Consider the following 57,671-nt stretch of genomic DNA (forward strand, 5'->3'; position numbering starts at 1 on the left):
CTAAAATACCATATTTAGCAACTCTTGTCGTCTTCTGATAGTTGTTAATATCAGGTAAAAAATGAATGGTAACCATGTCTGAATTGTCCAATAGGTTATTGGCGGAAGTCGTTGTATGAGTAATGGTTTGAGCTGATTTCTGCTCATTGTCTACCGGTTCATTTTCAAGATTGCTCTCGAACTGATAGATGGGACGTGCATCACCTGTCCATTGCTGTGGCAGTTTTCGGCTGAAAGATGGAATTTCCCAAGATGCCGAAAAATTGGAGGTTGCTGTATTGCGTTTACTTGGTAAAAATGAACCTGTGAAGCTTGGATTAGCCCAGTTACCCGCTGCCTGGATATTTGTCTGATCAGCAAGAGGGAGGATACTTAGGGATTTGGATCCTTTCAGATTGAGGTTTATTTTGAAGCGATTATCCGTTATATGCGGGTCTAAAGGAATCGCACAGACTAAATTTTGGTTAAATAAATTGAGATGATTAAAATCCTTATCAAAAGTCAGATTATTTCCATTCCAATTTAATGCGGGACGCTTACCTAAGCCTTTAAAATCCTGAATACCGAAAATAAGCTTACTACCTTTCCAGTCAATTTTCTCCTTGGGAATCTCCAGTTTTTTCAGTGATATGGTGTCAAAAGAACCTTCTAATGTCATATTGCTGTTATAAACAACTGCATTGTAAATTCCTCTTGAGAGATGCTGTGGTGTAATATCTGTTGCGATATTGGATGTTCTAGGCAAGATAAATATCCATTTTATCTCTTCTCTAAGGTTGGAATTTTGAGTTTTTTCGGAAGATAACGAGATTGTCTCGCGGTAAGGGATAGCTAAGATAGGGCTGGAGACGACCTGATCCTTGCCCCAGTTTAACGCTATTCCCCCGGATACTTCGCGCTCTCTGTTTTTCCGTTCTTCAATTAAATCACTTATTAACGAAAGGGGGATGAGCAGTAGCAAAGAAAGAAATAGGATGACAAATAATTTTAGCACCGTAGAATTGGTAACTCTTTCAAACAATGAATTTTGTTCGGGCGCCAACGAGTGGTTAGTCGTATCGTAATTTTCCATGATTTTAGTTGTTTAGATCTATTTGAGTATTTTTACTGTACAATGCGATTTGGAGTTCGGTAAGTTGGTAATGAAGGATTTCTTTGAACTCAATATGATGGAACCTTTGTAGCGCTTGCCCTTTGTGAAAGGTTTTCCGGTAGTAGCTAACGTGTTCTGGAAACAGTATACCCCCAATAACGATCATTCCGATTAAATACAGACTGAATTTTCCGTTGCCCAATAAAAGGTACTGCATGGCGATTTCATCCTGAATTTCGGTTCCTGTTTCTGTTAAGATGTGGAAAACATCGTGATTTTCTAGCTTAGGCATGACATCAAATCCTTTGGCCGCGTAAAAAAGGCCAAGGCTATGGCCGATGCTGCCACTCGGATAGGCCAAAAACTCCTCCTTGCTAATTCCCCACGCTTTTTTGTTCCATTTGAAAATATCTGCATACACTTTGGAGGACCAGTTGTACAGATGGAGCATGAATTTTAATCGAATCTCGTTCATATTTTTTATATTAAAAGTACTTTGGTTTTCAAAGTTGACAAGTAAAAAAATTATTTATACTGTTGTTTTATTAAATTTTCTAATGCAATCAGATGATTTTCAAATGCTTTTAGTCCTTTTTTTGTTCTTTTGTATTTGGTATTGGGCTTACGGTCAATAAAACTTTTTTCTACCACGATATATTCTTCTTTCTCTAATGTTTTAAGGTTAGAGGCCAAATTTCCGTCTGTGACATCCAATAATTCTTTGAGTGAATTGAAGTCATATTCTTCATTCGCAGCAAGGACGCTCATAATTTGTAAGCGGACTCTGTTTTCAAATATTTTGTCATATAAAGAAAGATCTAATTTCACGATTCGTACTTTTTGTAAACGATAAAACCATAGATGATATGTAACACACCAAATCCCAATCCCCATAATATCAGTCCATGGTCTGGAAGAGATACTGCCATTAAACCTAAGCTAATTTCAAGGATGCCTAACCATTTTACCTCCGTAAAGGTATAAATGCTGCCAGCAGCTAAAGCCAGGCCATAGAAAATAAGTAGCATACCCGCAATTAAGTTATAATAACCTTGCGAAAGTAGGACCAAAGCTAAGATTCCACCAGTTAACAAAGGTATTGAAACTGCAAATAAAAGAGATTTGCTGGTAATGTTCCAAATAGATTGCTTATTTTTCTTTGCTTTCTTGCGTGCCATTAACCATCCGGTCAATAGCGAGAACACTAGAATGAGGATCGCAAGGATGAGAAAGATTTCTACTGTAGTCAGGTCTCCAGGAAGCCAACTGTTCGCGTCCCCAGGGCTTGCTGTAATAAAGTATCCAAGCAAAGTGCCCAATAGAGCATAACAGCCAATGAGTACACCTGACAATCCGCTTATCGAAACAAATTTGGAAGATTTTTCCATCAATGATCTGATCTGTCCAAGCTCTTTAAATAAATCTTTCTGTTCCATAAAAGTACTTTGATATTCAAAGTAAATGAATAATAATGAATTATGCAAGGGGTAGGAAGAATATTGAAAAAAAATAAAAAAAAGAGGAAAAAATACTTGCATGATATAGGTTTCATTTCTATCTTTGTGGCATCAAAAGAAATCCTAATGCGGAAGTGGCGTAATTGGTAGCCGCACCAGACTTAGGATCTGGCGCCGCAAGGCGTGGGGGTTCGAGTCCCTTCTTCCGCACTTGATGTCCTCCCGAACTTAAAACCTCGGGAGGATTTTTTTATGAATGCGATATAGCTAAAAAGAGTATGAATATTTCACACGAGAATGTAGATGCAATCAATGCGGTAATCAACGTCGCATTAGCACCTGAAGATTATAATCCTCAAGTCGACAAAGAGATTAAAGCGCAAGCTAAAAAAGCAAAATTACCGGGTTTCCGTCCAGGTCAAGTTCCTGTAGGACACATCAGACGTACCTATGGTAAATCTATTTTATTTGATGAGATCAATAAATTGGTGAATGATAGAATCACGAATTATATTTCAGAGAATAAATTAGAAGTATTAGGTCAACCTCTTCCATTGGAAGATGATGCGCAATATAGCTGGGATTATAAAGACAATTTCAATTTCAAATATGAGATTGGTTTAGCTCCTGCTTTTGATTTGCCTTTTACCCCTGAGACTGAGTTTGCTGTTTACGATATCAAAGCTGATCAAGAGACTTTGGCAGATCGTATCAAAAACCTACGTCGTAGCTATGGAAAAATGACTAACCCAGAAGTATCGGAAGAAGGTGATGTATTGTATGCTACCTTAAAACAAGATAAAGAGGAAGGTCTTGAGAAAACAACTTCGATTCGTACCGATATCGTTGAAGATGCAAAAATCAAAAAATCTTTGGTAGGTCTTAAAAAAGACGACGCTGTTAAAATTGATGTTAAGAAAGCGTTCAAAACTGAGGATTTAGCACGTATCTTAGGTATCACTGAAGAAGAAGCTACAGCTTTGGATGTAACTAAATTCGAGTTGACTGTCCAAAACATCAACCGTTTAGAAGAAGCTGATCTTAACCAAGAGTTTTTCGATAAATTGTTTGCTGAAGGTGAAGTAACTGAAGAAGCTCAATTTACTGAAAAAGTAAAAGAAGAAGTGGAAAACTTATTCAAGCAAAACTCAGATCAAAAATTACGTAATGATATGTATACTTTTGGTATGGAGAAAGTAAACGTTACTTTCCCTGAAGAGTTCTTGAAAAGATGGTTAAAAGCGACAAATCCTAGTATTTCTGAAGAAGAACTTAACGAAGGTTTTGCTGATTTCTTGAATAACCTGAAATGGACAATCATTGAAAACCGTGTCGTTACTGAAAACGGTCTTGAAGTTAAATATGATGAAGTAATCAATTTAGCGAAAGAACGCATCTACGCGCAAATCAAAATGTACAATATCAACGAAGAGCCTTCTGATGAGCAATTGAACCAATTTGCGATTCAATTGTTGCAAGACAGAGAGCAAGGTAACCGTTTGTTTGAAGAAGCCAAAGCGTTGAAAGTATTTGATCACTTAAAAGGTTTGGTTAAATTGAACAGCAGTGATATTGAATATAAAGAATTCGAAAAATTGGCTTAAGCTAATTTTAATCACCGAAAAAAGGCTTCCAAATATCTTGGAAGCCTTTTTGTTTTTAGCAAAATAATTTTAGTGCTATTGACTCCTTTCTTTTATTTAAGTCAGAGCCGAATTTGATTTGTCGCGTGATCCTACATTTTGCTGATCACGGCTATTTTAATTACTTTTTCGTGTATTTTCTGAAGACTAGATTAGTCAATTCTTATTTTAGTCGCTCTTGGCTAATGGGGCTCGCTTTCTTTATTTCTGTTTGGGTTGGAACAATATTATTATTTTTCTTTCCTAAAGGAAACAGTCGCTTTAGAAATTCAGAGAAAGTGTTGAATTCTTGCCGATATAATAGCCCAAAAGCACTGATATATTCCCCATCATTTGGGCTGAGAAGAAAATTTCTCGTGTTTAAGCGGTTTGAGGCACGAAGAACAAGACGACCGTCCTTGCGTAAGTAAAACATCGCTTCTGCGTCTGTTGAAACACGATCTGAGAATACATTCAAATCAGTTAATGCCTGACTTCGACGATCTGAAATGCCGCCCGTGAGGACTAATCTATCGTTAAATAAACGAAGTGAGGCTGAAGCGTCATTAAGCGATTTGATATTGATGTCGAAGAAATTAATATTGAGCGATTGCGCGATAATGTTATTGATTTGATTGAACGCAATTTCAGTTCCTGCAGACAATAATGTATTGTTTACCTCTTTTCCGAAATCACTTTGGGTGCCTGGGGTGAAACTACGTCTTACAATCAAACTGAGCGCCTGCTGATTAACATTGTTGGCATCAGAAAAATACCCTTGTAATTCATCCTTGACCCCCGGGTTTTGTGGGAAATTGATATCAAATGTTATATCTGGCTGGCTCAACTGTCCTTTTAAAATCATATCCGCTTGCGCTAATACGCGCTCTGGGTTTTCTTCTCTTCCAGCTGCATTATATAATGGCGCTAAGCTCGTTCTTTGTTGATAGATTGCATTGATATTAATATTTGCCTCTGCTGGATTTCCTGCCCATCGTACAGTTCCACCTTCTTTTAAATCGAATATTTTATTGATATAATCTTGTGCGGTGAAATTGAACTTGCCACTGTTTATAATGAAGTCACCAAACATTTCAAAATCTCCCAGCGAAGATATTCGCATATTCAGGTTACTATTCCCTTTTCCAGATAATTCACCCATGCTTGAAAAAAGGTTGATTTCTGCATTTGGTGTGATCAAGAGATCCATGTTCATCGTCAAACCATTAAAATCCCTTTTCTTTTGATTTTTCTTAATTTTGGTGGAGTCTTTTTCAATAAAGTAAATAAAATCGCTATCTGAAATGGTGCTAGCGCTATTGAAAGGTATATTGATAACGGAGTTTTCTTCTGACTTTGCACGTATATTTATATTCATTGCCGATGTCAGCCCCTTGAACTGGAAATTTCCGGAAGCATAAGCTGTGCCATAATAGATGTTGTTATCTTTTATGGTTGTATTCAATACCATGAAATTTTTTGCTTCGACGGTTACATCTATATCTGGGTCACTAAGCTTATTGAGGTTAACAACACCGTCGATTGTGGCCACATTGTTTTTCTGATCGTATATTTTGAGACCAGTAAGAAATATTCTATTGTTGGTCACATTGATCTCATCCGAAAGATGATAGGGAGTTTTTAGATAATTGATAACCATTGAAGCATTGTCAAGCTTTCCGGATCCAGTAATTTTGGGATTTAGAATGTCGCCCCGAATAGCTAAGTTTGCATTTACTTTGCCCTTAATATTCGATACCAAGCTTCGTAGAAACGGCTGAAAAACAAATAGATCCGTGTTTACTAAAGTAGCTTTAAGGTCGAGCTTATTACTTTCGCTTAAGTGATTGTAAGATCCAGTGAGTTGAATAAGTTTATCTCCTTCTTCTATCTTACTATCTAACTTTACCAGCTGATTTTCGGGATCATAATTGGCACTGAGCGTTAAAGCTCCAATTGGAATGTTGTTGTATAAGATAGGAGATGTCGTTATGTTCGCGACGACAAACGGAGACCTAAAGACAGAATTAACTTCAATTTTTCCATTTAAGTTCCCTGATAAATTAATCCCGTGGGGTTTCGTAATCCCATTTAGAGAAGTGAGGTTGAAGTCCTGGAATTTTAAATTGATTTGATCTGAAATGTCATTTGAGAGGATACCATCTATATGTACTTTTTGCTCTGCATGACTTAATGTGAGTTTCTCGAAATACCATTTTCCCTTTGAAATTTTCAATTGTGCATCGTTATTTACAAGCCATTGTTCTTTGTTTATCAGTATATTAGATGGGTAAAAATTGATGAAAGCTGGCTTCGCATGTGCAAATCGGATAACACCGTTGAGATCTAAACTGTTGCTTGCTTCCAATTCTGACATCTTAATGTTGAACTGTAAACTGTCATTAACCAAGGTATTTGAAATATTAACATTCTTAATATATGTGCTATCGGTAAAATTAATCTGATCTATGGATGTTTGTAACTCCATATTGTTTAAATTGGCGTTTTGGTCGATAATCAGATGGGTGAGACGAATACCGTTATATTTGAATTCAGGGGCATAAAAATTAAAATTTGCAGTTTGCTTTTCGCTGGCAAATTTGGCATTCAACGTTGCGCCACTATCCAGAGAGATATCTTTTCTAAAGAATGTCGCAATGGGCTTGAATGATTTAATATTGACATTAAGGTCAAAATCCTGACGATTGAACGCGTTCTTTTCAAATCCTATTGCCGGAGCGTAGCGCATGGCGAGCGCTTTAAAATAAGGAACGATCGTATTTAGATCTATTCTCCCCTTGAGATCTATATGCCCAATTGCAGATTGTAGCGTAAGCGACCGCGCCTCTTGATCTCCTTCTGCAAGGAAATTAATATTTTTAATGGCAAATTTACCTTTGGAAGAAGTGAAACTTACACTGTCAGATTTGAATTCCCCTGTAATATTATTGATGTTATCTCCAATCAAGCTTGTGTGGAATCTAGTATCAATAATATTGATCGAGTCTCCCTGGAAGAAATTGAGCTTTTTTAAATTAGCCTGCTGGATATCCACATCAAGGTGATAGTCGGGACGGCTGGACCAATCGATATCCGTTGTAAATTGTAATCTGAGATTTGGGTCGTGTATTGTTCCTGATCCAAGAAACAATTGTTTATCTATATTTCCATTGACTTGAATCTGCTGATAGCTGTATTGTTTAAAACTGAAATTGGTTAGATTGCCGGCAACATTGAGCTTTAAGTGTTTGGGATCGGTGCCTGTGCCATCAAGCTGTAGGTCGAAGCCTGAACTACCAAGATCTTTTACTTTTGTTATCGTACCAAGATTAAATTTTGGGGACTGAAACTTACCCGCGTATTTTATTGTTTTGCGTAGGTCCAATGTTCCGTCAGCTGTAACATCGCCGATAGCTGTGGTGAACGCTCCTTTTGTTTTAAAATTATTATACTGACCATTTAGGCTGCCTTTGAACGCGAATTTATTGAAGAGGGTTACTACTTCAGGAAATTTAAAATTTTTTAAATTCCCAAGTTCACGGATGACATTCTCAAGGTCGTTATGTTCAGAGGAAATAAAAACATTCGGTGTAATGAAGTCTGTTTTGTCGATATCGGGTAAACCAACAATTTTTAGATTACCCGCTAATTTGGTGTTTTTTCCAATAATTAAATCTACTTGTGCGGCATTAATGTTGGCTACAGTACCGTCTAAGTTGGACCTTTTGATCTTTGCATCAAACTTGACCTGATGCATTGGGGAGGAAAAAAAAGCAATATCTTCTGAGTGTATCCGTGAGTCGCGTGCTCGTATCTTTACATTTACTTTGTGAATAAAGTCGGAAAAATCAGAGAAATTGGTGTAGCTTAATTTTAGATAATTTTTAAATGTAGAACGATTGGTTGTCAGCATGAGGTCAGTCAGCTCAATACGTTTGTTGCTTACAGCCGCATGAGCGATAAGGCCTTTAATGACCAATCCTTTTTTCTCATTAAGATTGAACGTTTTGATGTCAGCTGAGATCTGATTGGAATCTATCTTAATATTCTTAAAGTGTGCATTAAGCTTTGATATGCCTAAATCACCAAAGTCAACAACTTTATTGTAGTGTTTTTTATTGTGATTTACGTAGTTGAATGAATTATTGTTAATGATAAGTTCTTTGATATCGAAAACTATTTTTTTTGAACTTTTCTTCTTTTCTTTCTTGGGTGGATTGAAGTAGCGAACTAAAAATGAGATGTTGCTACTGTCTTTATATTGTTCGAAATTGCTTTCCGTATTTTCAATCTTCAATGTATTGATGACAATCTTATTCAATTCTATCAGTTGGGATAGATTGACGCTGGCTTCAATTTTTTCAGACTGTATTATTTTGTTTCCCTGCGGTGTATAGATTTCGAATCCCTCTATGACAATGGATTTAAAAGGTTTAAAATAGATGCTTTTTAAATTGATTTTGGTATCTAATTCTTTGGATAAATAGTTGATAGCCTTCAAGGCAACAAAGTTCTGTACAGGTTTTAGCTGTAGCGATAATGCCAATGCAAGCAGTATAATGAATATACTACCGAGGACTATTGACATTATTTTTATTATTTTTTTGATACTTTTGTATTCTAATTTATTACCTCTAGCTATGGCTATTATTTTAGGGATTGAATCCTCTTGTGACGAAACCTCCGCTTCTATTTGTATTAACGGTGAAATTCATTCAAATGTTATTGCTACTCAGGCAATCCACGCAAAATATGGTGGAGTTGTTCCTGAATTGGCGTCACGTGCCCATCAACAAAATATTATTCCTACGGTGGACGAAGCCATTCGTCAAGCAAAAATAAGCAAAAATCATATAGATGCAGTTAGTTTTACGCGTGGGCCTGGATTATTAGGTGCGCTTTTGGTCGGAACTTCTTTTGCAAAATCATTTGCACTCGCACAGGATATTCCATTAATTGATATAAATCACATGCAAGCGCATATTTTAGCTCATTTTATAGAGGAACCGAAGCCAAGTTTTCCTTTTTTATGCCTCACTGTTTCAGGTGGGCATACGCAGATTGTCCTAGTAAAAGATTACTTCGAAATGGAGTTATTAGGCGAGACACTGGATGATGCGGCAGGCGAAGCCTTTGATAAAACGGCGAAGATCTTAAATCTTCCTTATCCCGGAGGTCCACTTATCGATAAATTTGCAAAGGAGGGCAATTCCAATTCCTACAAATTACCCGAACCGCAGATACCTGGGCTAAACTTTAGCTTTTCCGGATTAAAGACAGCTATACTTTATCTCGTTCAAGATCAGCTAAAACTGAATCCTGATTTCTTGACAGAAAATATCGCAGATCTATGTGCCAGTGTGCAATCCCGCATTGTTTCTATCTTATTGAACAAATTGAAGAAGGCTGCGAAACAAACTGGGGTAAAGGATATTGCCATAGCGGGTGGTGTTTCAGCAAATTCAGGGTTAAGGAAGGGATTGATCGAAATGGGAGAGCACTATCACTGGAATGTTTTTATCCCAAAATTTGAGTATTGTACAGATAATGCAGCTATGATTGCTATCGCTGGATATTATAAATTCCTGAAAGGAGAGTTTGTCGGGCAGGATGTCGCTCCGATGGCTAGGATGCATCTTTAAGAGTAAAGTATTGTTCCTTTAATGAATGTGATTAAGAGAACAATATCTTGTTTTATAAGGGGGAGCTATAGCCATAGGCCTGCGCAGCTGAACTAAATTTGTCTTTTTTGGGTTGATAGAAGTTTAGCTCATAGCCTTCAGCACCCCAAAAGATGCTGACAAAACTAACGTCTGTTTCCGAACGTAGTACGCTGAGAATCTGAAAAGCCTCATTATCAAATTGACCACCATCATCGACTCGCCATGTACTAATGTCATCATAGGTGGCCGGAAAATCTAGATTAATTAACTGATCTTCTTTTGCATAGGAGAATACAGCCAGCGCTGAATCCTGCTGATTTTCAAAAACTGTTAGATTGAATTCAGCTTTGTCTTTCAGGACAGCGATAGTTGTGCTTTTGTTTATTTTCCTATTATATTTTTTCTCAAGTTTTTCCTTAATTTCCGGACTTGTCTCATGCTGAACTTTTGTAAAAGGTTCAATTTTATACTGATTCATGAACGTCTGATTGACGAGCATTCCAAAGTCCCCCGACTTAATTTTATTTTTTATTATAAACAATGAACCTTCGCTATTTGCAAAGTTCTGCGCTGTTTGTCGGCCATTACTTTCCCGATTATCAGTTTTGTTCTGTATAAATTCCAGTGGGCTAACTTGATTTGCGATAATAACATAATTGTATTTTTCGGGGCTTTCCATGGCTTGATCCATAGGAAGTGCAATTAAGGAATCTTTTTGTTGATTCAAAAAGCCAAAATAAGGTGAAATTGACTGTTCTTTATTTTCACTCTTGACCGATGGTTTGGATTGGTTTTGACTGTTGTCACAGCCATATAATGTCAGTAGAAGAATAGCTAAAAAAAGTGATTTCATAAGAGTGTGCGAAATTTTTATGAAATATAAGGGTTTCGCGCATCATAATGAAAAGATTTAAACTTTAATGTTATGATGAACTCAAAATTGAATATCTATCGCAAGGAATGGCTGGATGTTATCTTTGCAGGTCGCAACAAGATGTATGGTGCATATGAATTGCGGAATTTGTCAAATAAAGCAACAAATGTTGGGCTAGCTATTGTTGTTTCCTTTGCTTTCCTTTTGATCGTGGGTTCTTATGGGTATAATAAATATTTTAAGAAAGCCATGCCCGTAACCATTATTACAGTTAACGATTTAACTCCTGAGGATCTACATGAACTCCAGAAAGAGGCCGACAAAAAAGAAGAGGTGAAAGAAGAACCTGTTTTCATGCAGGAGAAAGCACCACAACAGATCGCACAGGATATTTCGAAGTTTGATTTGGTGCGTTTGCCGGAGCCCAAGATTACGAAGGCAAAAGAAGTAACTGAGGATGTTGCTACACAGGATGAGCTGAATAAACCCAATACAATGACCGCTCGTATTACATTAAAGGCGAATGCTGCCGGGACACATATTGCACGAGGTGAATTTGGTCCGTCTAAAAAGGATGGCGGAATTACCGGGCATAAAGTGGGTACCGTGTCAGGAGGGGGAGCAGATGGAAATGCTGAGCAACCTTTTATTACGGTGGAAATCATGCCTACTCCGGTAGGTGGGCTACCAGCTTTTATGAAGTGGGTTTCAGAAAACTATAGTTTTCCGCAGTCAGCTTTAGATCAAGGAGTATCGGGCGTAATCGAAGTCTCTTTTGTTGTGGAGCGGGATGGGTCCTTGACCGATATCGCTGTAAAACGGGATATGAAGTTCGGAACAGGGGAGGCGGCAATTAGTTTGCTGAAGAAGGCAAAAAAATGGAAACCCGGAGTTCAGAATGGACGTGCTGTGCGGGTGGCCTATACTTTACCTATCCGTTTGAGCGCAGTATCTCAATAACATCTTTCTTAACTTTATTTAACAGATGACATTTTAAACTTTACGTGGCCAACAGCACTCTTATACATAAATAGGTTGAAAAGATGGCCTATTCAAGTTGAAAGATTGTTGATTTATAAAAGTAAAGAGATGAAAAAAATGATGTTAAGTTTTGTGTTATCCGGATTAATGTTGACAGGTTTCGCACAAGAGAAAAAGGAGCTTAAATCGGACACAAAAGAAATCAATGCTCCAATGCACAAGCATTCGAAAGATAGGAAGCACAGTGGTTTAAGAAATAAAAATCCTGAAGAATGGGCTAAGATCAAAACAGATCGTATGGACCAAAAGTTGAAGTTTACGGATCAACAACGTAAAGAGGTATATGCATTTCATTTGAAGCAAGCGCAAGATCATAAAAAAATAGCCGCTGAGCGCAAATTGTATCGCGAGAAAATGAGAAAACAACGTACTGCTGATCATAAAAAAATGATGGCTTTATTGACACCAGAGCAACAAAAAACATTGAAGGATTCTTACGCTGAAAATCATAAAATGCGCAAAGAGCATTGGAGAAAAGATCGACAAATGCGGAAAGGAGATTTTCAGAAAGGTGTGAATGAGCAAGCTGGTGATGCTGATGCGAAAACAACATAAGGTTAATAAAAGGAATAGTTTTCATATTAATAATTGGTGAGTGTTAGTTGAAAAGGGGATCCATGATCCCCTTTTTTATGTTGATATCAATCAATTGAATAAACTACCTAGCTTTGTGAAGATTTGGTTTTTTGGTCTGCGACCATCGGAAAACAATTTATTCGCATGGCAAGCAATACAAGTTTTCATTGGCTTTGGAATACGCTATTCCTTATTTTTTTGCTGTTCCTTCCATTGTTTGGAAAAGGATTTTTCCGCTAACTTCGGCAGCTCACGTTGATCGCCCCATGTTTTTTTGAAAAACTTTTTAAGGAAAAAATTCTTGAATTTCCCGCCAAAAAAATCAATTAATTTTCGGCGTTGGATACCATATGTAAACCAGTTCCAGATTTTTTGCTCTGTTTTAGTCGATAAGCCCTGTTCCACCGAATCCTTTCGGTTAATAAGGAGCATACGTTGAATATCGATGCCTACAGGACATATTTCTGTGCATTTGCCACAGAGGGTAGATGCATAACTTAAATGTTTAAACTCCTTCATCCCATTTAAATGCGGAGAAATTAAGGAACCAATGGGCCCTTGATAGGTTGTTTCGTAAGTATGACCGCCGATATTTTGATAAATGGGGCATACATTTAAACAGGCACCGCAGCGGATACAATACAGGCCTTGGCGTTGTTCTTTCTGCGCTAAGAGATTACTCCGTCCGTTGTCGAGCAGGATAACATACATTTCTTCAGGTCCATCGGACTCATAAGGCTGTTTTGGTCCTGTAAGTAACGTGTTATAAACCGTTAAGTTTTGACCGGTACCATGCGTGGATAAAAGTGGCCAAAATATTTCTAGGTCTTGTACCGTTGGAATAATCTTTTCAATCCCTACAACAGCGATATGTGTTTTTGGGAACGTAGACGTCAGCCGTGCATTTCCTTCGTTTTCTGTAATTGCTATACTGCCTGTTTCGGCGATTAAAAAGTTAGCTCCCGTAATACCCACTTCTGCAGCCAGGTATTTGTCCCTTAGTAATTCACGAGCTTTTAATGTGAGTTGTTCTGCCGAAGCATCCAAAGGAGTATCAAATTTTTCGTGAAAAAGTGTAGCGATTTCTTCCAGACTTAAATGCATCGCCGGCGTAACGAAATGGTAAGGTTTCTGGTCTAATAGCTGAATAATATATTCTCCGAGATCCGTCTCAATTGCTTCGATATTTTTGGACTCCAAGAAATGATTGAGTTCAATCTCTTCTGTAGCCATGGACTTCGATTTTACAACAGATTTTGTTTTTTTGAGTGCTATAATTTTGGATATCTCCTCTCGCGCCTCATCAGCATCGTTGGCCCAAATTATTTTCCCGCCGCGTGCAGTAAAATTTGCTTCAAATTGTAATAGATATCGATCGAGATTTTCCATTACCTTCCATTTGATCAAATTTGCTTTTATTTTGGAATTCTCAAGGTCTGCAAATTTGCTTTTCCCTTTTTCAAAAGCAATACTGTATTTGTCGATATTGTAATTGATAATATCGCGATGTTTGGTGTCAAATGCTTTCTGTGCACTTTCCTTTAAAAACGTATTTGCCGTACTCTCTGACATCTAATCTGCTGATTTTTCACAAAAAAAGTTGGTCGTTTCCTACCAACTTTTAAATATAGTGTTAATAAATTGTTTCTCGAAAATCGATCCTGAAATTTATTATTTTATATCAATTTTTAAGCTTAATTCATCCAATTGTTCCTGATGAATAGTTGATGGAGCATCAATCATAATATCTCTTCCAGAGTTATTTTTCGGAAAGGCGATTACATCACGGATGCTATCTAAACCCGCCAGTAAGGAAACAAGCCTATCGAAACCAAAAGCTAAGCCTCCATGTGGAGGAGCTCCATAAGTGAATGCTTCCATTAAGAATCCAAATTGTTTCTGGGCTTCTTCTGGGCTAAATCCAAGGTGTTTGAACATAAGAGACTGCAGTTCTTTGTCATGGATACGGATTGACCCACCACCAACTTCGACCCCATTTAAAACAAAGTCATATGCATTTGCCCTTACTTCGCCGGGATTTGTATCCAATAATGGAATATCCTCTGGTTTCGGAGAGGTAAAAGGATGGTGCATAGCATGGTATCGTGCATTGTCCTCATCCCATTCCAAGAGTGGGAAATCGATGACCCATAGTGGAGCAAAGGTGTCTTTGTTACGGAGGCCGAGCTGCGTCGCAACTTCTAGACGTAATTCGTTTAATTGTTTACGAACTTTATCCTTGCTACCGGCCATAATTAATAATAAGTCCCCAGGTTTCGCGTGGAACTTATCAGCAATGGCAGCCAACTGCTCCGGAGAGAAAAATTTATCGACAGAAGATTTAACTGAGCCATCTTCATTTACACGGGCATAGACTAAACCTGTAGCGCCAATTTGAGGACGTTTAATGAAATCGGTTAAAGCATCTAGTTGTTTTCTGGTGTAAAGTGCACAGTTCTCAGCATTTATACCTACGACTAATTCAGCCGCATCAAATACGGGGAATCCCTTTTCCTTTGCGACATCATTTAATTCAACAAACTGCATTCCGAAGCGGATATCTGGTTTATCGGACCCGTAAAGACGCATAGCATCCGCATAAGTCATACGTGGTACAGATCCGAGGTCTATGCCCTTTATCGTTTTAAAGATATGTTTGGCAAGTCCTTCGAAAATATTTAGCACGTCTTCCTGTTCTACAAATGACATTTCACAGTCGATTTGGGTAAACTCAGGTTGACGGTCAGCACGCAAGTCCTCATCGCGAAAACATTTGACAATTTGAAAATAGCGATCAAAACCTGATACCATCAATAACTGTTTGAATGTTTGTGGCGATTGAGGTAATGCATAAAATTCACCAGAATTCATGCGGGAAGGGACTACAAAATCTCTTGCTCCCTCAGGAGTGGATTTAATCAGATATGGTGTTTCAACTTCTAAAAAATGTTGAGAGTCTAGATAACGGCGCACTTCCTGTGAAGTTCTATGTCTCAAAATAAGATTTTCGCGTACTGGATTACGGCGTAAATCCAGATACCTGAATTTCATACGAATATCATCACCACCATCCGTTTCATCTTCTATTGTAAAGGGTGGCAACTTTGCTGCATTTAATATCTCAAGGTTTGAAACCTTGATTTCAATATCTCCAGTCGGGATTTTAGAATTCTTATTGGAACGCTCAATAACCTCTCCGGTTACTTTTATGACATATTCTCTTCCCAGTTCACGGGCACTAGTGCGTAAAGACGCATCATCATCTGCATTGAACGTTAATTGTGTGATACCATATCGGTCCCTAACATCGATGAAAGTCATACCGCCCAAATCGCGGGATTTTTGAACCCATCCACTTAGGGTAACCGTTTTCCCTAAGTCAGCCAATGTTAATTCTCCACAAGTGTGTGTTCTGTGCATATCTTAATAAAATAAAATTTATGCAAAATTATTGGTTTTACTCGACAATAACGAATTCTACTACGCTTATTTGAGACCTGTTCTCCCACTTTCAACCACATGGTCAATTTTTATTTTCCAAAGCTCCACTTTCTCCCATTTTTCTAAAAAAAAGGATCAAAATTATATTTCTAAAGAGGAAATTTTTACAATCCGTTCTCAGTTTTTTTAAAAATATGCGGAAAGATATAAGCCGGTATCTTAATCTGCTATGCGCTTAAAATGTCTGTTTAACTGCTTGTAAATAAGGTTTTATACGGCGTGGTGGTGACAAGTGATATTTTTTCTTGTAGCGATTTTTCGATGTGGAAAACTTTTTTATGTTGTAAAGTGGGGGAAAGTGGGAGAAAGTGTATACTTTTACATTTAAATTAGAATAGGATAATTGACGATATGACTCAGTTGATCGGAGAATTCGAATGCAAGCTTGACGCCAAGGGAAGAATGGTGTTGCCAGCTGCGCTCAAGAGGCAGATGCCTCATGTTGAGCGTGATGGGCTTGTTGTGAATCGCGGTTTTGAGAAACATTTAGTTTTTTATCCGCGTGAAGAGTGGGACTTGATGACAGCTAAGCTGGCCAAGTTAAATCAATTTGATCCGAAGGTTCGGGCTTTTGTACGCGCGTTTACTCGCGGAGCGACAGAGTTGGCATTGGATGCAGCGGGGCGTGTGTTGTTGCCAAAAAGTTTGTTGGAATTTGCAGGTATAACAACAGAATTGGTCTTGGCTTGCCAATTCAATAAGATAGAAGTTTGGTCTAAAGAGGGGTATGATGATTTGATAGGTGATGGCGGTGTGGAAGATATTTCATCTTTAGCGGCAGAGGTAATGGGGGATATTAATTTTGGAATATAATAATATGGAGAATGTGTATCATGTTCCGGTGATGTTGCAAGAATGCATGGATGCTTTGGCGATCAAGCCGAATGGTGTTTATGTGGACGTAACATTTGGAGGTGGTGGTCACTCTCGTGAAATATTGAAAAGATTGGGGCCAGAGGGAAAGCTATTTGCTTTCGATCAGGATCCTGATGCCTTAGGGAATGTGATTGATGATCCTCGTTTTACGTTGATTCATCAGAATTTCAGGTTTTTAAAAAATAGTCTTCGTTTGCATGCTGTGCGTTCGGTGGACGGGATTTTGGCAGACTTAGGTGTTTCGTCGCATCAATTTGATGCTGCGGATCGCGGTTTCTCAATTCGCTTTGATGCTGATTTGGATATGCGTATGGATCAGGTGGGGGATTTGGATGCAAAGGCTGTCTTAGCTACTTATGCCGAAGAGGATCTTCATCGGATTTTTGGAATGTATGGTGAAATCATGAATGCAAAATCTTTAGCAAAAACAATTGTGACGGCTCGTCTAGTGCAACCCATACATACAGTTGCTGAGTTGAAAGAAGTTATTCAGCGTATGGTTCCAAAAGGAAAGGAGCATAAATATCATGCTCAGGTTTTTCAAGCCCTGCGTATAGAAGTTAACCGTGAGCTCGAGGCTTTGCAAGAATTTCTGTTACAAACTGTTGATGTGTTGAAAGTTGAAGGGAGATTAGTAGTAATGTCTTATCATTCTTTAGAGGATCGTTTGGTGAAAAATTTTATGGCCAAAGGGAAGTTTAAAGGAGATGTTGATAAAGATTTTTTTGGAAATGAAATCAAGCCATTTCATGTGTTGAGTCGTAAAGCAATTACGGCTTCATCGCAGGAATTGGCTTTAAATAATAGATCGCGCAGTGCGAAACTGCGTATTGCTGAAAGGTTGGATTTGTCTTAAAAGAATGGAGCGAAAAGATGAGCAGGAATACAATAAGACAGAAAGAATTGAGTGAAGAAGTTCAGGAAGAACTACAAGAAACTGTCGAAGAAAAGGCGGAAGAAACAGAAGCGTTTATTAAAACGCTTTTTACCGTTGGAGACCTTTCTTTAAACAAAATTTTGGAGTATTTGCCTTTTGGAGCTTTTATCGCCTTTTTGATGTTGTTGTATATCTCTAATCGTCACTTCGCTGAGCGAACGATTCGGAGTATCGATAAAGTAAGCAAAGAAGTCAAAGAATTAGGATGGGACCATAAGTCGCTGTCGGCTGAGCTCATGAAAATGTCCACACAGACAGAAATTGCGAAGCGTGTAGATTCCCTGGGTTTGAAAGAACGGGTGGAGCCGCCGATCAAGATTGAGGTTGTAGAGAAAAAAGAAGATAAATAGAAAGAGTTATGAGTATCAGAAACACGATCCTTGTTCGCGTCTATTTTGCCTTTGGACTTATTGTGCTACTTGCATTTATGGTATTTGGGAAAATGCTGAAGTTGCAATATGTGGATGGGCAACATTGGAAAGCTTTAGCGGATAGTCTTTCTATTCAAGAACGCGAAGTTGAAGCTGCCAGGGGGAATATTTATTCCAACGATGGGAGCTTATTGGCGACTTCTGTTCCTGAGTATGAACTTCGTTTTGATGCCATGGCTATTCCTGAGGAAGAAAATGAATATTTCAACCTTAAAGTTGATTCGCTAGCGATTAGATTGGCTGATTTTTTTAAGGATAAATCATCCCGGCAATATTTGACATTATTAAAACAGGCACGAAATAAAAAACAACGCTATGTATTGATCAAGCGTAATGTGTCGCATCAAGATTTAAAGAAGATTAAGCAATTCCCGCTGTTTAAAGCTGCTCGTGTAGGCAAAGATCGTTATCCGAGCAGTCTGATTACAGATAGGCAGAATAAGCGGATTTTGCCTTTTGTGAATCTCGCTGCCCGAACCATCGGCTACAAAAATGTAAAAGAAAACATCCATGTTGGATTGGAAGGAGCTTATGGAGAGTACATTGATGGTAAAAGTGGTAAAAGACTGATGCAGCGTATCGCGGGCGGAGTTTGGATTCCAGTGAACAGGGATATTGAAGTTGCGCCAGTCGATGGTTCTGATATTATTTCAACGATTGACGTGAATATGCAAGATATGGCCCAGCGTGCGTTAGAAAAGCAGATGATTGTAAGTAACGCTGATGAGGGGTGTGTCGTGATGATGGAAGTGAAAACGGGTGAGGTTCGTGCAGTGGCAAATTTTATGCGGGATAAGGACGGTGTCTATCGTGAAAAGTTCAATCTTGCGATTGCACAAAGTGCTGATCCAGGGTCAACTTTTAAACTTGCCTCTTATTTAGCATTGATTGATGACAAAAAAATCGATTCAAGTACGACGATAAATATAGGAAATGGTAACTGGCCGATCTATAGGCATACAATACGCGATTCGCATGCTCCTAAAAAATCCATAGTTTCTGCTAAAAGAGCCTTTGAAGAGTCTTCGAATGTTGGGGTTACCAAATTTGTTTACCAAGCGTATAAAGACAATCCGGATCAGTTCACGTCGAAATTACATTCCTTCGGATTTGGAAAGACATTGGATTTGCAGATTCCGGGAGAAGGCATTCCCTTGGTAAAGACTTCAAAAAGTAAATCCTGGAGTGGATTGTCCCTGGTGCAGATGGCTTATGGTTATGAGATGAAGATAACACCGTTACAGACTTTGACATTTTATAATGCTGTTGCAAACAACGGCAAATTGATCGCTCCGTTATTTGTCAAAGAAATTAGACATTTAGGAAATACAATTCAGCGTTTCGAGGCGAAAGTTATCAACGAGAAAATAGCATCGGATCATGCATTGGCCGAGGTAAGAGGAATGATGGAGGGTGTGATGACCGAAGGAACAGGACGGAGTGTTGCCAGTCCATTATATACCTCGGGTGGTAAAACAGGAACCGCTCAGATGGCAGATGGTTCAAGAGGTTACGGTGCTAGACGATATCAATCTTCATTTGCGGGATATTTTCCGGCTGAAGATCCCAAGTATTCCATTATCGTTGTGATTCGGAATCCTAGAAATGGATATTATGGAGCATCAATTGCCGGGCCTGTTTTTAAAGAACTAGCGGATATGGTTTATGCCAATGACATGGAGATGCAAGGGAAAAAATCATTCAAAGCCGTGAATGTAGGTGGAAGAATGCCCTTGACTTTGCAAGGGTCAAGAGAAGCTAGTAAAAAAGTATATGAAAAATTGGGTATTAATACCGTGAATTGGGATATGGTGGCGAGAGGTGAAGTGGATACATCGAATAGAGGTGTACCCTTTGTGGATTTGAAATATAAAGAAGGAATTGTTCCAAACGTAGTGGGCATGGGCTTGATGGATGCATTATATGTGATGGAAAATGCAGGCTTTAAAACACGTGTATTTGGAAAGGGAAGAGTGGGAGCACAATCTTTGGCCGCGGGTCAAAAGCTTCCATTTGGAACAGCGATAAATTTAGAACTTAAGTAATGATGGATTTAAAAAAAGTATTGCATGCTATCCCTGTGCAGCAGGTGGTGGGAAACCTCGAAGAGGTCGAAGTGCACTCTTTGTGCTTTGATTCCAGAAAAGTGGAGCTGGGAAGTTTATTTATCGCTGTAAGAGGTGTGCAGACAGATGGACATTTGTTTGTCGATAAAGCGATCACTTCCGGTGCTAGAGCAATTATCGTCGAGGAGCTTCCGGCAGAGATATTGGACTCTGTAGCCTATATCCTGGTTGCGGATTCCGCCTATGCTTTAGGAGTTGCTTCTGGCAATTTCTATGGAAATCCATCAGAGCAACTTAAGCTAGTTGGTGTAACTGGAACAAACGGAAAAACAACGGTGGCAACGCTGTTGTTCCAGTTGTTTTCTGACTTGGGATATCATGTCGGCTTGTTGTCAACTGTACAGAATCAAATTGGTGCGCGCATAATTCCCGCAACACACACGACCCCGGATCCTATCCAGCTGAACAAGTTGTTACGGGATATGGTAGATGACGGTTGTGATTATGCTTTTATGGAAGTCAGTTCACATGCTGTGGTGCAAGAGCGTATTGCGGGATTGGTGTTTGCCGGTGCGATATTTACGAATATTACACATGACCACTTAGATTTCCATAAAACTTTTGATAATTATATCAAAGCGAAGAAAAAGTTCTTTGATGACTTGGATGCACATGCATTTGCGATAACAAATGCGGATGATCGGAATGGACAGGTCATGCTACAGAATACCGTTGCGCATAGAAAGAGTTACGGATTGCGTACTGGCGCTGATTTCAAAGCAAAAGTTATCGAAAGCCATTTTGATGGGATGTTGATGAGCATCGACGGAAAAGAGGTATGGGTAAAATTAATTGGCGACTTTAATGCATATAATCTGTTGGCAGTGTATGCTTCAGCAATCTTATTGGAGCAAGAAACAGTGAAAGTGCTGACCGCTTTAAGTACATTGAAGGGAGCAGAAGGCCGTTTTGAAACGATGAAATCTGCTTCGGGTGTTTTTGGGATCGTAGACTATGCGCATACGCCAGATGCCGTAGAAAACGTGTTAAAAACAATAAGTTCTTTGCGGCGTCCGGAACAAAAAATTATTACGGTTTTGGGTTGTGGTGGTGATCGGGATAAAACGAAGAGACCAGAAATGGCGGAAGCAGCTTTACGTTATAGCGACCGTTTTGTGATTACGTCAGACAACCCGCGCACGGAAGACCCCTATCAGATTATCAAAGATATTGAGGCTGGTGTCGGAGCTGATCAAAAGGCAAAAACACTTTCAATTGCTGACCGTAAAGAAGCGATACGTACAGCCTATCAATTGGCAAATCCTGGTGATATTATTTTGGTTGCTGGAAAAGGACATGAAAAATATCAAGATGTGAATGGTGTAAAACACCATTTTGATGATAAAGAAATTTTAGAGAATACATTTAACGAGAAATAGAAATATGTTGTACCATCTATTTACGTGGCTTAGCGAATATATCCATATACCTGGAGGCGGGTTGTTTCAATACATCTCCTTTCGGACGTCTATGGCTGTGATCGTTTCATTGATTATTACCACGGTTTTTGGGGGGAAATTGATCCAATTCTTGCACAATAAGCAAGTGGGGGAAACAATTCGTGATTTAGGGCTTGAAGGTGAAAAAAAGAAAGCTGGTACGCCTACAATGGGAGGTATTATAATCATTGCTGGGATTTTAATTCCTACCCTGTTATTTGCTAAGTTGACGAATATCTATGTGATTATAATGATCGTAACGACATTGTGGATGGGTGCAATAGGTTTTTTGGATGATTATATTAAAGTTTTTAAGCATAATAAAGAGGGCTTAGCTGGGAAATTTAAGGTTGTCGGTCAAGTTGGTCTAGGGGCAATTATTGCCTGTACAATGTATTTCCATCCGGATATTGTTGTTCGAAAAGGAGTAGATAAACCGACTTCTACTAAACCAGTGGAAGTTGTTATCAACGAGGGGACGGGGGAAAAAACATATGCTGAGAATGTAAAATCTTCCAAAACAAATATTCCATTCTATAAGAATAATGAATTTGATTATGCCAAAGTATTTAAGGTATTCGGCATGCAAAGTGATTATTTGACATTTATTGTCTTTTTAGTTGTGGTCATTTTTATCGTTACCGCAGTGTCAAATGGGGCTAATATTACTGATGGAATAGATGGTCTAGCAACAAGTACTTCTGCGATAATTGGGGTTACATTGGCAATTTTAGCTTATGTGTCCGGCAACGTGATTTTCTCTGACTACCTCAATATTATGTATATCCCTAACTCTGGTGAACTTGTAATTTTTGCTGGAGCATTTGTTGGAGCTTGTGTAGGTTTTCTATGGTACAATACTTATCCTGCTCAAGTTTTTATGGGAGATACGGGTAGTTTGGCAATTGGCGGTGTTATTGCGGCGTTTGCTATTTTGATTCGTAAAGAGTTATTGATTCCAATCTTGTGTGGTGTGTTTTTGTTGGAAAATCTTTCGGTCATCTTACAGGTTTCCTATTTCAAATACACCAAAAAGAAATATGGAGAAGGAAGAAGGATTTTTTTAATGTCGCCTTTGCACCATCACTTCCAAAAGAAGGGATACCATGAAGCGAAAATTGTCACTCGTTTTGTCATTGTGGGAATAATTTTGGCCATTCTGACAATTGTAACATTAAAAATTAGATAACGATGTCAAATATCTCAACAACATATTATCCTCAATCAGGAAGCCTGGTTATCTTAGGTGCAGGCGAAAGCGGTGTAGGGACTGCAATCCTTGGAAAGGAAAAGGGGTATGATGTATTTGTATCCGATAAAGGACTGATAGCGGATCACTATAAACAGCAATTAAAAGCTGAAGGGATTGCTTTTGAGGAGGGTAACCATGACGAAGCTCGGATATTAAATGCAGTACTTGTTGTTAAGAGTCCTGGAATTCCAGAAACAGTGCCATTGGTGGTTGCCTTAAAAGAAAAAGGGATTCCTGTGATAGCGGAAATAGAGTTTGCGGCCCAATACACTACGGCTAAGTTGATCTGCATTACAGGGTCTAATGGAAAGTCAACAACAACCATGTTGACCTACGAAATGCTGAAGCATGGTGGCCTTAATGTTGGTTTGGCAGGCAATATTGGAAAAAGTTTCGCCCTTCAAGTGGCACGGGAAAATTTTGACTGCTACGTGTTGGAAATATCCAGCTTCATGTTGGACGATATGTACCATTTTAGAGCAGATATTGCAGTAATACTTAATATCACGCCAGATCATTTGGATCGTTATGAGCATAAAATGGAAAACTATGTAGATTCTAAATTCAGAATGATTCAAAATCAGACTGAAAAAGATTATTTTATATACTGTTTAGACGATCCCGAAACAATAAAGGGATTGGAGAGACATCACAGTAAAGGGACCTATTTGCCTTTTACACAAGAACAGCTTGTTGAATTGGGGGCTTATTTAACCGCCAATAAAACAATGATTATTAATACACCAAATAACGATACATTCACTATGAGAGCTGAGGAATTGTCATTGCAAGGGAAGCATAATATTTATAATAGTATGGCTTCTGGATTAATTGCAAAAGTGCAGGAGTTGAGAAATCAATCGATGAAAGAAAGCATGGGATCGTATGTGAATATCCCACATCGTCTCGAACATGTTGCTTGTATCGGGGGAGTCAATTATATCAATGACTCTAAAGCGACTAATGTCAATTCAGTGTGGTACGCTTTGGAGAGCTTTTCAACGCCAATCGTATTATTATTAGGGGGAGTAGATAAAGGAAACGATTATAGTATGCTGGCTGATTTAGTGAAAGACAAAGTCCACGCTATTGTTTGTTTGGGAAAAGATACCGCAGCAATTCATAAGGCTTTTGAACAGGATGTTGAAATCATCGTCAACAGTACATCTATGCACGATGCTGTTGTGTTGTCGTCACATTTGGCTAAAAAGGGGGATACAGTATTGTTGTCTCCGGCATGTGCGAGTTTTGACTGGTTTAAAAACTATGAAGACCGTGGCGATAAATTTAAAGCAGCTGTAATGGAGTTATAATAAACGGTATAACCAAAGGAAGAAGGATATGTTACAGAACATAATGTCTAAATTAAAAGGTGATCGATGGATATGGATCATTGTGATTATCTTGTCGGGATGGTCACTTTTGGCTGTATACAGTTCGGTTGGAACCCTGGCCTATAAAGAAGGTAAGGGGACAGAAATGTATCTGTTGAAGCATTTTTCGATCATCGCCATTGGATTTGTTTTGATGTATCTCTCGCATAAGCTGGATTATCGGTATTATGCAGGTATTTCTAAAATCCTAATGGGGATCACAATACCTTTATTACTTTTTACTTTATTATTTGGAAGTAGTGTAAATCAGGCGAGTCGTTGGTTGACGATTCCGGGGATTGGGATGACTTTTCAAACATCCGATTTGGCCAAATTGTCATTGATTGTTTTTCTTGCACGGATGCTGTCTCGCAAACAAGAGGAAATCAAAGATGTGAAGAAAGCTTTTCTTCCTATTATGGGATCAGTATGTGGTGTTTTCGTACTGATAGCATGGGCCAACATGTCTACGGCGATTATGTTATTTGGTGTTAGCGTACTGTTGTTATTGATTGGCCGAATATCCTTTAAACAGATTGCAATTGTTTCTGCAGGTGTGGTTTTGTTGGGAATTATTGTTGTCTCCATCGGGCCGAGACGAGCAACATACTATAGTCGGGTAAAAACATTTTTGGGTGTAGAAAAGAAGGAAGAGTCAGCTAGTCCGGTCTCATTTCAGGATGATAAAAACTATCAGGCCAATAATGCGAAGATTGCAATAGCGACGGGAGGACTCTTTGGTAAAGGTCCGGGGAATAGTGTTCAACGCAACGTATTGCCACATCCGTATTCCGATTTTATCTATGCAATTATCATTGAGGAATATGGGACAGTCGGTGGAGTAATCCTGCTATTTCTGTACTTGGCTTTTATGTATCGATGTATCCGAATCGTCACGATGAGTCCCAAAGCTTTTGGGACATTCTTGGCCGCAGGCTTAGGTTTTAGTTTGACTATACAAGCGCTGGCAAATATGGCAGTAGCAGTAGGATTAGGACCTGTAACTGGGGTGCCGTTACCATTGGTGAGTATGGGGGGGACATCCATTTTGTTTACAAGTGTTGCCTTGGGAATTATCCTAAGTGTGAGCAGAAATATTGAAGAATTAAAAGGAAAAGAGCAGCTGGACGAAAAGCCGAAACCTAAAAAAGTGGTGATCGGTTCAATTCCGGCTTAAAAAACATATTGAGCATGGCAATTCGTGTAATTATAAGTGGGGGGGGGACCGGAGGACATATTTTTCCGGCGATTTCAATTGCAAATGCATTGAAAACGATGGATCCTGCAAATGAAATTTTATTTGTAGGAGCCAATGGTCGGATGGAAATGGATAAGGTGCCTGCTGCGGGTTATGCTATTGTTGGACTTGATATTCAAGGAATCAACAGAAAGCAGCTTTGGAAAAATATTTTATTGCCGTTTAAATTAATGAAAAGCCTTAATAAGGCAAAAAAGGTAATCCGGGATTTCAAACCGGATGTTGCAGTAGGTGTTGGCGGTTTTGCTTCGGGACCATTGTTGATGATGGCAAATAAATTGGGGATCCCGACAGTGGTACAAGAGCAGAACTCTTATGCTGGTGTCACAAATAAGAAAGTCGGTGCTAAAGCGGCAAAAATCTGTGTAGCCTACGAGGGTATGGAACAGTTTTTTCCCGCTGATAAAGTATTGTTGACAGGAAATCCCATCCGAAGAGAATCTGTTGCTATTGAAGGAAAAAGAGCTGCGGCATTGGAATTCTTTGGATTGGATCAACACAAGAAAACAATCTTAGTGTTGGGCGGGAGTTTAGGCGCCAGAACATTGAATGAAAGTGTGGTCGCCTTTTTGGATTTGCTGTCCAAAGAGGATGTACAGGTGATTTGGCAATGCGGGAGCTTTTATATCGACAAACTTCGCCTAGAACTCGAAGAAAAACTTCCTGCAAATGTGAAGATGATGGCATTTCTTCAAAAAATGGATTATGCCTATGCTGCTGCTGACGTAATTATTAGTCGGGCAGGAGCAGGTACCATTTCGGAACTCTGTGTTGTTGGGAAACCAGTTATTCTGGTTCCTTCACCTAATGTTGCCGAAGACCACCAGACTAAAAATGCTATGGCTTTGGTTAACAAGAAAGCAGCACTGTTGGTGAAAGATATCGAAGCTACGCAGCAATTAATTCCAACGGCCTTGGATTTATTCAAGAATTTGAATCAAGTAGCGCAGTTGAGTGAAAACATAAAAAAACTTGCTAAGCTGGACGCTGATGTTCAGATTGCAAAGCATGTATATAAATTGGCAAATAAGAAATAGATGATGAGTATGAATCTAGATGCAATAAAACAAGTTTACTTGATCGGAATAGGCGGAATCGGAATGAGTGGCCTTGCACGCTATTTTAAGCATTTGGGCTGTGAGGTGAATGGATATGACCGTACCGAGACTGAATTGACCAAAACTTTGGCCAAAGAAGGTATTTCGATCACATACCAGGATGAGGTGGGTTCTATTGATCCTATTTTCCATCAGCCAGCGGCTGCTACATTAGTCATTTTTACACCTGCAATTCCTAAAGATTCCAAGATTAAAGCTTTTTTTGAATCTCAGGGGCACGTGTTATATAAAAGATCACAAGTACTGGGTATCATCAGTGAAAGCCGGTTTACAATTGCTGTAGCAGGAACACATGGTAAAACAACTACGTCTACGATGGTCGCGCACCTGTTGAAAGATTCCGGATACGACTGTTCCGCTTTTCTAGGCGGTATCAGTTCGAACTACGATACCAATGTGCTTTACGGAAACAATAATACAGTGGTGGTTGAAGCAGACGAATTCGATCGTTCATTTTTGACGCTCCATCCGAATATCGCGATCGTGACTTCTTCGGATGCGGATCATTTGGATATTTATGGAGATAGGAGCCATTTACTTGAATCGTTCCAGCTGTTTTTGGATAAGGTTGTTGAAGACGGTAAGCGTATTATAAAAAAAGGATTGGAATTTAAAGGACAGATTAGCTATTCTGGTCATGAAGTGGCCGACGCTTATGCATCCAATGTCCATGTCAGGGAAGGTGAATTTTACTTTGATTATCAAGATGTTCATGGAAAAATTGAGGATATTCATTTGGGCATTCCGGGAATTCACAATGTTGAAAATGCCGTAGCTGCTATTACCGTGGCTCGTTTAGTAGGTATTTCAGCAGAGGCAATTAAAAAAGCATTGACCACATTTAAGGGGGTAAAAAGACGATTTGAATACATTGTTCGTACGCCGGAAGTCGTGTATATCGATGATTATGCACATCATCCTGAAGAATTACGCGCTTTTTTGACCTCAATGCGCAAATTATATCCAACAAAGAAGTTGAACGTTGTATTTCAACCACATTTGTTTACGAGGACCAGAGATTTTGTAGATGGATTTGCTGAAGTATTATCCATGGCAGATAATCTACTCTTGATGGAGATATATCCCGCGCGTGAACTTCCGATTGAAGGGGTGAATTCAAGCTGGTTATTGGATAAAATTACAGCACAGCATAAACAGATCGTGACGGCCGAAGAAGTACTGGATTTTGCCCGGAATGAAATGCCGGACTTAATCGTAACTGTAGGCGCTGGAGATATAGATAAGTTGGTAAAACCGTTAAAAACGATTTTTGAGCATGCTTAGAAAATTACGTGACATACAATGGAATCGTGTACTTTACTTTACCCTATTTTTTATTGGGGTCATTGTAATTGTTGTGATTATGACCATTGTGGGCAAACGTGATGAACAGCAGCTTTGTAAGGAAGTAAAGATTGTCATAGAGGGTACGGAAGCTTTTATAGATCAATCAGATATATCAAAACTGATAGCGCAAAACTATGGGAGTTTTGTGGGGAAGAAAATCAATGGCATTCCTTTTCAGCGTGTGGAAAAGATGTTGAAAAAATTACCTTACGTATCGGATGCAAGCATCCATGCTGATATGGATGGCACCATTAAGGTTAACATAGATCAGCGCGAGGCGGTCATGCGGGTTATCAACAAAAATGGACGAGAGTTTTATGTTGATCCCAAAGGCTTAAAGATACCAACGACCTTAAAATACATTCCCCATATCATGGTGGCAACCGGCAACATTTCCGAAGGATATAATGAGGCCTTGGATACGGTGTCAACCACATTGGTGAAAGATTTGGTGAAGGTGGTAGAATTTATAGGAAAAGATGAGCTATGGAGTAACCAGGTTGTGCAGATTTACGTGAATGCGGATCATGATATAGAGCTGGTTCCTCGCGTAGGAACGCAGCAATTAATTGTTGGATCAGCAGATTCGTTGGAACAAAAATTTGAATTATTAAAAACATTTTATACCCAGATTATGCCAAAAGTTGGAATCAACGCTTATGGTGTGGTGAATGTAAAATATGGAGGACAGATCATTTGTGAGAAGCGCGGAAATTGGAGTTTTTCCGATGATCAAACAAAAAAAATAGCAAATAATACATTATAGTAATACAGCAACAATACAGGAAATTATGAACTCAAAGGCAGCAGAAATTGAAAGAGAGAATCCAATTATCGTGGGACTCGATATTGGTACTACCAAAATTTGTGTTACGGTTGGGAGACGTAGCTCAGGGAACAAAATCGAATTATTAGGTGTGGGCAAAGCCGATTCTGCAGGAGTGAGCAGAGGGGTTGTAGCCAATATCCAAAAGACTGTGGGAAGTATTTTGGAGGCGGTGGAAATTGCCGAAGCACAGTCTAATGTAGATATTAAGGTTGTCAATGTGGGGATCGCCGGTCAACACATTAAGAGCATCCAACACCGTGGAATATTTACCAAAACAGATGGTGATGATGAGATCATTCGAAGAGATATCGAACGGTTAATTTCGGATATGTATAAACTGGTACTGCCTCCAGGAGAAGAAATTATACATGTTTTACCTCAGGAATTTACGGTAGATAATGAACCGGGTATCCGCGAACCTATCGGCATGGCTGGACGTCGTATAGAAGCAAATTTCCATATTATTTCGGGAAGAGTTACCGATATCAAGAATATCAAAAAATGTATTGATAATTCCAATTTGGAGGTTGCTGAACTGATTCTTGAGCCTTTGGCATCTTCAGAAGCTGTATTGGATGAAGATGAAAAGAATGCTGGTGTTGTATTAGTTGATATTGGTGGTGGAACGACAGATGTCGCAATCTTTCATGAAGGAATTATTCGCCATACTGCTGTAATCCCATTAGGCGGTAATATTGTGACCGAAGATATTCGTCAAGGTTGTTCAGTATTGCGTTCGCAGGCAGAATTATTGAAGACACGATTCGGATCTGCTTTGGCTGATGAAAATAAAGAAAATGAAGTGATCTGTGTACCTGGACTGAAAGGTCGGGAGCCAAAAGAAATCTCGGTGAAAAATTTGGCTTATATTATTCAAGCTCGGATGGAAGAGATTATTGAACATGTATATTACGAGATTAAGTCTTCTGGTTATGAAAATAAACTTATCGGTGGTATCGTTATCACTGGGGGTGGGGCTCAATTGAAACATTTGGTACAGCTCGTTGAATATATAACTGGAATTGATTGTCGTGTCGGTTTTCCTAACGAGTATCTTTCCAAGAATGAAGTTTTACCGAAGCCACTATTTGAAGAATTGAAAAGCCCGTTGTACGCGACAAGTATCGGCTTATTGATCAAGGGTATTCAATCCCATGAAGATGAGGAAGATAGTCGTAGAGAAGCACATGCTCCAGCGAAAAAAGTGCAGGCGACCACGACGACAAAAGAGGTTTCGGAGCAACAGCAAAAGGAACAGGGACTGCTATCTTGGTTCAAACGATTTATTAAGGATGGGAATGAGATTGATGACGCAAGTTTTTTAGATAAAAAGTAAGTTTTCCACAATAGTTGAAGTTTTCCACAATTTCACAAATGTGGAAAACTTTTGTTGAAATTATATTATTATTACATTACATATAGTGGGTTTGGTTCAATTTGATATCATGTTCATTATAAGTTAAATAGGGATAAGTTATGTCAATACAGTTTGAAATGCTAAAAGAACAATCTTCAATAATTAAGGTTATTGGGGTTGGTGGTGGTGGTGGCAATGCCGTTAACCACATGTATAAACAAGGAATTAGTGGGGTAGATTTTATCGTGTGTAATACCGATGCACAAGCATTGGAGTTAAGCCCGATCCCAAATAAAGTTCAATTGGGAATAAGTCTGACCGAAGGTATGGGTGCTGGAGCAGATCCTGATGTAGGTGAAAATTCTGCTATCGAAAGTATTGAGGATATCAAACGCATGTTGGGGACCAATACCAAGATGTTGTTTATTACGGCCGGTATGGGCGGTGGTACAGGTACCGGTGCGAGCCCTGTTTTGGCTAAGGCCGCTAAGGAATTGGGTATTCTTACTGTTGCGATCATTACTACACCATTTACATTTGAGGGTAAACGCCGTCGCTCACAGGCGGAGGAAGGTCTTTCAGAATTACGTAAATATGTAGATTCTTATCTTGTTATTTCTAATGACCGCTTGCGCGAAATTTTTGGAAATTTAACGATGACGGCAGCTTTCGCGAAAGCAGACGATATATTAACTACTGCAGCAAAAGGTATTGCTGAAATTATCACGATCCCTGGATATGTAAACGTCGATTTTAAAGATGTTCGCACAGTGATGAACGATAGTGGTGTTGCTATTATGGGGAATGCAATTGCGGAAGGTGAAGATCGTGCATTACGTGCGGTAGAAGGTGCTTTAGCTTCACCATTATTGAAAGACAATGAGATCGAAGGTGCTCGCTATATTTTGTTAAATATTACTTCTGGAACAAAGGAAGTCACCATGGATGAAGTAGCGATCATTACGGATTACATTCAGGAAAAAGCTGGTTTATCAGCTGATTTGATCTGGGGTAACTGTATCGATGAGAACTTTGAAGATGAGTTGTCAGTGACAATTATTGCGACTGGTTTTCAAACTTCAGAGGAACGTGATAAAGAGCGTGAAAATACGAAAGTGTCCATGCCCTTGACACCTGAACCGGTAAATTCTTTTGTTAAACCTGTTTCTCAGGTTGCGCCAAAAGAAACAGCAGTTGCCAATAGTTTTGTCACTCCGGTTCAACGTGTGGATACACAAGCTCCTTCAGCAAATACATCGACACCAAATAATTTGCAGTCTGACCTGTTTACTTCACCCAAAAATGCCGTACAGCAACAGGTTGCAATAGAAGAACCACAAGTAATACGTCATGATTTGGGTTTTGATGGCGCTTATGAAGAGGAAACTTCATTTGCTGAAAGTGATTTTCAATTGAAAACTTCCCCTTCTGTTTTTCAGTTTCAAATGCCGACGGTATTTGACTCATATTCAGCCCCATCTGCGTCAGACTATGATGACAAACCAACGTTCTCCTCGAGCACAACGAATGAGCAAGTTGAAGTACCTCAGGTAGAAGAAGAGCAGGTATCATTTGAAGATCAATTGGTGCGTACGAAAGAACGTATCTTGCGATTGAAAGAATTAAGCATGAAATTGAAATCTTCAAACGGCCTTCATGAGCTGGAAAATGAACCAGCTTATAAAAGAAAGCAAATGTCCTTGGAGGATACACCACATTCTTCGCAATCACAGGTGTCTCGCTTTACCTTGTCTTTTGAAGATGGAAATACGGAGATTCGCCCCAATAACTCATTTTTACATGACAATGTAGATTAATCGAATTGATACAAAATACTAAAAAAGCCATCCGATCGATGGCTTTTTTAGTATCTTTAAATACCGATAGAATACAATTATATAAGCTATGACTACAAAATTAAATAACCCTGTATGGGTGATGAGTTCTGCCTTTGATAAATTGTCATTACCAGAATTGATTCAGACAACAAAAAAAATTGGCGCCGGTGGAATTGACCTTTGTGTTTTTAGAAAAGATGGCACACGTGAAGATCACACGGCTACACATTTGGATTATGAGGGATTTACACCTGAAAAAGCTAAAGAAACGCTTGAATTATTTAATCAAGCCGATCTAAAGCTTTCGCTCGGTGCCTTTGAAAATATGATCGGGGGGGATCCGGAGCAACGTGTCAAAAATCAGAACCATTTATTGAAACTGATTCGGATAGCCCACTTGTTGGGAGGTGATGAAAATAATGTTAAAGTCGGTACTTTTGTCGGTTATAATCACGACCTGGGGAATCAGCTAGATGGATTTCAAAAAAATCTAGAAGAATATAAACGTGTATTTGAACCAATTGTTAATTATGCTGAAAGCCTTGGGGTAACAATTTTATATGAAAATTGCCCGATGGAAGGCTGGCGTTCTTCACGTTATAGCTCTACCTATAATAACTTACCTGCTGTTTTGGCTGCACGAAAATTGATGTATGCCATGGTGCCTAGTAGGGCGCACGGCGAAATTTACGATCCTTCACATGATGTTTGGCAAAACACAAACCCAATTGATGTTATTCGCAATACTGATATGAGTCGATTACAGCGTATACATGTGAAGACCACACGCAATCTACAGACCACCGCTCGCGTAGATTGGGGTGGGATGTACCCGATGCAACATGTAGATGCTGACCTAGCAAAAAAGGCCAATGTAAGCATTCCCGATCATGATTGGGATAGACATCATTATGAAGCTATGTTGCCTGGATTCGGTGGATCTGATAGTATGGACTGGCGAGGCTTTGTGGACCTGTTACAGGAACGCGGTTTCAAAGGACCTTTTGAAATTGAAAATGAAGCTAAAAATTCGAAAGATACAGGTGATTTCTCCGCAACTGTACAAGGATTTACTACTTGTCTTAACTTTTTGGCTCCTATGTTATGGGATCTGGAAGCTGAAGTAGGTTATGCTTTTAAAAAATCAGAACCCTTAAAAGACCTTAATATAAAAGATCTTCCAGTTATTACCATGGATGATCTGATCTAGAAAAATACGCTCCAGCAATATTTTAATTGCTGGAGTGTATTCTGAAAAGTTCAATTAGTTCCGGAATATTGGAAACATTTAATTTCTCGAATATCCTACTTTTATAGGTGCTTACCGTTGATGGGCTTAGCTCCAGTAGACCGGATACCTCGATGATTCCCAATCCTTTAATAAGCTGTTTAGCCACATCTACCTCCCTATTTGAAAGCCGAGCCAAGGGATTTAACTTGGTTAGTTCCGATTTACTCTGCGTCAGTTTTTGAACATAGAGGTCTTGCACATTGCTCGACATATATTTGCCTCTTTCTTGGATAGCCAATATAGCGTGGCTTAATTCGGCCATAGCGGTCGTTTTATTCAGATAACCAACTGCTCCTGCTTCTATATAACGTAACGCATATAACGATTCATCATAAGATGAAAAAATTAAAATTTTAATGGCAGGCTGAATTTGTAAGATTTCTTCAACAACTCGAATATTATTCCCACCAGGCATATTGATGTCTAGTAATAATAAATCGAATTCTTCACGTTTTATCTTTTCCAGTACCTCATCGAAATTTTCGGCTTGGAATATTTCTGCTTTCTTAAGAGTTTCCTTGATAATAACGGAAGCTCCCAATCGTACAATGCCATGGTCGTCTGCAATAAGAATCTTCTTCATAGATACTTTATCTTATTCTGGGCTTTAAATTACCAATGAAATTTAACGTACTATCAATATACAATATATCTTGATATTTAGCCCTAGTTAACGAGCAAATATAGCAAATTAAGTTTAATAAAAACTTGAGCTTATTGTTTTAGGCCTAATTTTAAAAATAGGGTTTAAATAAGAAAATTAGGGTGAATAAATCGTCTAGTTATAAAAAATTGGTATATTTTAATTAGATTTATATGACAATTACTAGCTTTGTTAAAATTAAAAAATTAATTGATTTTAAATATGGGATTTTTAAAAGAGTTTAAAGAGTTTGCAATGCGCGGTAGCGTTGTTGATCTGGCCGTCGGTGTTGTTATCGGTGGGGCATTTGGTAAAATCGTGACCTCATTGGTTGACGATATTATTATGCCCCCTATAGGATATTTAACAGGTGGAGTTGACTTTTCTTCGAAGAAGATTATACTCAAGGCTGCTGATGAGGCAGCGAAACAAGCCGAGGTTTCCATTAACTACGGTAATTTTATCAATGTGGTGATTCAATTTTTAATTGTTGCATTTTGTATTTTCTGCGTTATTAAAGCACTAAATTCTTTAAAACGTAAAGAAGAAGCTGCTCCAGCTGCCCCGGCTGCTCCGACTAAAGAAGAAGCGTTGTTGACTGAGATCAGAGATATTTTGAAAACTAAATAGGTCCAAATATTTATTTGATATGAGCGTTACAGAGCAGGCCTACTGCTCTGTAATTTTTTTGTAGACAGTTTATAAATCGATTTTTTAGACTGGCAATGAATAAATTAGCATAGGCTTTTTGTTTAATGTCTAAATGTTCTTAATATTGTTTGTTTTTGTCTAAAATAAACTTTACTTTTGCATTCCTCTTGGGGAGTTTTGTATTAATTGAAGTAAGAACAAATTAGCATAATAGCGTCATGAAAAGAACATTTCAGCCATCGCAAAGAAAAAGAAGAAACAAACACGGTTTTAGAGAGCGCATGAGCTCTGCAAACGGTAGAAGAGTATTAGCTTCACGTAGAGCTAAAGGTAGAAAACGTCTTACAGTGTCTGACGAATACCGTCACAAAGGTTAATCTTTGACAAAGATCGGTGGCCCCTTATAAGAGCTTTTTCTGATAAGATCAAGTCATCGTATGAGAAATACATTTACAAAAGAAGAACGGTTATGTGCGAGGAAGCGTATTGATACGCTTTTTAAAAGCGGTTCTTCTTTTGTTTTGTACCCTTTTAGAATTGTTTTTGTTCTTGAGAAAAACAGTGAGACTGCAATTCTTCCCCCCTGTCAGTCTATTATATCCGTTTCCAAACGTCGGTTCAAAAAAGCAGTAGATCGCAATACAATTAAACGTATGATGCGTGAAAGCTATCGTCTTCAAAAATCGAATGATTTGATTCCTTTTTTGTTGAAACATAATGTAACTTTGTATTTAGCTATTCAATATGTGGGAAAGCAGATCTTAACATATGATGTGTTCCATGCCGCGATGAATAAAATGCTGAAAAAATTACAGGATGAATGTGCTGGTACTTATTTGGAAAAAAGGAATTAAACCTTTCTTTAGTTTTATTTTCTTAGCTATTATTCGTTTCTATCAACTATTTATTTCGCCCTTCCTGGGTGCTAATTGCAGATATACACCGACTTGTTCGCAATATGGCAAGGAAGCTATCCTAAAATATGGACCTTTTAAGGGTGGCTGGATGGCTTTGAAGCGAATAGCGCGTTGTAATCCATGGGGTGGCCATGGCCACGATCCTGTACCTTGATTTCAATAAAATGATGAATAATTTAATTTTACAAATTGATACCTCAACTACCGTATGTTCGGTTGCCTTAAGTGAAGATGGACAGACCTTAGCTGTGATTGATCTGGACGAACCTAATGCACATGCTGCCAAACTGACCGTTTTAATAGAACAGATTTTGCGTGAAGCAGATCGTTCGGTAAAACAGCTGGCAGCAATAGCAGTGAGCATGGGCCCCGGATCTTATACTGGACTGCGTATTGGCGTGTCTACCGCAAAAGGTCTTTGTTATGGCTTAGATGTACCTCTGATCGCAATAAATACACTGGAAGCTTTATTTTTGGGGTACAAGGGACAGTTTGGGTTACAGGAGCATGAAGCCTTTATTCCTATGTTGGATGCACGTCGTATGGAAGTTTATTCTGCGGTTTACAACCATCATAGTGACCTTGTAAAATCTACAGCAGCAGAAATTATAGACGTCAATTATTACGATAGACTGTTGGCCGTTTACAGCCGCGTTCATCTCTTTGGATCAGGGGCTGATAAATTTGAGGCGTTGTTTGCAGGTAACGATCGTGTGAATGTACAGCTTAAATTTAAGGCTTCAGCGGCATTTTTATCCAAATTGGCCTTTGAAAAATTACAAAATAAAGCGTTCGAAGATATTGCCTACTTTGAGCCTTTCTATCTGAAAGACTTTGTAGTCATGACAAAGAAAAAGGTTGGCTCATAACCAACCTTTTCTTTTGAACCAAAGATAAATCGCTAGTGAAATCACAATCATGATCGCAATCGCTATGGGGTAGCCATAATACCACTCCAGCTCTGGCATATTTTTAAAATTCATTCCATATACTCCAGCCACAAATGTAATTGGCATGAAAAAAACAGAGAATATCGTCAAAATGCGCATAATTTCGTTGGTGTGGTTCGAGGATATGTTAAAGAATACGTTTAGTAATTGTGCTACGTTTTCAGATAAGTTTTCATATAGCGTCGATGTACGTATTTGAAGGTCTTTTAAATCCCGGGTGTAAACATCTTTCTTCGAAGAGGAATGAAAATGCTCGATAACCTCTTTATATAAAAAAATAACCTTTCTGGCGACATCTATCTGTCGTTTGATAAAATATAGGTTTTTCAGGACAGGCTGTTGTTTCATACGTTTCAGAAAGATCAGTTCTTCGTATGAATCGATGCGTGTGGATAATTGTTCCAATGTCTTGCTAAAAGTGAAAACCGCAGCTGTTGTAATAAATACAGATAGTTTTCGGCTATTTTTTGTCTTTACGTTCGTGAATTCGATATTTTTGAGTTTCTCCAGAAACTCGATACGGCGTTTATGGACGGTAATGACAAAATCACTGCCATAAAAGATGGTTAGACGATCCGTTACTTCTCCTATACTATCCGAATTCTCTTTAAAATTGTCGGACATGACCCGGAGAATAATAAAGGTATAATTTTCAAATTCCTCTATTTTAGGAAGGTGTTCCGGTTCTTTAGAATCTTTAATGGAGGCTTCATTTAGATTATATCTTTCCTTGATGAATGTAAAGTCCTCCGAGGTAGGTTCAAAGATATCAATCCATTCGTAGTTTGCGATTTCCTTTTCAACAATCGTTTTGATCATAAATCTAATTTTACAATACAAGATACTAAACAATTTTGTTAGCTGCCAATAGCTGCGGACAGGTATTGGCCGATTACATTGCTTAACTGAGATCAGGAGACTTAAAAATAAAAAAAGCCATCAAATTACAATGATGGCTTCCTTAAACTTTTTGGATTTCTTACTTGCTCGAAGATTTGTATTCTTCATTTAACTGTTTGATAACTTCGTTGGTGATTTCCAGTGAAGGATCAGCATACAATACAGTAGGATTGGATTTAGAATAAGTCAGTACAAGTTTATAACCGTTATCTGAAGCATGTTTTTTCAAAAACTCAGTGATTTTATTGTACACGTTGTTGAATTCTTCTGATTCATCTTTGGCTAGGGATGAAGAGGCAGTTTGGTCTAATCGTGCTAGTTCATCTTGTTTGCGAGCCAATTTTTGTTCGGTAGCTTGTCTGTCTGCCGCAGACATTGTAGCAGCATTTTTTTGATATTCGGCAACCTCACGTTGAAATGCAGCACTTTTTGCTTGAAGATCAGCCTGTGCCTTTTTTACCTTATTTTCAAGTTTTGACTTAATGTCTTTAAAGTATTGATATTTTTCAGAAAGAGAATCTGAATTCAAATAGACGATTTTATCCTTACTACTTCCTTGACTCTCTTTGCTTACAGCGTTTGAATCATTTTTCGACGGCTCATTTTGTGTTTTAGCACCTTGGTTACATGAGACGATCGTCCCAGTCAATAAAAGGCCCAAGGAAACTTTCGATACAATTGAAAATATAGTGTTCATTTTTTTATTATTTGCAAATTAATACTAAAACAAACCTAACATAAAAAAATCGAAAATCTAATTTTTAATCCTAAAAAAGTAAAATTATTGAGCATTTGATTGTTTCAGATTATCGGTGTAATACTTCGCTACAGACTTGATAAATCGGGCAAAATTTCGTATTTTTGAATATTACATTTAACAGTTTTTCAATGAGCGAAGAAAAGAAAAATGCATCCACCTATTCGGCCGATAATATTCAGGTATTAGAAGGTTTAGAGGCGGTTCGTAAGCGTCCATCCATGTATATTGGTGATACCGGTGTAAAAGGATTACACCATTTGGTATACGAGGTTGTAGACAATTCAATCGACGAAGCTGTAGCAGGGTACTGTACAGATATCTTTGTTACTATCCATAAAGACAATTCAATTTCCGTTCGAGATAATGGTCGTGGTATCCCTACCGGAATCAATAAAAAAGAGAATAAATCAGCATTAGAACTCGTTATGACGGTATTACATGCTGGCGGTAAGTTTGATAAAGATACCTACAAGGTGTCTGGTGGTCTACATGGCGTGGGTGTATCTTGTGTGAACGCTTTGTCTACACTTTTGAAAGCTGAAGTACACCGTGATGGAAAGATATACCAACAGGAGTATCAAATTGGTAAACCTTTGTATGATGTAAAGGAAGTTGGGGTTTCGGATAAGACCGGTACAATTGTAACATTCCATCCTGATGCAACGATATTTACGCAGACTACGGTATATAATTATGATACTTTGGCGAATCGACTTCGTGAACTAGCCTTTTTAAATAAAGGGGTCAGTTTGACGTTGAATGACGAGCGTGAAACCAATGAAGACGGTTCGGAAAAGAGAGAGACTTTTCATTCTGAAGGTGGTTTAAAGGAATTTGTCAAATTTTTAGATGGTACACGTCAGGCATTAATTCCTGAGCCTATCTATGTTGAAGGAATTAAACAAGGTATTCCTGTGGAATTGGCCTTGCAATATAACGATACCTATTCTGAAAACGTCCATTCTTATGTGAATAACATCAACACAATAGAAGGCGGTTCACACGTGGCAGGTTTTCGCAGAGGTTTGACACGTACCTTGAAAGCTTATGCCGATAAATCAGGTTTACTTAAAAATTTGAAAGTCGAGATTACAGGTGATGACTTCCGTGAAGGATTGACTGCTGTCATTTCGGTGAAGGTTGCTGAACCTCAATTTGAAGGACAGACAAAAACCAAATTAGGTAACTCTGAAGTAATGGGAGCGGTAGACGTGGCTGTTGGTGAGATTTTAGGTGTTTACCTTGAAGAAAATCCACGTGAAGCAAAAGCTATTGTTCAAAAGGTTGTTATTGCTGCTCAAGCGCGTGCAGCTGCACGTAAAGCACGTGACCTGGTACAACGTAAAACTGTAATGGGTGGTTCAGGACTTCCAGGTAAATTGGCCGATTGTCAGGATAATGATCCTACCAAATGTGAGATTTATTTTGTCGAGGGGGATTCTGCGGGCGGTACAGCGAAGTCTGGTCGTGATCGGAAACACCAAGCCATTATGCCATTACGGGGTAAGATCCTGAACGTTGAAAAAGCAATGGAACATAAGATCTATGAAAATGAAGAGATCAAAAATATGTTTACTGCATTGGGCGTAAGTGTCGGCACTGCTGAAGATGCCAAAGCATTGAATCTTGAGAAATTACGTTACCACCGAATCATTATCATGACCGATGCCGATGTGGATGGTTCCCACATTACTACGTTAATTCTGACATTCTATTTCAGATACATGAAAGAATTGATTGAAAGAGGGTATGTATATATCGCTACGCCTCCTTTATACCTCGTGAAAAAAGGTAAAGAACACGAATATGCGTGGAATGAAGATCAACGTATCAACGCGATACAACGCTTGAAAGGAACAGGTAAAGAAGATAGTGTACATGTACAGCGTTATAAAGGTCTTGGTGAGATGAATGCGGAGCAACTTTGGGATACAACAATGAATCCTGAAACCCGTACTTTACGTCAGGTAACTATTGAAAATGCAGCAGAATGTGACCGTATTTTCTCGATGTTAATGGGCGATGAAGTGGCTCCACGCCGTGAGTTTATTGAGAAGAACGCACGTTACGCAAAAATTGATATCTAATAACAGTTTTACAACGAATAAAAAAAGGTCTGATGAAATTTTCATCAGACCTTTTTTTATTTCGATTATATTTTATAACTTCATATTGATGAATCATTTATCTGCCGGGATAAATGATTCATCAGCCAACATCTAGCCAATATTAAATAAAACCTATTATGAAATATTGTAGCAAAATTTTGCTCTTTATAGGTTATTTTATTGGAATAACTTGTATGGCGCAGACAAATGAAAAAATCAATCTCGAAGAACTATTCGAAAACTTATCAGAAGAACTACCTGAAGATACTGATTTAAGTGAATTAAGCGAAAAGTGGGCCTATTATCTAAAACATCCAATTGATCTGAATAAGACCGATGGAACAGAATTAGGCGAGTTACAGTTTGTAGACCCCTTGTTATTACAACGTCTGATTGAACATCGTCAAGTTTCCGGCGACTTTATTAACGTGCTAGAGATCCAGTCTATTGATGGCTTTGATACGCGGATCGTAAACTTATTGTTGCCTTTCGTTAAAGTTGGAGAAAACAATCCATTCACAGGAAGTAAATTCAAAGATTTCTCACATGAATTTATGTTGCGTTACGGGCGGACATTGGAGAAAACAAAAGGCTACCAAATTTTAGATACCACAAGGTCTCGGTATCTAGGGGATCCTAACAGATATGCGATACGATATCGGGCAAATCTAAAAGATAAGATTCGCTTGGCAATTAATATGGAGAAAGACGCGGGTGAGCCATTTTTTAAAGATAAGCAAAAGTTGGGATTTGATTTTTATGGAATAAGTCTATCCGTTAAAGCGATTGGTCCGGTCCGGAATCTTGTTGTTGGAGATTATGCGTTGCAGTTTGGTCAGGGCCTCAGTATGTGGAATGGCTTGAGCTTTGGAAAGGGCGGACTGGTACAGAATACTGCCCGGCAGGGGATAGGAATAAAACAATACAGTTCATTAAATGAGGTGGACTTTATGCGTGGAATAACAGGAACATTGCGATTGAGGCGGTTTGAGGTCACGCCTTATTTTTCATATCGTGCCATCGATGCTAATGTCGATAATAACATCGAACAACGGGTAATTAAGACGATTGCAAAAACAGGACTACACCGAACACCGACGGAACAGCATTATCGAAATGCTGCTCATCAAATGACTTATGGACTGAATGTTTTATGGAGGTATAATCGTTTCAAAGCAGGGATTAATTTCAATCAATCCCAATTGGATGTCATTAAGCTCAGGGGGACAGCTAATAGACAGCAGTATGATTTCGAAGGTGATGTACTGAGAAATATCAGCCTGTATACGAATTATACCATTCGAAATATTCATTTATTTGGAGAATATGCCAGTAGTTTAGATGGTGGTACGGCACTGTTAGTGGGTGCAATCGTGAGTTTACATCCACGTTTATCCACCGTAGTCCTCGTTCGGGATTACAAGAAAAACTACCACACTTTTTATGGACAGGGTTTTGGTGAATCGAGCAGCACATCTAATGAAGAAGGTGTTTACGCCGGACTTACGTACCAGCTGGCAAGAAAATTAGTTTGGTCCAATTATATTGATGTTTTCCGGTTCCCAGAGGCGAAATATCAGGCAGATACAGGTTCAGTAGGAGCAGACTTTTTTAGTCAGCTCAGTTATATATGGTACAAAAAGGGGCAACTTACATTAAGGTACCGAAATCGGTTAAAACAGGTGAATTATGTTGGTGAAGGACAGACCGAATCGGGCTTGGTGAACAGCGTAAAACAACAGCTACGGATAGAATTTCAATATAAACTGAATAGAATCTGGACGATTCGGTATCGGGCTGAAGCTAATTTATTGCAGAAAGAATATGAAAATGACAATAAAGGATATATGTTCTATCAGGATATTTTCTGGAAACCTGAAGTTGGAAAAATACAACTGAATTCGCGAATTGCTTATTTTCAGACGGATACTTACGATAATCGGATCTACGCCTATGAGAATGATGTACTGTATGCGTCGGGATTTGGTATGTACGCCTCAAGCGGTTGGCGGACATATTTGAATTTAAGATATAGAATAAACCATAATCTCGATATATGGACAAAGTATGGAATTTATTATTATCCCGGTAAAGAGACAATTGGGACAGGCCTGGATGAGATCCAGGGCAATCGAAAGTCCGAAATTAAGATACAATTAAGATGGCAATTATGATGGAATTGGGGTTTTATCAAAAACTAGAACGGATTCCACTTCTTAAGATTGCTGCTATTTATGTTATTGGACTCTTTATCGCACCAATGTTGAAGTTTTCGTTTGTCTTGTTTCAATACCTGCAACATGGCTTGTTTATCGTACTGGGTATAACACTTGGCTGCTATCTATTTAGAGGGACATTATTTAAGTATGGCTATCTTATCGGATATTATATACTTATCTTGTTATTTGCCGTCTGGCAATTTTGGCGTAATGAACCACTTTATGTGCAAAATCATTTTTCGCATTTTCAGTTAGATAGTTATGTTGTGCATATTATTGAGGAGCCTAAAGGTAAATCCGGTACTACGCGATTCTCAGCTGAGGTGATAGGCGGTTATATTCAGGACAGTTTTATTGTAACAACCGGTAAGGTGATGGTTTCAATGAAATTCGCGGGGGAAAATCAACTACAATATGCTGACCAGATCTGGCTAAAAAGTAATATTATGACAGTTCCCCCTCCGTTTAATCCCCTCGAATTTGATTATCGCGAATATTTGAGAAAATCTGATATTCATCATCAGATTTTCCTGAATACAGATGATTATAAAATAATTGCAAAGGGAAGTCCGGGATCCGCAAATCTTACAGGTATTGCGTTGCAGACAAGGCAATATTTTCTAAAAAAGCTACGCCGTTATTTTAAGGAAGAGGAATACTTTTCGATTGCGGCTGCTTTGTTATATGGTTTTCGGAGTGACATTGATGATGAGAATATAAAAGCATTTACAAATACTGGGACAATTCATGTGCTGAGTGTTTCGGGGATGCATGTCGCCGTACTGTTTGGTTTTTTATCGCTAGTTTTTAGATTTTTCCCCTGGCGTCCGATGTTGAGCTGGCTGCCTTTTGTTCTTACATTTTCCATTATTTGGATATACGCTTTTATTGCTGGTCTGGATCCTCCCATTGCCCGTGCTGCTATTATGATTAGTTTTGTTTTATGTGCACAACATTTCAAGCGAAATAGCTCAACCTTAAATGCGCTAGTTGCTGCCGCAACCGTTATTCTGCTCTTTTCTCCCAAAGCTATAGCCGATGTGGGATTCCAGCTCTCTTTTTTGGCGGTTTTGGGCATGGTATTATTTTTACCAGTCTTTGAAAAAAATATTGTTGTGAAAAATCCTCTGCTTCGTTTTGTGAGGGATACCGTTGGTATTTCCATAGCGGCACAGGTTTTAACGACACCGCTTACACTCTATTATTTTGGGCAGTTTCCGACCTATTTTTTATTAGCTAATCTACTTGTTGATCTCCCTTCGACCATAACGATGTATTTAGGTTTTTTAATGACGATCAACCCCATCGATTGGTTAAATGAGCTCTTGGGATACCTATTGGAGAATTTAATCGGAGGTATACTCTACTGCCTGAAATCCATCGACCGTTTGGCATTTTCAACGATTAAAATCAATATCATTGACAATATGCTTCTCTTTCTCTCTTATGTCGCCATTTTTTGTTTTTTATATGGCTATCAATGGGAGGACAAAAAATATAACTATCTGGGTCTACTCTGTACGCTAGGGATCATGATCATAGCGATAAATCAGCAGTATATAGATAAAAATACCGAGCGATTTCGAATATATAACACCAAAAACGAATTAACAATTGCTTATTTTAAAAATAAGAAAGCGGTTATCTATAGCACGTTTGACTCTTTAAATCATAAAGCTCTGCAATATGCTTGCGGCCGGGAAATTCAAGTATTGGCTTCCGAAGACAATGTTCAATTTATTCCATTAAAGGGTAAAAGTAGAAGGAATAATTATTTAATAGCGTTGCCAATTGGAAAAATAATTGTTATGGAGCATTTCAAGGATGCATTGCCAGCCGCAGATCTGCTGGTGATTAGAAAGAATACTATTCAAAAACTATCCGTTGCGTTGAATGGGATTTCGCCCAGAGAGGTTATCCTTGATGGTTCCAATTCCTTGAGGAAGTCATTGCAGGCGCAGGCTATATTGGATAGTTTGAAGATAAAGAGTTATATCATAAAAGATAATTTTGCGTATGTTTGGGATAAGGAGAGCTTATGACTTTAGATAGCCTATCAATCTTAAGACAATATTGGGGTTTTGAATCGTTTCGGCCCTTGCAGGAAGAAATTATTCAGTCGGTTATTTCTGGTAAAGACACACTCGCTTTACTACCAACAGGGGGCGGGAAATCCATATGTTTTCAGGTGCCGGCATTGATGATGGAGGGAATCTGTATCGTGGTGACCCCGTTGATTGCCCTTATGAAAGATCAGGTAGAACATTTGAAAAAAAATGGTATCCAAGCAGTTGCCATTTACTCGGGAATGAAAAAAAGGGAAGTGGATATTACGTTGGACAATTGTGTCTATGGAAAAATAAAATTCCTTTATCTATCCCCCGAGCGGTTGTATAGTGACCTTGTCCGGGAGCGGATCCGATTTATGAATGTCAATCTATTCGCGATAGATGAGGCACATTGTATTTCTCAATGGGGTTATGATTTTAGACCGCCCTACCTGGAGTTGGCAAGACTGAAAGAGCTCCATCCCAAAGTTCCATTTTTAGCACTGACAGCAACTGCTACGGAACGCGTGATAACCGATATACAGAAGAAGCTAAATTTTCCGGAACAAAATGTATTTGTCAAAAGTTTCCTTCGGGACAATTTAGCTTATATGGCTATCGAAGAAGAGGATAAAATGGGACGGATGGTACGTATTATTCATAAACTAGGTGGGTCAGGTATCGTATATGTTCGAAATCGAAGAGAGACGCAGGAAATAGCCCGTATTTTAATCAACAATGGAATAGCGTCAGACTATTATCACGCTGGACTTTCAGGACAGGAGCGTGATCAAAAACAGGATGCATGGATGACAAATGCTGTTCGTGTTATCGTCGCTACAAATGCATTTGGAATGGGGATCGACAAGTCCGATGTTCGTTTTGTCATCCATCTGGATCTGCCCAATTCGCTGGAAGCTTACTACCAGGAAGCCGGTAGGGCGGGGCGGGATGGTAAAAAAGCATACCCAGTTATTCTTTACCAAAAGAATGATGAAAAAAAGCTCGTTGATACCTTGAGTGCTAGTTTTCCCGATGTTCCCTTCATTCAGCAGACTTATCACTATTTATGTAATCATTTTCAAGTGCCTTATGGAGCGGGTGAGGGCCTTACGCTGGATTTTGATGTGGTTACATTTGCCAAGAAATATCAATTGCCATTGATTCCTGTGATGAATGCATTGAAATTTTTAGAGCGCGACGGTTGGTTAACCTTGTCTGAAGCTGTAACTATACCCTCACGTTTCAAATTTGAAATAGATAGCACCGAATTGTATAAAGTTCAGGTGCAATATGTAAAATATGATAAATTGATTAAAGCGATTCTACGTGTGTATGGTGGCGTTTTTGAAAATTATATCCTGATTAATGAATATGAATTTGCAAATAAGCTTGGGGTCCCTTATGGCCGTGTTGTTGAACTTTTAAAATCACTCGAAGCATTGGAAATTGCAAGCTACCTCCCTTCTACGGATGCACCGCAGCTAACGTTTTTACAAAATCGTGTTGATTATAAACATCTGCATATTGACCATATCTTTATTCGGGATCGTCATCAGATAAAGGAAGAGCAGGTTAATGGGATGATCAATTATATAGAGAAAGCGCACTGCCGCAGCCAGTCGTTGTTGCTTTATTTTGGAGAAAAGAATGCAGGCTTCTGCCAGGTGTGTGATTTATGTTTAATACGTATACACAACGAAGGACAACGAAACCAAATCAAAGCGGAGATAAAAAACAGCTTATTGGCTGCACCAAAGGGGCTGCATGATCTGGTTGGAAGTTTAACCCTCGGTAGCGAAAAAAAAAGAATAGAGATCATCCGTGACCTGTTAGATGCCGAAGTAATTCGACTGGAGGACAATCTCTATTCCTGGAATACCTTATTTTGATTATTTCTCGATCGGAAGATTGAGTTCTTCTTTGCCCCATTCAGACCATGAACCATCGTAAACCCGGATAGTTGTATGCCCTGAAATATAAGCTGCGAAGGCAAGTATGGAGGCCGTTACGCCCGAGCCACAGGAGAATATATATTCATCTCCTGTCGCTTTAGACTGATCAAAGTGCTGCTTGAGCTCGTCAATTTCTTTATAGTAAATGTCCGAAAGCAATTCTTCGAAGGGTAGGTTTTTAGAGTGTGGAATATGTCCGCCATTGAGACCTTTTCGCGGTTCTGCGACTAATCCAATGAATCTTCCCTTGCTTCTGGCATCGAAAATAGTTGTCTCAGCCGATTTATAATGCGCTAAAATATATTCCTTATCAGCAAAGAGGTTCTCCTGAAAACGAGCTTTAAAATTTCCATTCTGGTGATTTTCTTTATAATTGTCAGTCAGTTTATAATTATTATTTTTCCAAGCTGGAACTCCGCCATTTAAAATATAGACCTGATCAAACCCCATGACCTTAAACATCCACCAGGCACGTGGACTGGAATAAACCCCCCATCTATCATATAAAACCACTGTGCTATTTTGATTAATACCCAATGCTTGAACTTCTTTTTCAAAGACCTGCTCAGTTACCAGTGTGTGCGGCAATTTAGATGAGTGGTCGGAAAATTTTCCTTCGATATCAAAAAACAATGAGTTTGGAAGTAATGCTAATTTTGCATCTTTTAGGGATTGACCGACTTTATCGATGGTACAGTCTAGTAGGATCACATTTTCATCTTTTGTCAATGTATCCTGAAGTTCGGATGGGCTTATTAAGGCTGATTTGAATGACATAACAATTATTCTTATGTATACAAAATTACAAAGCAAACCTATAAAAACAAAGCGGCTGTTCTTTTGGAACAGCCGCTTTTTATGGATTTAAAATGCTAATTACTTAGCGTTTTTGTCATTTTCCATTTGCTCTTTCAATTGAGCTAATACGTCTAAGTCGCCTAAAGTAGATTTTTCAACAGAATCTTTTACTTTTTTAACAGCTGAAGATTCAGCTTTAGCGTCTTTTTTACGGTTGTTAGACTCTTCTTTGCGAGCTTCTTCTTTCTCTTCTTCCCAGATACGAGAGTGAGAAATTACCAAACGTTTGTTCTCTTTATTGAACTCGATGATTTTGAATGAAGTTACTTCATCAACTTTCAATGAAGAACCGTCTTCTTTAACAGAGTGTTTAGAAGGACAGAAACCTTCAACACCATATTGTAAAGCTACGATATCACCTTTGTCACCAACTTTGATCACAGTACCTTCGTGGATAGAACCCTCAGTGAAGATTGTCTCGAAAGTATCCCAAGGATTTTCTTCCAATTGTTTGTGACCTAAAGATAACTTACGGTTTTCTTCGTCTAATTCTAGAACAACAACATCTAAAGTTTCACCTACTTTGGTGAATTCGTTAGGGTGGTTGATTTTTTTAGACCAAGACAAATCTGAGATGTGGATCAAACCATCGATACCTTCTTCTAACTCAACAAACACACCGAAGTTAGTCATGTTTTTAACAACAGCTGTTTGTTTAGAACCTACTGGATAACGATCAGTGATGTTTTTCCAAGGATCTGGAGTCAATTGTTTGATACCTAAACTCATTTTACGCTCATCACGATCTAAAGTTAAGATTTGAGCTTCGATCTCATCTCCAACTTTCAAGAACTCTTGTGGAGAACGTAAGTTTTGAGACCAAGACATTTCAGAAACGTGGATTAAACCTTCAACACCTGGGATGATTTCTAAGAAAGCACCGTAATCAGCAACTGTTACGATTTTACCTTTCACTTTAGAACCAACTTCTAATGCTGTATCTAAAGATTCCCAAGGATGCTCAGATAATTGTTTCAAGCCTAAAGCGATACGTTTTTTCTCATCATCAAAATCCAATACAACAACGTTGATTGTTTGATCTAAAGATAAAACTTCTTTTGGATGTTCGATACGACCCCAAGAAATGTCTGTAATATGCAACAAACCGTCAACACCACCTAAGTCGATGAATACACCGAAGTCAGTGATATTTTTAACAGTTCCTTCCAATACTTGACCTTTTTCTAATTTAGCAACGATCTCAGATTTTTGGTTTTCTAAGTCGTTTTCAATTAATACTTTGTGCGATACGACAACGTTTTTGAATTCGTGGTTGATTTTAACAACTTTGAATTCCATAGTTTTACCTACATATATATCGTAGTCACGGATAGGTTTGATATCGATTTGAGATCCAGGTAAGAATGCTTCAACACCTTTGATGTCAACGATAAGACCACCTTTAGTACGGCTCTTAACGAAACCAGTAATGATTGCATCATTTTCCAATGCCTCATTGATAGCTTCCCAAGATTTTTGAGTTTTAGCACGTTTACGAGAAAGTACTAATTGACCGTTAGCATCTTCTTGAGATTCTACGAATACGTCAACTTTGTCACCAATTTTTAATTCTGGTAAGTCACGGAATTCGGATAAAGAAACTAAACCGTCAGATTTGAAACCAACATTCAAGACAACGTCTTTGTTGTTGATAGAAACTACAGTACCTTCGATAATTTCACCTTGGTTAACTTGGTTAAAAGTATCTGCGTATTGTGCTTCAAGTTTAGCGCGCTCAGCTTCGCTATAATTTCCGAAACCTTTGTCATTTGCATCCCAGTCAAATTCACCTTCTGGTGTAATCCAAGTGTTTGATTTGATTTCGTCGATTAAGTTTGAATCAGCTTCTGATTCAATTTTTTCAGTGTCTTTCACTACTTTAGTGTCAGCACCTTGTAGCTCTGCGTTTTTCGCTGCTAATTCTTTTTCTGCTTCTTGTTTTTTTGCCATTAATTAATTTTCTCCTTTTTCCTACGTTGTAGGAGATGCAAAGGTACAAAAAAACTTTTAATGCAAAATTTTATTTTTCTTATTTTATTGACAGACTTTTAGTTATACTCAACGTGATCGAGCATACGGAATAATTTGGTTAGAGGGCCTCGGAACATGATTATTTTTATCGTTCCCAATTGGCCCGTTTTAGTCTGCATGTAACAGTTTTTTGGTAGGTAAAGACTTTGAACAAAGTTCTTTAACTCATGGAATCCTTGACTATTAATCGTTATTTTTTTTGAATGAATTGAAAATTCGGGGTTTGGCAATTACAATTGTTTGCTTGGACAAAGCAATAGCAGCATTAAGTTCGTAGCCTAACAATAAGATTAGTGTATTGAGGTAGATCCATAACATGATCACAATCAATGTTCCTATAGAACCATACAATTTATTATAGGCACCAAAATGATTAATATAAAATGTAAAGATGGAGAAGGTCAAAATTGCTAATATAGTAGCCATGGATGCTCCTGGGCTAAACAATTTCCATTTATTTGAGGTTGAAGGGCCAAACTTATAGATACAGCTAACTGTGAAAAAATAAATAGCGAAAATAATAATCCATCGGGCAAGTTTTAATAGGGTAGCCCACATACTGGATTTAATGCCTGTAGTTTCTTTAAGATAGTCGATTGTCACTCCCGCAATAGTGAATATGGTCATACCTACTGTTAAGGCGAAGATGATAAAAAACGCCAAGGTCAGTGCGATGAGTCTTTTCCGCACCCAAGGTCTTTTCTCAGTCATTAGGGAAGCTTTGTTGAAGGCATTCATTAATGAAGCCATACCATTTGTTGCAAAATAGGCAGCAAATAGAAAACCGAAGGAAAGCAGTCCGCCATTTTGGTTTTTAATGATATCCTCTAAAGTGGTTTCGACTACAAGGAAAGCATTTTTGGGGATGACAACTGCCAGGAAATCTAATAATTGTTCCTGAAAATTGTTAATCGGGATATACGGAATCAACGTAAACAGAAAGATGATCCCGGGAAATATAGCCAATAGGAAACTATACGATAATGACGAAGCTTTACTGACGATGGAATCTCGGGAGAGCTCCTGAAAAAAAAACACCGACACAGTATAAAGGGGTAGCGAACCGAATCCGGGTAACACCACCCTTTTGCTCCATTCGATTAATCTAAAATAAGGTTCAACGTTTAATAGCCATTGGTGGAGTTTCCCCATATCAGTTAAAGTATTTACTCATCTTATCCAGAAATATCTGTGGAGGCATACAAGGTTTGTTTTTTTCCATATTGACAAATACCAGTGTCGTCTCTCCTTGATTGAGCAACTCTCCACTTTGGTTAAAAAGTTCATATTCAAAAATAATACGGACAGCCGGTTTCTTACGAATTGTTACTCGGATCGTTATCAGGTCATCATACTTGCCCGGTTTGAGATATCTTGTTTTCATCTCAGTGACCGGAAGCATAACGCCCATTTCTTCCAGTTCCTTATAGGATATTCCTGTACTTCTCAGCATTTCAGTACGAGCGATCTCATAGAACGCAGCATAATTGCCATAATAAACATAACCCATTTGGTCTGTTTCAGCATAACGGACACGAAGCTGATGGTCAAATACAAACATTATTTCTTGATATTTCGTGCGTCTAAAGCTTGTTGGAATTTGCGCGCATTGATTAGATGTTCGACTTCTGTTTTTGCAAAATTATGGTATCCTGAGAAATCATCTTTTGCACACATATAAATATAATCATGTTGTTTAAAATTCAATACGGCATCAATTGCAGCAATACTTGGGATAGAAATAGGACCTGGGGGCAGACCTCTATATATATAAGTATTATAAGGATTATTTGTTCTTAGATGCTTATTTAATACTCTTCTGATCGAAAAGTCATTATTTGCAAAGATCACAGTTGGATCGGCCTGTAACAGCATGCCTTTTTTTAGGCGATTCAAATAGAGGCCGGCAATCATAGGCATTTCATCTTGATGTAAGGCTTCCCCTTTGACGATCGAAGCTAGTGTGCTCACCTGTTGTTGTGTTAGGTTAAGAGCCTTTGCCTTGGCAATACGGTCTGTATTCCAGAATTTTTTCCATTCATCATCGAAACGGGCAATAACCTTCTCTGGGCTCGTGTTCCAGTAGATTTCGTATGTGTTGGGGATGAAAATTGAAATTAAATTCTCTTTGGTAAAGCCAAATTTTTGAGCGGTTGTTTCATCATTTAGTACCGCAATAAATTGTGCAGAATCTGCCTCAAAACTTTTACCTAATAAGGCGGCCATATTTTCCTTTAGCCGCACATTGGCAAATCTAAATTTTACAGGTTCTTGATAACCGCCAATTAAATTACCGATCAAACGTCTATTGTTCATTCCGGGAGTTAACAGATAACGACCGGGTTTTACACTTTTTTCGTATTTTTTATATTGGGCAGCACGTTCGAATGCTGCAATATCATCCAAAAGGCTGGAATCTTGAATTGATTTGAGGACATCTTCATACTTAGCCCCCTCATGAATGTAAAGGTATTTTTTCTCTCCAGAAACGTTTGAAGCAAAAAAAGCCTTATAAAATGTCCAGGCAAAATAACCTCCGACAAGGATGACGATTAATGCAATAATTTTTAACCAGCTTGGTATTCCTTTTTTATTTTCCATCAGAATGATTTTTTATATCAATGATGAAACCTTCACGGACATACGATTCATTTTAAGCAAGCGATCTATGTTTATGAAGGTTTCATAATAGCTTTAGAAGCCTAGACTACTACTTTTATTTTCCTTTTTTTGTCCTGCTGGAGCTGTTGTATTTGTCGCTTTGGCAGGAGGATTATTTGTTTTTGCCGGAACCGTGGGTTTCGTCGCAGGTGGATTTACCTGTGTTGGATTTACCTGCGGTTTAGGTGTTGTTAACGAACCCGACGTACCTGTTGTTGGTGAGGGGGCGGTAAGTGAAAGGGTTACATCTATTTTGGCACCTAAGCTTGTTAATCCCTTTTCGATGCCTGGAGACTGTACACTGATCACAGCAGTTGTCGTATCTGTTACATTTGGATCGTATGTGACTGTGCCCAGGCCAAGTCCTGCACCAGTAAGCGCAAATTTAGCTTCGTTCAGCGGGAGCCCGATCAGGTTCGGAATTTCAACTTCATTTGCTCCCAGGCCATTTCCCAATACAAGATCTATCCGCGATCCTTTGGGGATCATGCGGCCATTTCGAATGGATTGGCCTGCAAATTGGGCATCTAAAACAATATCTCTCGCGATATCGGCAACATAAGAAGTATCGCCTATTTTAAGGTTGTGATTTTTCAGGATAGCTGTAGCTTCTATTAAAGTCTTATCTTTAATATTTGGAAAAGCCACCTCTGGCGCAACTTGAGTAATAATCGTCAGATAAATTGTCCGACCGGATTTCACGTGAAATCCTTGCTCAGGATCCTGCTCAATGACCAAGCCAGGCTTTGCATCCATCTGATAAACGGAGTCAATTTGGTATTCTAATCCAGCATTTTCCAACGCTTGGATGGCTGCATTGATATGGAGTCCCTTTATTTTCGGAACTGCGATGGATTCATTATGTTTAGTATATATTTTCAGTCCAACATATACCGCAAGAAATAAGCAGATTATCGCAACGAAAGCGGCAATGAGATTTTTTCTGAACGTGGCTGTCTGAAGATATTGGATGACTTTGGACATTACTGTGTTTGATAAAAATTAATTCTGCATAGAACCGCAATATTGAAGCCAATTTAGCAGAATGATTAAATAAAATTATTCCTCACAAAATTATTCGTTTTTCCGTGTATAGCAAATTATATTTGCTATTCGAATCGCTAAAATTTATGAAAGCAAAAATAGCATTAATAACTGGAGGTTATACAGGTGAGGCCGAAGTTTCTTTTAAAAGTTCTGCCTTTGTCTATTCCCAACTCGATCATGACCAATACGATGTCTACCTGATTACCATATCAAAAGAAGCGTGGTTTTATACAGCTAAGGACGGTAAGCGATACCCTGTTCTGCGCGAGAGTTTTACATTACCATTAAATGGTGAAACGATAAATTTTGACCTCGCTTTTATCATGGTGCATGGCGTACCTGGGGAAGATGGAAGATTGCAGAGCTACTTTGATTTGCTCGATATTCCTTATACTTCATGTGATGCGTTAACGTCTGCTTTGACAATGAATAAGGGCTATACAAAGGCGATTTTAAGTGATATTCCGGAATTATACCTGGCCAAATCGGTCTTATTATTCGAAACTCAACGGGCAGAAGCCGTTAAAACTGTTGAAAACACGCTTGCCCTTCCATATTTTGTGAAGCCCAATGCTGGAGGAAGTAGTATTGGTATGACCAAAGTAAAAGAGCCTGCTCAGTTACAGGAAGCTATTGATAAAGCTTTCGATGCTGAAAATACGGGAAAACAAGTGATTGTAGAAGAATTTGTAACGGGACGGGAATTCTCGGAAGGAATTTTCCGCAATGCGAAGGGTGAATTGGTTGTATTACCCGCAACAGAGGTCCGCACGACCCGTGAATTTTTTGATTTTGAGGCAAAATATATCCCAGGTCTGACAGAGGAAATTACACCGGCAGAACTGACCGCGGAACAGCAAGAACGCGCTGCCCGTATTTTGAAGGAAATTTATGTCAGGTTGAATTGTAAGGGTATGGTGCGGGTGGACTTCTTTCTGGAAGATGGTACAGATAATTTTTATTTTATTGAGATCAATACAATCCCGGGACAGACAGCGCAGAGTTTTATCCCACAACAGGTACGTGCCTTTGGAATGAAAGAAGGTGACTTTTATGGTGAATTGATCGAAAGCGCTTTGCACAGACATTAATGGTATGATGGGTCTTAGAAAGGTCCGGTTGATACCGTTCGATTTACGCATGCTTTTCAAAGTGGCAGGGGCTTTTCTAAATTGGTGGGTAAGAAATCGTAATCTTGAGTAAAAATGAGCGCACCTGGATTGATCAAGAAAAAGAAGCATATTTAACAAAAAACGGCATTCAAATTTTGAATGCCGTTTTTGTATTATTTTCTGAAATCAAACTTGGATAGATCGGGTTCGATTTTTTTTATTCTTTTTAATTCCTCCTGATAGATAAGCTGCCCTATGTTTTTCAAAAACGGATAAGTGACTGTCTCATACTCGTAAATGCCATCGTTGTAGATGCCGTTTTCATTCGATTGAACTACTACAGCGAGAAGAAATTCCACGCCATGCTCAAAATCAACGATATAAGCATTGTCAATATTATATCCGTAAGAATCGCCGTATTTGTTGAATATGCGGATATTAGGATTCAACTTTGCATCTTTTTCGCGTCCATAGAAAAGCAATTTGCTATAGGTAGGCCAGAATTCTATAGCGTTATATTTAGGAAAGTCCGATTCAAAGGGATAACGTGACATATAATCATATAGCAGCTTATAATCCTCTTTTTGTAGATTAAATCTTTCTCTGCTTTTGAATGCTTCGGGGAATAACAATTTCTTTAATATCAGTTGTTGATCCTCCAATGCATACACGTTTAGCCCTTCAAAGCTCCAGGGTTCATGGATGAGTTCATCCTTTTCATTCATATAGCCTTTCCCCTGAAGTGTATTGGCTAACTTGATATCATAATCCTTGGGATCGAATTGCGCATTTTGCCGATAAATAATGTTGTCGCCATTATAGAAGGTGAAAGGATTGGTATGTTTGGCCCAAATTCCTTTGTCGCCTATAGCAAGACGGTTGACAATGCGGCTGTACTTGGCGCCATATTTTTTGAGTTTTGTATTTAATTCGGCACGGCCAATGAATTCGAACAATCTATTTTGGGCATCATTATCACTGGTCAATAATATTTTTTTGACATATTGGGCGATAGAGGGCAACCCATTGGCTGCAGACTCATCGACAGATACTTTCGTTTGTTTTTCAAAAGCTGAATCAATGCGTAAGGGAGTGTCTTTCGTTAGCCCCTCAATTTGTAAGTCATTAATTTTTTCGAGCGCTAAAATCGCTGTCGGGAGTTTTACCGTACTTGCCGGATAGAAATACCAATGGGGATTAAGCCGATAACTATAAGACTTAAAATGTGGGATGTTGGATTTATCACGGTCAATCTGGGTGTACAGGATCTGCACCTCGTGTTTTGTCGGATGATTTAATAGCTGTTGAAATAAATCAGGACGGCTCTGAAGCAATTTTTCGAGATATACCGTATCTATCTTCTGAGCATATGTCTTGGACATAAGTAAAATAAAAACGAGCGATAAATATTTAAACATTCCAATGGTTATTTGCGATTATACACCTCAAAGGTATAATCGAACGCATGCTTATCATCGGCTTGATGCGGCTCCGAAGAAATCAATTCCCATTCCTCCGAATTAAGCTCGGGAAAGAAGGCATCCCCCTGGATGGTTGTCTGTACGCGGGTCAGAAGTATTTTGTTGGCCAGAGATAAGGCTTGTTGATAGATGTTTGCTCCACCGATGATAAAGACCTCGTGTTCGTCCCGGCAATATAGAAGTGCTTCTTGGATACTGTTGGCAACATCAATATCTTCTGCTTGGAAATCAGGATTACGTGTGATGACAATATTCCTGCGGTCAGGTAATGCTTTGCCTATTGCATCAAAAGTTTTTCTGCCCATCAAGACAGAATGCTCAATGGTATTTCTTTTAAAATATTTAAAGTCATTTGGTAAATGCCAAGGCATCTGGTTATTGATGCCAATCGCATTGTTTTCAGAAGCAGCTACGATTAATGTGACCGTTGGGTTACTCATTTTGGTGTTGTGTAAATTTTTGTATTATCTAATGATGTTATGTATTGGAAAAGTTTGTAACAGCTCTTTTTATACTGCAACAGGTGCTTTTATATGTGCATGTGACTCGTAATTCAACAATTCGAAATCTTCGAATTTGAAATCAAAAATATCTTTCACATCAGGGTTTATCTTCATTAGTGGCAATGGCTTTGGATCGCGGCTCAATTGTAACTCCGTTTGTTCAAAGTGATTGCTATAAATATGTGCATCTCCCAATGTATGGATAAATTCTGCTGCTTCCATATCACAGACTTGTGCTACCATCATGGTCAGTAAGGCATAAGAGGCAATATTAAAGGGCACACCTAAAAATATATCGGCGCTACGTTGATAAAGCTGACAGGACAGTTGGGGTTTTAAGATCCCCTTTTCTGGCTGTGCCGGTGCTACGTAAAATTGAAAGAAAGCATGGCAAGGTGGAAGAGCCATGTGTTCAATTTCAGCAACATTCCATGCCGAAACGATGATGCGACGAGAGTCCGGTGAATTTTTTAGTTGGTTAATAACCTGTGTGATCTGATCAATATGGCGGCCATCAGGTGTAGGCCAAGAACGCCATTGCGACCCGTAAACAGGGCCCAGATTTCCTTGTTCATCCGCCCATTCGTCCCAAATACTTACACCGTTCTCTTTTAAATACTGAATATTTGTTTCACCTTTCAAAAACCAGATCAACTCATGAATGATTGACCTCAAATGTAATTTCTTTGTTGTTACCAGTGGAAATCCTTCCTGCAGGTTGAAACGCATCTGATACCCAAACACACTTTTGGTACCTGTGCCTGTACGGTCTGTCTTTACAACACCATTCGTATATACATGTTTGAGTAAATCTAAATATTGTTTCATCTGTAAATAGTTTTTTATTAAGTGCTTTTATAATCTTAAAATTGTGAATGCCCTATCCCATGCTATGTTAGTGCCTGCTTTCAGTAGTATATTCTTTATGACTTATGGCTACTATTTCCGCTGTCCGATAGGAGACTTGTACTAAAATTTATGCCTTCTATATCGAAATTACATTTCAATCATGCCCGATTCGTATTGACCAGGTCTTTTGTATTCAAATTTTAATCTTTGTGGCATTGATGTTTTTAAGATAGTCAAAACTAAGGAAAATCCTTATAACGAGAAAGTCAAAACTTAAAATGATAAGAGGGGTTACTGAAAAAAAATGTAATTTTGCAAAATATATTATGGAGAATAAAAAAGTAGCTTTTTATACACTTGGATGTAAACTGAATTATTCGGAGACATCATCCATTGGACGTTTATTTAAAGATGCAGGCTATGATACTACAGCGTTCAATAGCCGTGCGGACGTCTATGTAATCAATACATGTTCTGTAACGGACAATGCGGACAAGAAGTGTAGAAAAGTGGTCAAGGAAGCGTTAAAGCATTCTCCGAATGCCTATATTACCATTGTAGGATGCTATGCTCAGCTAAAACCTAAAGAAATTGCGGAAATTCCGGGGGTAGACATGGTGTTGGGAGCTGCCGAGAAGTTCAACATCATTGAGCATATCAATGATTTGACCAAGCAAGA

49 protein-coding genes and 1 tRNA gene (2 of these 50 cut by a window edge) are annotated in these 57,671 nt (G+C 38.6%); 30 read left to right on the forward strand and 20 right to left on the reverse strand.

Annotated features, from left to right (window positions below; translation table 11 throughout):
• The 4 genes in view from creD to HPC41_RS24680 are tightly spaced (at most 50 nt apart) and all read right to left on the reverse strand, a layout consistent with a single transcriptional unit that may run on beyond the window.
• Positions 1 to 1,072, reverse strand: partial view of a cell envelope integrity protein CreD gene (gene creD, locus HPC41_RS24665; RefSeq protein WP_246251058.1) — the 5' portion only. Its footprint begins 404 nt before the window's first position; only the first 1,072 of its 1,476 coding nucleotides appear in the window; its start codon is at positions 1,070 to 1,072; the stop codon falls past the left edge of the window.
• 4 nt (positions 1,073 to 1,076) lie between these two features.
• The gene (locus HPC41_RS24670; RefSeq protein WP_172396736.1) at positions 1,077 to 1,568 is read right to left on the reverse strand and encodes a hypothetical protein; all 492 of its coding nucleotides are present in this window, start codon (positions 1,566 to 1,568) and stop codon (positions 1,077 to 1,079) included.
• Between the two features lie 50 nt (positions 1,569 to 1,618).
• Positions 1,619 to 1,921: a winged helix-turn-helix domain-containing protein gene (locus HPC41_RS24675; protein WP_172396737.1), complete on the reverse strand. Its 303-nt coding sequence runs from the start codon at positions 1,919 to 1,921 to the stop codon at positions 1,619 to 1,621.
• Positions 1,918 to 2,529, reverse strand: a complete 612-nt coding sequence (locus tag HPC41_RS24680) for a hypothetical protein (protein WP_172396738.1) — start codon at positions 2,527 to 2,529, stop codon at positions 1,918 to 1,920. The genes HPC41_RS24675 and HPC41_RS24680 overlap by 4 nt, the downstream gene beginning before the upstream one ends.
• A 149-nt stretch (positions 2,530 to 2,678) precedes the next feature.
• Here HPC41_RS24680 and HPC41_RS24685 point away from each other — a divergent pair.
• Positions 2,679 to 2,760 (forward strand) — tRNA-Leu (locus tag HPC41_RS24685).
• 68 nt (positions 2,761 to 2,828) lie between these two features.
• Entirely contained in the window at positions 2,829 to 4,154 is a 1,326-nt protein-coding gene (locus HPC41_RS24690; protein ID WP_172396739.1) for a trigger factor, read from the forward strand.
• Positions 4,155 to 4,356: 202 nt separating this feature from the next.
• Here the strand turns inward: HPC41_RS24690 and HPC41_RS24695 are convergent, their stop codons facing one another.
• Positions 4,357 to 8,760 (reverse strand): translocation/assembly module TamB domain-containing protein, encoded by a 4,404-nt coding sequence (locus HPC41_RS24695; protein ID WP_172396740.1) that lies wholly within the window; start codon positions 8,758 to 8,760, stop codon positions 4,357 to 4,359.
• Between the two features lie 52 nt (positions 8,761 to 8,812).
• Between HPC41_RS24695 and tsaD the strand changes: the two genes are divergently transcribed.
• Complete coding sequence (gene tsaD, locus HPC41_RS24700; protein WP_172396741.1) at positions 8,813 to 9,814, forward strand: tRNA (adenosine(37)-N6)-threonylcarbamoyltransferase complex transferase subunit TsaD; 1,002 nt, start codon at positions 8,813 to 8,815, stop codon at positions 9,812 to 9,814.
• Between the two features lie 52 nt (positions 9,815 to 9,866).
• Here tsaD and HPC41_RS24705 read toward each other — a convergent pair whose 3' ends face one another.
• Positions 9,867 to 10,688: a hypothetical protein gene (locus HPC41_RS24705; RefSeq protein ID WP_172396742.1), complete on the reverse strand. Its 822-nt coding sequence runs from the start codon at positions 10,686 to 10,688 to the stop codon at positions 9,867 to 9,869.
• Positions 10,689 to 10,760: 72 nt separating this feature from the next.
• Here HPC41_RS24705 and HPC41_RS24710 point away from each other — a divergent pair, with 72 nt between their 5' ends.
• Positions 10,761 to 11,669: an energy transducer TonB gene (locus HPC41_RS24710; RefSeq protein ID WP_172396743.1), complete on the forward strand. Its 909-nt coding sequence runs from the start codon at positions 10,761 to 10,763 to the stop codon at positions 11,667 to 11,669.
• A gap of 129 nt (positions 11,670 to 11,798) precedes the next feature.
• Positions 11,799 to 12,305, forward strand: coding sequence for a hypothetical protein (locus HPC41_RS24715; protein WP_172396744.1), 507 nt, complete (start codon positions 11,799 to 11,801; stop codon positions 12,303 to 12,305).
• A 204-nt stretch (positions 12,306 to 12,509) separates the two neighbouring features.
• Here HPC41_RS24715 and HPC41_RS24720 read toward each other — a convergent pair whose 3' ends face one another.
• Together HPC41_RS24720 and aspS are read right to left on the reverse strand one after the other, a co-directional pair.
• Positions 12,510 to 13,898, reverse strand: a complete 1,389-nt coding sequence (locus HPC41_RS24720) for a LutB/LldF family L-lactate oxidation iron-sulfur protein (RefSeq protein ID WP_172396745.1) — start codon at positions 13,896 to 13,898, stop codon at positions 12,510 to 12,512.
• Positions 13,899 to 13,997: 99 nt separating this feature from the next.
• Positions 13,998 to 15,746: an aspartate--tRNA ligase gene (gene aspS / locus HPC41_RS24725; protein ID WP_172396746.1), complete on the reverse strand. Its 1,749-nt coding sequence runs from the start codon at positions 15,744 to 15,746 to the stop codon at positions 13,998 to 14,000.
• Between the two features lie 432 nt (positions 15,747 to 16,178).
• Here aspS and mraZ point away from each other — a divergent pair, with 432 nt between their 5' ends.
• The 14 genes from mraZ (at position 16,179) to HPC41_RS24795 (ending at position 33,218) form a co-directional block, all read left to right on the forward strand.
• Positions 16,179 to 16,640, forward strand: coding sequence for a division/cell wall cluster transcriptional repressor MraZ (gene mraZ, locus HPC41_RS24730; RefSeq protein ID WP_172396747.1), 462 nt, complete (start codon positions 16,179 to 16,181; stop codon positions 16,638 to 16,640).
• A 4-nt stretch (positions 16,641 to 16,644) separates the two neighbouring features.
• A complete protein-coding gene (gene rsmH, locus HPC41_RS24735) occupies positions 16,645 to 17,559 on the forward strand; it encodes a 16S rRNA (cytosine(1402)-N(4))-methyltransferase RsmH (RefSeq protein WP_172396748.1) in 915 nt (304 codons plus the stop codon).
• A 17-nt stretch (positions 17,560 to 17,576) separates the two neighbouring features.
• Entirely contained in the window at positions 17,577 to 17,990 is a 414-nt protein-coding gene (locus HPC41_RS24740; RefSeq protein WP_172396749.1) for an FtsL-like putative cell division protein, read from the forward strand.
• Positions 17,991 to 17,998: 8 nt separating this feature from the next.
• Positions 17,999 to 20,116 (forward strand): penicillin-binding protein, encoded by a 2,118-nt coding sequence (locus HPC41_RS24745; RefSeq protein ID WP_172396750.1) that lies wholly within the window; start codon positions 17,999 to 18,001, stop codon positions 20,114 to 20,116.
• Positions 20,116 to 21,576, forward strand: coding sequence for a UDP-N-acetylmuramoyl-L-alanyl-D-glutamate--2,6-diaminopimelate ligase (locus tag HPC41_RS24750; RefSeq protein ID WP_172396751.1), 1,461 nt, complete (start codon positions 20,116 to 20,118; stop codon positions 21,574 to 21,576). Before HPC41_RS24745 ends, HPC41_RS24750 begins: the two co-directional genes overlap by 1 nt.
• A gap of 4 nt (positions 21,577 to 21,580) precedes the next feature.
• Positions 21,581 to 22,825: a phospho-N-acetylmuramoyl-pentapeptide-transferase gene (gene mraY / locus HPC41_RS24755; protein WP_172396752.1), complete on the forward strand. Its 1,245-nt coding sequence runs from the start codon at positions 21,581 to 21,583 to the stop codon at positions 22,823 to 22,825.
• Between the two features lie 2 nt (positions 22,826 to 22,827).
• Positions 22,828 to 24,201, forward strand: coding sequence for a UDP-N-acetylmuramoyl-L-alanine--D-glutamate ligase (gene murD, locus HPC41_RS24760; RefSeq protein ID WP_172396753.1), 1,374 nt, complete (start codon positions 22,828 to 22,830; stop codon positions 24,199 to 24,201).
• A 28-nt stretch (positions 24,202 to 24,229) separates the two neighbouring features.
• A complete protein-coding gene (locus HPC41_RS24765; protein ID WP_172396754.1) occupies positions 24,230 to 25,438 on the forward strand; it encodes an FtsW/RodA/SpoVE family cell cycle protein in 1,209 nt (402 codons plus the stop codon).
• Positions 25,439 to 25,452: 14 nt separating this feature from the next.
• Complete coding sequence (murG, locus tag HPC41_RS24770; RefSeq protein WP_172396755.1) at positions 25,453 to 26,556, forward strand: undecaprenyldiphospho-muramoylpentapeptide beta-N-acetylglucosaminyltransferase; 1,104 nt, start codon at positions 25,453 to 25,455, stop codon at positions 26,554 to 26,556.
• A 9-nt stretch (positions 26,557 to 26,565) separates the two neighbouring features.
• The gene (gene murC / locus HPC41_RS24775; RefSeq protein WP_172396823.1) at positions 26,566 to 27,921 is read left to right on the forward strand and encodes a UDP-N-acetylmuramate--L-alanine ligase; all 1,356 of its coding nucleotides are present in this window, start codon (positions 26,566 to 26,568) and stop codon (positions 27,919 to 27,921) included.
• Positions 27,914 to 28,750, forward strand: coding sequence for a cell division protein FtsQ/DivIB (locus HPC41_RS24780; protein ID WP_172396756.1), 837 nt, complete (start codon positions 27,914 to 27,916; stop codon positions 28,748 to 28,750). The genes murC and HPC41_RS24780 overlap by 8 nt, the downstream gene beginning before the upstream one ends.
• Positions 28,751 to 28,775: 25 nt before the next feature.
• A complete protein-coding gene (gene ftsA / locus HPC41_RS24785; RefSeq protein WP_172396757.1) occupies positions 28,776 to 30,149 on the forward strand; it encodes a cell division protein FtsA in 1,374 nt (457 codons plus the stop codon).
• Between the two features lie 140 nt (positions 30,150 to 30,289).
• On the forward strand, positions 30,290 to 31,987 hold the full coding sequence (ftsZ, locus tag HPC41_RS24790; RefSeq protein ID WP_172396758.1) for a cell division protein FtsZ: 1,698 nt from the start codon (positions 30,290 to 30,292) through the stop codon (positions 31,985 to 31,987).
• 88 nt (positions 31,988 to 32,075) lie between these two features.
• Positions 32,076 to 33,218, forward strand: coding sequence for a sugar phosphate isomerase/epimerase family protein (locus HPC41_RS24795; RefSeq protein WP_172396759.1), 1,143 nt, complete (start codon positions 32,076 to 32,078; stop codon positions 33,216 to 33,218).
• A gap of 22 nt (positions 33,219 to 33,240) precedes the next feature.
• Here the strand turns inward: HPC41_RS24795 and HPC41_RS24800 are convergent, their stop codons facing one another.
• Positions 33,241 to 33,882, reverse strand: coding sequence for a response regulator transcription factor (locus tag HPC41_RS24800; protein WP_172396760.1), 642 nt, complete (start codon positions 33,880 to 33,882; stop codon positions 33,241 to 33,243).
• 282 nt (positions 33,883 to 34,164) lie between these two features.
• Between HPC41_RS24800 and mscL the strand changes: the two genes are divergently transcribed.
• The 5 genes from mscL (at position 34,165) to tsaB (ending at position 36,379) form a co-directional block, all read left to right on the forward strand.
• Positions 34,165 to 34,572 (forward strand): large-conductance mechanosensitive channel protein MscL, encoded by a 408-nt coding sequence (gene mscL / locus HPC41_RS24805; RefSeq protein ID WP_172396761.1) that lies wholly within the window; start codon positions 34,165 to 34,167, stop codon positions 34,570 to 34,572.
• A 239-nt stretch (positions 34,573 to 34,811) separates the two neighbouring features.
• The gene (gene rpmH, locus HPC41_RS24810) at positions 34,812 to 34,970 is read left to right on the forward strand and encodes a 50S ribosomal protein L34 (protein ID WP_075991291.1); all 159 of its coding nucleotides are present in this window, start codon (positions 34,812 to 34,814) and stop codon (positions 34,968 to 34,970) included.
• Positions 34,971 to 35,030: 60 nt separating this feature from the next.
• The gene (locus tag HPC41_RS24815) at positions 35,031 to 35,447 is read left to right on the forward strand and encodes a ribonuclease P protein component (RefSeq protein ID WP_172396762.1); all 417 of its coding nucleotides are present in this window, start codon (positions 35,031 to 35,033) and stop codon (positions 35,445 to 35,447) included.
• Positions 35,410 to 35,664 (forward strand): membrane protein insertion efficiency factor YidD, encoded by a 255-nt coding sequence (gene yidD / locus HPC41_RS24820; RefSeq protein ID WP_172396763.1) that lies wholly within the window; start codon positions 35,410 to 35,412, stop codon positions 35,662 to 35,664. Before HPC41_RS24815 ends, yidD begins: the two co-directional genes overlap by 38 nt.
• A gap of 10 nt (positions 35,665 to 35,674) precedes the next feature.
• Complete coding sequence (gene tsaB / locus HPC41_RS24825) at positions 35,675 to 36,379, forward strand: tRNA (adenosine(37)-N6)-threonylcarbamoyltransferase complex dimerization subunit type 1 TsaB (RefSeq protein ID WP_172396764.1); 705 nt, start codon at positions 35,675 to 35,677, stop codon at positions 36,377 to 36,379.
• On the opposite strand, the gene HPC41_RS24830 is transcribed toward tsaB, so the two are convergent.
• Positions 36,374 to 37,279 carry a CorA family divalent cation transporter gene (locus tag HPC41_RS24830; RefSeq protein ID WP_172396765.1) on the reverse strand — a complete coding sequence of 302 codons (906 nt, stop codon included), beginning with the start codon at positions 37,277 to 37,279 and terminating at the stop codon, positions 36,374 to 36,376. The two genes, tsaB and HPC41_RS24830, sit on opposite strands and share 6 nt — an antisense overlap.
• Positions 37,280 to 37,439: 160 nt before the next feature.
• Positions 37,440 to 38,057, reverse strand: a complete 618-nt coding sequence (locus HPC41_RS24835; RefSeq protein WP_172396766.1) for an OmpH/Skp family outer membrane protein — start codon at positions 38,055 to 38,057, stop codon at positions 37,440 to 37,442.
• A 191-nt stretch (positions 38,058 to 38,248) separates the two neighbouring features.
• Between HPC41_RS24835 and gyrB the strand changes: the two genes are divergently transcribed.
• The 4 genes from gyrB to HPC41_RS24855 all read left to right on the forward strand — a co-directional run bounded on the left by gyrB (position 38,249) and on the right by HPC41_RS24855 (position 46,387).
• The gene (gyrB, locus tag HPC41_RS24840; protein WP_172396767.1) at positions 38,249 to 40,207 is read left to right on the forward strand and encodes a DNA topoisomerase (ATP-hydrolyzing) subunit B; all 1,959 of its coding nucleotides are present in this window, start codon (positions 38,249 to 38,251) and stop codon (positions 40,205 to 40,207) included.
• A 158-nt stretch (positions 40,208 to 40,365) separates the two neighbouring features.
• Positions 40,366 to 42,402 (forward strand): ComEA family DNA-binding protein, encoded by a 2,037-nt coding sequence (locus tag HPC41_RS24845; RefSeq protein WP_172396768.1) that lies wholly within the window; start codon positions 40,366 to 40,368, stop codon positions 42,400 to 42,402.
• Positions 42,390 to 44,489, forward strand: coding sequence for a ComEC/Rec2 family competence protein (locus HPC41_RS24850; protein ID WP_172396769.1), 2,100 nt, complete (start codon positions 42,390 to 42,392; stop codon positions 44,487 to 44,489). The genes HPC41_RS24845 and HPC41_RS24850 overlap by 13 nt, the downstream gene beginning before the upstream one ends.
• Positions 44,486 to 46,387 carry a RecQ family ATP-dependent DNA helicase gene (locus HPC41_RS24855; RefSeq protein ID WP_172396770.1) on the forward strand — a complete coding sequence of 634 codons (1,902 nt, stop codon included), beginning with the start codon at positions 44,486 to 44,488 and terminating at the stop codon, positions 46,385 to 46,387. The genes HPC41_RS24850 and HPC41_RS24855 overlap by 4 nt, the downstream gene beginning before the upstream one ends.
• Here HPC41_RS24855 and HPC41_RS24860 read toward each other — a convergent pair whose 3' ends face one another.
• From HPC41_RS24860 to HPC41_RS24885, 6 genes are all read right to left on the reverse strand, one after another.
• Positions 46,388 to 47,227, reverse strand: a complete 840-nt coding sequence (locus HPC41_RS24860) for a sulfurtransferase (RefSeq protein WP_172396771.1) — start codon at positions 47,225 to 47,227, stop codon at positions 46,388 to 46,390. It lies immediately after the preceding gene.
• Between the two features lie 99 nt (positions 47,228 to 47,326).
• Complete coding sequence (gene rpsA, locus HPC41_RS24865) at positions 47,327 to 49,258, reverse strand: 30S ribosomal protein S1 (RefSeq protein WP_172396772.1); 1,932 nt, start codon at positions 49,256 to 49,258, stop codon at positions 47,327 to 47,329.
• Positions 49,259 to 49,522: 264 nt separating this feature from the next.
• Positions 49,523 to 50,491, reverse strand: coding sequence for a YihY/virulence factor BrkB family protein (locus HPC41_RS24870; protein ID WP_172396773.1), 969 nt, complete (start codon positions 50,489 to 50,491; stop codon positions 49,523 to 49,525).
• Between the two features lies 1 nt (position 50,492).
• Positions 50,493 to 50,900: an acyl-CoA thioesterase gene (locus HPC41_RS24875; RefSeq protein ID WP_172396774.1), complete on the reverse strand. Its 408-nt coding sequence runs from the start codon at positions 50,898 to 50,900 to the stop codon at positions 50,493 to 50,495.
• Positions 50,900 to 51,940, reverse strand: coding sequence for an endolytic transglycosylase MltG (gene mltG / locus HPC41_RS24880; protein ID WP_172396775.1), 1,041 nt, complete (start codon positions 51,938 to 51,940; stop codon positions 50,900 to 50,902). The genes HPC41_RS24875 and mltG overlap by 1 nt, the downstream gene beginning before the upstream one ends.
• 93 nt (positions 51,941 to 52,033) lie before the next feature.
• On the reverse strand, positions 52,034 to 52,984 hold the full coding sequence (locus tag HPC41_RS24885; protein WP_172396776.1) for a PASTA domain-containing protein: 951 nt from the start codon (positions 52,982 to 52,984) through the stop codon (positions 52,034 to 52,036).
• 146 nt (positions 52,985 to 53,130) lie between these two features.
• Between HPC41_RS24885 and HPC41_RS24890 the strand changes: the two genes are divergently transcribed.
• The gene (locus HPC41_RS24890; RefSeq protein ID WP_172396777.1) at positions 53,131 to 54,138 is read left to right on the forward strand and encodes a D-alanine--D-alanine ligase; all 1,008 of its coding nucleotides are present in this window, start codon (positions 53,131 to 53,133) and stop codon (positions 54,136 to 54,138) included.
• Positions 54,139 to 54,332: 194 nt separating this feature from the next.
• On the opposite strand, the gene HPC41_RS24895 is transcribed toward HPC41_RS24890, so the two are convergent.
• From HPC41_RS24895 to HPC41_RS24905, 3 genes are all read right to left on the reverse strand, one after another.
• Positions 54,333 to 55,541 (reverse strand): serine hydrolase, encoded by a 1,209-nt coding sequence (locus tag HPC41_RS24895; RefSeq protein ID WP_246251061.1) that lies wholly within the window; start codon positions 55,539 to 55,541, stop codon positions 54,333 to 54,335.
• A 44-nt stretch (positions 55,542 to 55,585) separates the two neighbouring features.
• Positions 55,586 to 56,080 (reverse strand): dihydrofolate reductase, encoded by a 495-nt coding sequence (locus HPC41_RS24900; RefSeq protein WP_172396779.1) that lies wholly within the window; start codon positions 56,078 to 56,080, stop codon positions 55,586 to 55,588.
• A 69-nt stretch (positions 56,081 to 56,149) separates the two neighbouring features.
• Positions 56,150 to 56,971: a thymidylate synthase gene (locus tag HPC41_RS24905; RefSeq protein ID WP_172396780.1), complete on the reverse strand. Its 822-nt coding sequence runs from the start codon at positions 56,969 to 56,971 to the stop codon at positions 56,150 to 56,152.
• A 347-nt stretch (positions 56,972 to 57,318) separates the two neighbouring features.
• Between HPC41_RS24905 and mtaB the strand changes: the two genes are divergently transcribed.
• Positions 57,319 to 57,671 carry the 5' portion of a tRNA (N(6)-L-threonylcarbamoyladenosine(37)-C(2))-methylthiotransferase MtaB gene (gene mtaB / locus HPC41_RS24910; RefSeq protein ID WP_172396781.1) on the forward strand. Its footprint extends 970 nt past the window's final position, so the window shows 353 of its 1,323 coding nt (coding positions 1-353); it begins with the start codon at positions 57,319 to 57,321; its stop codon lies beyond the right edge, outside the window.

Origin of the sequence: Sphingobacterium prati (assembly GCF_013167215.1) — a bacterium.
Lineage (GTDB): Bacteria > Bacteroidota > Bacteroidia > Sphingobacteriales > Sphingobacteriaceae > Sphingobacterium > Sphingobacterium prati.

Excerpts from the sequence above, each read along its gene's own strand:
- HPC41_RS24670 (WP_172396736.1), bottom strand. The coding sequence starts at position 1,568 with ATGAACGAGATTCGATTAAAATTCATGCTCCATCTGTACAACTGGTCC.
- HPC41_RS24680 (WP_172396738.1), bottom strand. The coding sequence starts at position 2,529 with ATGGAACAGAAAGATTTATTTAAAGAGCTTGGACAGATCAGATCATTG.
- HPC41_RS24690 (WP_172396739.1), top strand. The coding sequence starts at position 2,829 with ATGAATATTTCACACGAGAATGTAGATGCAATCAATGCGGTAATCAAC.
- HPC41_RS24695 (WP_172396740.1), bottom strand. The coding sequence starts at position 8,760 with ATGTCAATAGTCCTCGGTAGTATATTCATTATACTGCTTGCATTGGCA.
- tsaD (WP_172396741.1), top strand. The coding sequence starts at position 8,813 with ATGGCTATTATTTTAGGGATTGAATCCTCTTGTGACGAAACCTCCGCT.
- HPC41_RS24705 (WP_172396742.1), bottom strand. The coding sequence starts at position 10,688 with ATGAAATCACTTTTTTTAGCTATTCTTCTACTGACATTATATGGCTGT.
- HPC41_RS24710 (WP_172396743.1), top strand. The coding sequence starts at position 10,761 with ATGATGAACTCAAAATTGAATATCTATCGCAAGGAATGGCTGGATGTT.
- HPC41_RS24715 (WP_172396744.1), top strand. The coding sequence starts at position 11,799 with ATGAAAAAAATGATGTTAAGTTTTGTGTTATCCGGATTAATGTTGACA.
- HPC41_RS24720 (WP_172396745.1), bottom strand. The coding sequence starts at position 13,898 with ATGTCAGAGAGTACGGCAAATACGTTTTTAAAGGAAAGTGCACAGAAA.
- aspS (WP_172396746.1), bottom strand. The coding sequence starts at position 15,746 with ATGCACAGAACACACACTTGTGGAGAATTAACATTGGCTGACTTAGGG.
- mraZ (WP_172396747.1), top strand. The coding sequence starts at position 16,179 with ATGACTCAGTTGATCGGAGAATTCGAATGCAAGCTTGACGCCAAGGGA.
- rsmH (WP_172396748.1), top strand. The coding sequence starts at position 16,645 with ATGGAGAATGTGTATCATGTTCCGGTGATGTTGCAAGAATGCATGGAT.
- HPC41_RS24740 (WP_172396749.1), top strand. The coding sequence starts at position 17,577 with ATGAGCAGGAATACAATAAGACAGAAAGAATTGAGTGAAGAAGTTCAG.
- HPC41_RS24745 (WP_172396750.1), top strand. The coding sequence starts at position 17,999 with ATGAGTATCAGAAACACGATCCTTGTTCGCGTCTATTTTGCCTTTGGA.
- HPC41_RS24750 (WP_172396751.1), top strand. The coding sequence starts at position 20,116 with ATGATGGATTTAAAAAAAGTATTGCATGCTATCCCTGTGCAGCAGGTG.
- mraY (WP_172396752.1), top strand. The coding sequence starts at position 21,581 with ATGTTGTACCATCTATTTACGTGGCTTAGCGAATATATCCATATACCT.
- murD (WP_172396753.1), top strand. The coding sequence starts at position 22,828 with ATGTCAAATATCTCAACAACATATTATCCTCAATCAGGAAGCCTGGTT.
- HPC41_RS24765 (WP_172396754.1), top strand. The coding sequence starts at position 24,230 with ATGTTACAGAACATAATGTCTAAATTAAAAGGTGATCGATGGATATGG.
- murG (WP_172396755.1), top strand. The coding sequence starts at position 25,453 with ATGGCAATTCGTGTAATTATAAGTGGGGGGGGGACCGGAGGACATATT.
- murC (WP_172396823.1), top strand. The coding sequence starts at position 26,566 with ATGAATCTAGATGCAATAAAACAAGTTTACTTGATCGGAATAGGCGGA.
- HPC41_RS24780 (WP_172396756.1), top strand. The coding sequence starts at position 27,914 with ATGCTTAGAAAATTACGTGACATACAATGGAATCGTGTACTTTACTTT.
- ftsA (WP_172396757.1), top strand. The coding sequence starts at position 28,776 with ATGAACTCAAAGGCAGCAGAAATTGAAAGAGAGAATCCAATTATCGTG.
- ftsZ (WP_172396758.1), top strand. The coding sequence starts at position 30,290 with ATGTCAATACAGTTTGAAATGCTAAAAGAACAATCTTCAATAATTAAG.
- HPC41_RS24795 (WP_172396759.1), top strand. The coding sequence starts at position 32,076 with ATGACTACAAAATTAAATAACCCTGTATGGGTGATGAGTTCTGCCTTT.
- HPC41_RS24800 (WP_172396760.1), bottom strand. The coding sequence starts at position 33,882 with ATGAAGAAGATTCTTATTGCAGACGACCATGGCATTGTACGATTGGGA.
- mscL (WP_172396761.1), top strand. The coding sequence starts at position 34,165 with ATGGGATTTTTAAAAGAGTTTAAAGAGTTTGCAATGCGCGGTAGCGTT.
- rpmH (WP_075991291.1), top strand. The coding sequence starts at position 34,812 with ATGAAAAGAACATTTCAGCCATCGCAAAGAAAAAGAAGAAACAAACAC.
- HPC41_RS24815 (WP_172396762.1), top strand. The coding sequence starts at position 35,031 with ATGAGAAATACATTTACAAAAGAAGAACGGTTATGTGCGAGGAAGCGT.
- yidD (WP_172396763.1), top strand. The coding sequence starts at position 35,410 with ATGAATGTGCTGGTACTTATTTGGAAAAAAGGAATTAAACCTTTCTTT.
- tsaB (WP_172396764.1), top strand. The coding sequence starts at position 35,675 with ATGATGAATAATTTAATTTTACAAATTGATACCTCAACTACCGTATGT.
- HPC41_RS24830 (WP_172396765.1), bottom strand. The coding sequence starts at position 37,279 with ATGATCAAAACGATTGTTGAAAAGGAAATCGCAAACTACGAATGGATT.
- HPC41_RS24835 (WP_172396766.1), bottom strand. The coding sequence starts at position 38,057 with ATGAACACTATATTTTCAATTGTATCGAAAGTTTCCTTGGGCCTTTTA.
- gyrB (WP_172396767.1), top strand. The coding sequence starts at position 38,249 with ATGAGCGAAGAAAAGAAAAATGCATCCACCTATTCGGCCGATAATATT.
- HPC41_RS24845 (WP_172396768.1), top strand. The coding sequence starts at position 40,366 with ATGAAATATTGTAGCAAAATTTTGCTCTTTATAGGTTATTTTATTGGA.
- HPC41_RS24850 (WP_172396769.1), top strand. The coding sequence starts at position 42,390 with ATGGCAATTATGATGGAATTGGGGTTTTATCAAAAACTAGAACGGATT.
- HPC41_RS24855 (WP_172396770.1), top strand. The coding sequence starts at position 44,486 with ATGACTTTAGATAGCCTATCAATCTTAAGACAATATTGGGGTTTTGAA.
- HPC41_RS24860 (WP_172396771.1), bottom strand. The coding sequence starts at position 47,227 with ATGTCATTCAAATCAGCCTTAATAAGCCCATCCGAACTTCAGGATACA.
- rpsA (WP_172396772.1), bottom strand. The coding sequence starts at position 49,258 with ATGGCAAAAAAACAAGAAGCAGAAAAAGAATTAGCAGCGAAAAACGCA.
- HPC41_RS24870 (WP_172396773.1), bottom strand. The coding sequence starts at position 50,491 with ATGGGGAAACTCCACCAATGGCTATTAAACGTTGAACCTTATTTTAGA.
- HPC41_RS24875 (WP_172396774.1), bottom strand. The coding sequence starts at position 50,900 with ATGTTTGTATTTGACCATCAGCTTCGTGTCCGTTATGCTGAAACAGAC.
- mltG (WP_172396775.1), bottom strand. The coding sequence starts at position 51,940 with ATGGAAAATAAAAAAGGAATACCAAGCTGGTTAAAAATTATTGCATTA.
- HPC41_RS24885 (WP_172396776.1), bottom strand. The coding sequence starts at position 52,984 with ATGTCCAAAGTCATCCAATATCTTCAGACAGCCACGTTCAGAAAAAAT.
- HPC41_RS24890 (WP_172396777.1), top strand. The coding sequence starts at position 53,131 with ATGAAAGCAAAAATAGCATTAATAACTGGAGGTTATACAGGTGAGGCC.
- HPC41_RS24895 (WP_246251061.1), bottom strand. The coding sequence starts at position 55,541 with ATGTCCAAGACATATGCTCAGAAGATAGATACGGTATATCTCGAAAAA.
- HPC41_RS24900 (WP_172396779.1), bottom strand. The coding sequence starts at position 56,080 with ATGAGTAACCCAACGGTCACATTAATCGTAGCTGCTTCTGAAAACAAT.
- HPC41_RS24905 (WP_172396780.1), bottom strand. The coding sequence starts at position 56,971 with ATGAAACAATATTTAGATTTACTCAAACATGTATATACGAATGGTGTT.